Origin of the sequence: Escherichia whittamii (assembly GCF_014836715.1) — a bacterium.
GTDB lineage: Bacteria > Pseudomonadota > Gammaproteobacteria > Enterobacterales > Enterobacteriaceae > Escherichia > Escherichia whittamii.
On record NZ_JACSQI010000001.1, the window covers coordinates 115,343 to 173,013 of the forward strand.

Here is a 57,671-nt window from a genome sequence, read left to right on the forward strand (position 1 = left end):
CCGGAACGTCTGGATTTCGAACTGGCCTGTTGCTAAGGAGTAAAAATGTCTGAAACTATTACGGTGAGTTGCCCAACCTGCGGGAAAACGGTGGTGTGGGGTGAAGTCAGCCCATTTCGGCCATTTTGTTCCAAACGCTGCCAGTTGATTGACCTCGGAGAATGGGCTGCTGAAGAGAAACGAATCCCCAGCAGTGGCGATCTTTCTGAGTCCGATGACTGGAGCGAAGAGCCAAAGCAGTGACATTTGTCTGATGTCGCATCAGGCATCGTGTGTAAATGTCGGATGCGGCGTAAACGCCTTATCCGACCTACAAAACCCAATTTATCAATGAGTTAGAAAACTACCCAGGCCTGATAAAACGCGCCAGCGTCGCATCAGGCAGCTTGTGCAAATGTCGGATGCGGCGTAAACGCCTTATCCGACTTAAAGACGTCGAAGCTTCGCAATTACCGGTTCATTGGCTGGCGGAAAATCTTCTGCATTGAGGCTGGTCAGCGCCATCCACTCACCGGGCTGCCCCTCTTTCCCCCACGGTTCCCCTTCCCAGCACTCGACCAGCCAGAACCACAGTGTGATATGCCTGTCAGAGAACTGATACTCCAGCTTTTCAAACAGCGAAAAACGTTGTGGAGTAACTCCGACTTCTTCCTGAAGCTCCCGCACCATCGCTTGTTCTGCCGTTTCTCCCGTTTCTATTTTACCGCCCGGAAACTCCAGCTTATTTGCCATGTGCGCATCTGCGGCGCGACGGGTTATAAAGATTTCGTTGTTTTCGTTGCGAATAATACCTACCGCGATTTGCAGTTTTTTCATTGTCTTAAGCCTATAAAAAAGGCGCAGAATCCTGCGCCTTTTATTTCAACAATTAGCTTTTATTGCAGGCGACCATGGCACTGCTTGTATTTTTTACCAGAACCGCACGGGCAAGGATCGTTACGTCCAACTTTACGGTCGCCGGTTTGCGCTGCCAACGCACCTGCGGCTGCAGCGTCGTCATCCTGATGACTAAGCTGCTGCATTTGCGCTAAACGTTCAGCTTCCATACGACGCTGCTGCTCAAGCTCTTCAACTTCTTCCGGCATGCGTACTTGTACTTTGCTCAACGTGCTGATGACTTCATATTTCAACGATTCCAGCATCGCCGCAAACATGGAGAACGATTCACGTTTGTATTCCTGCTTCGGATCTTTCTGCGCGTAGCCACGCAGGTGGATACCCTGGCGCAGATAGTCCATCGCCGCCAGATGCTCTTTCCACAGGGAGTCAAGCGTTTGCAGCATCACTCCTTTCTCGAAGTGACGCATCATCTCAGCACCAACCACTTCTTCTTTACGCTGATACACTTCGATGGACTGCTCCAGGATACGCTCACGCAGCGTCTCTTCATGCAGTTCCGGCTCTTTGTCCAGCCACTCGGCAATCGGCAAATCAAGATCGAAGTCGTTTTTCAAACGCTCTTGCAAACCTGGAATATCCCACATTTCTTCCAGTGACTGTGGCGGAATGTAGGCATCGATGGTCGCTTTGAACACATCTTCACGAATGCTGTTGATGGTTTCACTCACATCGCTGACATCCAGCAGTTCGTTACGCTGGGAGTAAATGGCGCGACGCTGATCGTTAGCGACGTCATCGTATTCCAGCAGCTGTTTACGAATGTCGAAGTTACGGCTTTCAACTTTACGCTGGGCGTTGGCGATCGCTTTGGTTACCCACGGGTGCTCAATGGCTTCGCCTGGTTTCATACCCAGCTTACGCATCATGCCGGACACACGGTCAGAGGCAAAAATACGCATCAGCGCATCTTCCATCGACAGGTAAAAACGGGAAGAACCGGCATCCCCCTGACGACCAGAACGGCCGCGCAGCTGGTTATCGATACGACGAGATTCGTGACGCTCAGTACCGATGATATGCAAGCCACCTGCCGCCAGTACCGCGTCGTGACGCACCTGCCAGTCGGCTTTAATTTTTTCAATTTGCTCTGCGGTCGGGTTTTCCAGCGCGGCAACTTCCGCCTGCCAGCTACCACCAAGCACAATGTCAGTACCACGACCCGCCATGTTGGTCGCGATGGTCACCGCAGCCGGATAGCCTGCCTGAGCAACGATTGCCGCTTCGTTGGCGTGGAATTTAGCATTCAGAACGTTGTGTTTGATACCAGCTTTGGTCAGCTCGTTTGATACCAGTTCCGATTTCTCGATAGAAATAGTACCAACCAGCACTGGCTGACCTTTCGCGGTACACTCTTTAATATCTTCAATGATCGCCTGAATTTTTTCCGCTTCGGTCATGTAGACCAGATCTGGCAGATCTTTACGAATCATCGGGCGGTTGGTCGGAACGACTACAGTATCCAGCTTGTAGATGGAACTGAACTCGAAGGCTTCGGTATCAGCAGTACCGGTCATCCCCGCCAGTTTTTCATACAGACGGAAGTAGTTCTGGAAGGTGATCGAAGCCAGCGTTTGGTTTTCGTTCTGGATCTGCACACCTTCTTTCGCTTCCACAGCCTGGTGCAGACCATCGGACCAGCGACGCCCCTGCATGGTACGACCGGTATGTTCGTCAACGATGATAACTTCGCCATCTTTAACGATGTAATCGACGTCGCGGGTAAACAGCGCGTGAGCACGCAGCGCCGCCGTTACGTGGTGCATCAGCATAATATTGGCCGGAGAGTACAGCGACTCACCTTCATCCATAATGCCTTCTTTCACCAGCAGCTCTTCAATAAGTACCAGACCACGTTCGGTCAGGTTCACCTGGCGAGATTTTTCATCCACCGAGAAGTGCCCTTCGCCCTGGAAGGTTTCGGAGTCTTCTTTTTCCTGACGGATCAGGTGCGGAATGATTTTATTTACGCGCTTATACATTTCCGAGCTGTCTTCTGCCGGGCCAGAAATGATCAGCGGTGTACGCGCTTCATCGATCAGGATGGAGTCCACTTCGTCCACCAGCGCATAGTGCAGTTTACGCTGTACACGTTCTTCAGGGCTGAACGCCATGTTGTCGCGAAGGTAGTCAAAGCCGTATTCGTTGTTCGTACCGTAAGTGATGTCAGCCGCGTAAGCTTCACGCTTTGCCGGTGCTGGCATGCCCGGCAGGTTAATGCCGACGGTCAAGCCGAGGAATTCAAACAGCGGACGGTTGTTTTCGGCGTCACGTTGCGCCAGGTAATCGTTGACGGTAACAACGTGTACGCCTTTACCGGTTAATGCGTTCAGGTAAGCAGGCAGCGTTGCGGTCAGGGTTTTACCTTCACCTGTGCGCATTTCCGCAATGCAACGTTCATTAAGAACCATACCGCCGAGCAGCTGTACGTCGAAGTGACGCATGCCAAAAACACGCTTACTGGCTTCACGCACAACAGCGAAGGCTTCCGGGATCAAGTTTTCCAGCACTTCGCCTTTTTCCAGACGCGCGCGGAACTCTGCCGTCTTCCCTTTCAGTTCTTCGTCGGAGAGTTTTTCCATCTCCGGTTCCATGGCATTGATAATGTTGACGACTTTGCGCATCCGGCGCAGGGTACGATCGTTACGACTACCGAAAACTTTAGTTAATAATTTGATTAGCATAATAAAATCTCAAACGCCCCGCATTACGGAGTAAATAAAATGAAGTAAAGGTTTATTGTTGTTAGCTGAAGCGTTGAGGGCCTGCACGGATGCCTTGCGCCAGACTTATCCAGACGGGCATGCTGAAGTTTGCTTGCGGGGTAAAATTCGCATAATCAATGCGATAACCATTTTCAGACGGCTTGCCTTCCTGAGTCAGCAGCGCACTGAGCGTATCCAGTAAAGCAAGATGTTGCGCCTGAAGCGGTATAGATTCCTCGGCAACGGGCAGCGTTTGCGGTGCCATTGCGAAGGAGAGATGACGGATTACCGTGCGTATTGCGTGCTGATGCCAGTAATCAACGGAATAGTTTGAGTTCGGGCGGCGCGTGTTCGCTTCCAGCAAAGCCAACTGACTAAAGTTAACTTTGGCGGAAGGCTCGTGATTGCGCGTTGTCGCTTTTGCGGGCGCGTTTGGCTCGGCGGCGTTGCAGAGCGCAGGCAAACCTAAACTCGCCGCGACCATCCCTAATAAGAGATGCGGCCAGAAGTAGCGTCTACCTAACTGTCGCCAGCGCGTCAGTATTCCACTCACGTTATTGCCATCCCGATCGTATTCAACGTTTTTAGCGCACAAATCTTATCATTAAAGCCAGAAGTCCACAGCAGTATTCAAGATAAGTAACACGTAAAAGTGCTTAAGAAAACAGCGTTCGCACCGATTTCTTACGACGCTGTAAAAACTCAAAAAAAAACGACTGGTTCACCTGGCCGGAGAGAGTGCCAGATTTGCCAGTCGAATTTTATACGACAGTATAGATGTCGTTATGCCAGTACGGCTGAAGGCGCTTTGAAGGCCAACGGCAGTTCTGCGTCGTCCTGGAAGGTCACATATTCCCAGGCTTCCTGTTTTGCCAGGACAGCCTGCAACAGTTTGTTATTCAGTGCATGACCGGATTTATAAGCGGTAAATGCACCGATAATGTTGTGACCACACATGAACAAATCACCGATCGCGTCGAGCATTTTGTGACGCACAAACTCGTCTTCAAAACGCAGGCCGTCTTCGTTCAGTACGCGATAATCGTCAACAACGATGGCACAATCGAAGCTGCCGCCCAGGCACAGGCCACGGGACTGCAGATATTCGATATCACGCATGAAACCAAACGTACGCGCACGGCTGATCTGGCGCATAAACGCATCAGCAGAGAAGTTCATCGCATAGCGTTGATTGCTGGAATCGATAGCCGGATGGTTGAAATCGATGGTGAAGTCCAGCGAAAAACCATTGTACGGCTTGAATTCGGCCCACTTATCGCCATCTTCGACGCGAACAGTCTCTTTGATGCGAACAAATTTCTTGGCGCAGTTCAGCTCGTCGATACCAGCATCAAGCAGCAGGTAAACAAACGGAGCGGCACTGCCGTCCATGATTGGGATTTCCGGCGCGTTAACTTCGATAACAATGTTATCGATGCCTAAGCCCGCGAGCGCTGCGTTCAGGTGCTCAACGGTTGAAATCCGTACATCATGCTCGTTGACCAGACACGTACAGAGCATGGTATCACGCACAGATTTGGCATCGGCCGGGAAATCTACCGGTGGATTCAAGTCGGTGCGACGATAGATGACCCCGGTGTTGGCCGGCGCAGGTCGTAAGGTCAGGGTGACTTTCTTGCCGGTATGTAAACCGACACCCGTCGCCTGAACGATACGTTTAAGTGTCCTTTGTTTGATCATCGTATTATCTCGCCAAATTATCTATCCAACCGAAGTGTACTATACATTCGGCAGGCCAGTTTAGCACAAAGAGCCTCGCAACCCAAATTCCAGCTAATTCTTAGTCAGCTTGCTTACGCAGGAATGCCGGGATATCCAGATAATCCGGCTCTTTCACGGTTTGTGGCGTATTGTCGTTCACCACTTTGGCCACAGGCTTCTGCTCTTGCGTCAGCGGCGCCATACCATGCTGCTGGTAGCGATCCATCACTGGCTGTTGAACTTGCTTATTGGTCACCAGGGTAATTTCAGGACGTTTGTCCATGCCAATGCCCGTCGCAACCACAGTTACACGCAGTTCGTCGTTCATATCCGGGTCAAGAGAAGTACCGATAACCACGGTCGCGTTGTCCGAAGCAAATGCACGGATGGTGTTACCTACGGTTTCGAACTCATCCAGACGCAGGTCGAAGCCCGCAGTGATGTTAACCAGCACACCGCGCGCGCCAGACAGGTCGATATCTTCCAGCAGTGGAGAAGAAATAGCCATTTCAGCCGCTTCTTCCGCACGGTCTTCACCGCTCGCCACGCCAGAACCCATCATTGCGTAGCCCATTTCAGACATCACAGTACGTACGTCTGCAAAGTCCACGTTCATCAGACCCGGACGAGTAATCAGTTCGGCGATACCCTGAACAGCGCCTTTCAGCACATCGTTAGCTGCGCCAAACGCGTCAAGCAGAGAGATACCGCGGCCCAGAACTTTCAGCAGTTTGTCGTTCGGGATTGTGATCAGTGAGTCCACATGTTTGGACAATTCAGTGATCCCCTGCTCCGCAAATGCCATGCGCTTCTTGCCTTCAAAGTTGAAAGGCTTGGTCACGACAGCAACGGTCAGAATACCTAAATCTTTAGCCACTTCAGCAACAACCGGCGCAGCACCTGTACCGGTGCCACCGCCCATGCCTGCTGCAATAAAGACCATGTCTGCACCTTCCAGCGCCACACGCAGTGCATCACGATCCTCATCAGCCGCATTACGGCCAACTTCTGGATTAGCGCCAGCTCCCAGTCCTTTGGTGATACCACTACCGATCTGAATCGTCTGCCCAACCGCTGTTTTACGCAGCGCCTGTGCATCGGTATTTACCGCGAAAAATTCAACACCTTCAATGCGCTCACGCACCATGTGTTCAACAGCATTACCGCCGCCGCCGCCGACGCCGATGACTTTAATCACCGCGTCGTTGGTAAGTTCCATTGGTTCAAACATAGTTTCTCTCCGATATGTGCCTGTCGCCTGAGGCCGTAATCACCGCCGGCCTCATAAAAATTAAAATTCTTTTCGCAGCCAACTATTGAGTCGCTTGATCCACGAGCCAACAGATGCTGTAACACGTTTTTCAACTTCCGCTTCACCGTTAAGATGTGACTCTTTCCCGTAATGAAGCAATCCCACCGCCGTTGAATAATACGGCTCCTGAGCGTAATCCGTTAACCCGGTGATATTCAGCGGCGCGCCGATACGCACCTGCGTATGAAACACGCGTTGAGCGCAGGCGGCAAGACCTTCGATCTGCGCCGCGCCACCGGTTAATACAATACCCGCAGCCAGGTGGTGCTTTACGCCTTGTTGGCGAAGCTTTTCCTGCAGCTGCAATATCTCTTCGTTGACCAGGTTGAGCAGCTCGGTATAGCGCGGCTCAATCACCTCCGCCAGCGTCTGACGTTGCAGACTACGCGGCGGACGACCACCTACGCTCGGCACTTCCACGCTCTCGTCTTTACCGACGATGGAACCCAGCGCGCAGCCATGACGAACTTTAATCGCTTCGGCGTCGCTTGGCGGTGTGCCAAAGGCATAAGCGATATCACTGGTCACGACATTGCCAGCATAAGGAATTACCTTGGTGTGACGCAATGCCCCGCCGGTATAAACGGCGATATCCATTGTACCACCACCGATATCGACGACGCAGACGCCCAGTTCACGTTCGTCTTCCGTCAATACCGAATAACTTGATGCCAGTCCGGCAAATATCAGTTGGTCAACTTTCAGGCCACAACGTTCAACGGCTTTCACAATGTTTTTTGCCATATCGTTGTGACATGTGATCAGGTGCACTTTTGCCTGCATCCGCACGCCAGAAAGCCCCACCGGATTTTTGATCCCTTCCTGATAGTCAATCGCATACTCTTGCGGGATCACATGCAGCACACGATGTTCATCACGCACGCGCACCGATTTCGCGGTATGGACGACATTTTCTACATCTTCTTGTGTCACTTCTTCTTCAGAAATAGGCACCATACCAATTTCATTCTGGCAGCTGATGTGCTTACCAGAAAGCGCCAGATATACCGAAGAGATCTGACAATCTGCCATCAATTCTGCCTGGTCAATGGCGCGCTGTACGCACTTGACCACGGATTCGAGGTCGTTCACCCCGCCTTTATCCATACCACGTGACGGGCAGCTGCCCACACCAATGATATTGACCATACCGTCGGGCAGAACTTCCCCTACTAAAGCGGCAACCTTCGCGGTACCAATCTCCAGTCCTACTACCAGTTTTCTGTCCGTCGCCTTGATCATTGTTGTTCTGCCTGTGCCTGATTTTGTTGCTGAGTAGATTCCTCTGGCGGCAAGGGCGCCCAGCCAACTGCCGCACCAGAGTCATAACGCAAATCAACGTAGCTAATCCGTTTGCCATCGGTTTGCGCCTGCTGCTGTAAAACCGGATAAAGTTCTACAAAGCGAGCCAAACGTTTCATCGTATCGCCCCGGCCAAGATTGAGCTTAATATCGTTATTCAGCGTCAACTGCCAGGAACGCCGCGCGGTCATCGCCGCTTCCTTCAGAGTAAATCTGTCCTTTGCCAGCATCTGCCCCATTTCGCGATAGCCCTGCAGCACTTCATTTGCGCTGCCTTCCGGACCATACAACATAGGGAGCACCTGCTTGCTGGTGCGATCTGGCGGCACGCTGAAGGTGTTTCCTTCAGCGTCAACCATATGCTGATCATTCCAACGCGCAATCGGCACATATTCAACCAGATGAATCTTCAATTCATCAGGCCACTGCTTTCTGACGCTCACCTGCTTAATCCACGGCAGGCGTTGTTCAATTTGCGTCTGGATGATGTTTACATCCTGGGTCATAAAGGTACCTGGCTCACCCAATGCCAGGATCGACTGCCGGATATCGTCATTACGCGTGTAATGGCGTTCACCGGTCAACACCAGCTTTGAGAGCGGCAGGCGTTGTGCATCTTCCATCCAGCCCAACACGACCCAGCCGCTCACCAACACTGTCGTTAAAACGGTCAGCAGGAAAAGGATCCCCGCCAGACGCGTTCCATTATTGCGGTGAGAAGAAATCTCTTCTTCACTGTTTCGCGTGTTCAGAGCAGCCTGCGACATATTAGTCCGCCAGTTCCAGAATTCGTACTACCAACTGCGAGAAGCTCATACCCGCCTGACGTGCCGCCATCGGCACCAGACTGTGACTGGTCATACCCGGTGAGGTATTAGCTTCCAGCAGATAAAACTGTCCATCGCTGTCCAGCATGACGTCTATACGCCCCCATCCTTTGCATCCTAAAGTCGTCCATGCTTTCAGCACTAATGCCTGCAAATTTGCCTCTTGAGCCGCTTCTAAACCTGCCGGGCAGAAATACTGTGTCTCATCAGAGAGATACTTCGCCTCATAATCATAGAAGGTTCCAGCGGGTTGAATACGTATTGACGGTAAAATTTCTTCACCGAGTATCGCAACCGTGAACTCCGGCCCACTTAGCCATTTTTCAATCAATACTTCTTCATCGTGCTGAAATGCCAATCTTAATGCATCTTGTAGAGCATTTTCTGCTACTACTTTTGACATTCCAACACTGGAACCTTCGCGGCTCGGCTTGACGATAAGCGGCAAACCTAAGGCAGAAATTTCTGCTAACTGCTTATCACTAAGGCCTTTTTCAAACTCTGCGCGGGTTAACGCTACCCACGGCGCTACCGGTAAACCAGCGCCCTGCCAAAGCAGTTTGCTGCGTAGTTTATCCATTGAAAGCGCAGATGCCATCACTCCACTGCCGGTATAAGGCAAGCCCATCAGCTCGAGCATACCCTGCAGCGTACCATCTTCACCACCGCGACCGTGCAGAGCGATAAACACTTTCTGAAATCCCATCGACTTCAGTTGCGTTACGTCGATTTCTTTCGGGTCGACAGGATACGCGTCAATACCGCCTTCACGCAGCCCAGCTAACACTGCCGCGCCAGAATTCAGAGAAACTTCCCGCTCTGCGGAGGTCCCGCCCAACAGGACCGCGATTTTATCAGTCATGTTGCTCTTCCTCCGGAGTTTGCGGCTTCAGTTTGATTTCAGCTAAAGATCGGGCAATTTTTCCGATATTTCCTGCCCCCTGAACGAGGATCAGGTCGTTACCGGTTAATACTGGTGCTAGCATCTCGGCCACCTGCGCCGGGTCCGGCACCAGAATCGGATCAATTTTCCCACGGCCACGGATTGTACGACACAATGAACGACTGTCCGCTCCCGGAATAGGTGCTTCGCCCGCCGGATACACTTCCAGCATCAGCAGGGTATCCACCTGAGTCAGCACATTGGCAAAATCGTCATACAGGTCGCGCGTACGGGTGAAACGGTGCGGCTGAAACAGCATCACCAGGTTTTTATCCGGCCAACCTGCACGCGCCGCTTTAATAGTGGCGTCCACTTCGGTCGGATGGTGACCGTAGTCATCGACCAGCATTGCCGTACCGCTTTTACCGTTCACGGGTTCCAATGGAAATTCACCAAGGAAATCAAAGCGGCGCCCGGTCCCCTGGAAGCTCTCCAGCGCACGCAAAATAGCCTCGTCTTCAATCCCCTCTTCCGTGGCGACCGCAACGGCAGCGGCAGCGTTCAGGGCATTGTGACGACCTGGCGCATTCAGTGTAACGCGCATTGGCTCTTTGTCCTGACGCAGCAGCGTAAAGTGTCCCTGCGGGCCAATCTGCTGATAATCTTCTACGCGCACGTCGGCATCTTCGCTGAAACCGTAAGTAGTGGTCTGACGGCCTACACGCGGTAACAATTCGCGAATTACCGGATCGTCAACACACATCACTGCACGACCGTAAAACGGCAGGTTGTGCAGAAAATTAATAAAGGTCTGTTTTAAATTCTCAAAGTCGCCCTGGTAGGTATCCATATGGTCGGCTTCGATATTGGTGACAATCGCCACCATGGGTTGCAGATGCAGGAACGACGCATCGCTTTCATCCGCTTCAGCAATCAGGTAACGACCATGTCCTAAACGTGCATGAACGCCCGCCGCTTTTACCAGCCCACCGTTAACGAAGGTTGGATCGAGGCCAGCTTCTGCGTAGATGCTGGAAACCATCGCGGTAGTCGTGGTTTTGCCATGCGTCCCGGCGATGGCGATGCCATGACGAAAACGCATTAACTCAGCCAGCATTTCAGCACGACGAATAACCGGGATACGAGCTTCATGAGCAGCAACAATTTCCGGGTTATCGGCAGAAATCGCGCTGGAAACAACGACCACACTGGCATCACGCACGTTTTCCGGGCGATGGTTGAAGTAAATCGTCGCTCCCAGATTCGTTAACTGTTGCGTGACCGGGTTTGGCGCTAAATCGGAACCACTGATCTGATACCCTTCATTGGCCAGAACTTCGGCAATACCGCCCATACCGGCACCACCGATGCCGACAAAGTGTATGTGCCGAACGCGACGCATTCCAGGCACGATGGAACGCAGTTTTGCCAATTGTTGTGTATTCATTCTTTACGCCATTAACTTCTCAAATTCATACGATGCAAAAGGCATCGCTACAATTACGCCCGGGCAGCCCGGCTCACTTCATTTGCCACTCGCTCGGTGGCATCCGGAATGGATGCAGCTCGGGCGCGTTCTGCCATGGTTAATAAGGTTTCTCGCGGCCACCCGGCCAGGGTGTTGGCGACGGCATCCACAGTAAGCTGCGGCTGCTCGATAATTTTGGCTGCGCCCGCTTTTTCCAGCGGCAGCGCATTCCAGTACTGCTGGCGGTCTTTATGTTGAAACGGCACAAACAACGCCGGTAGCCCTGCCGCAGCGATTTCACTCACCGTCAACGCGCCGGAGCGGCAAACGACGACATCCGCCCACGCATAGGCCGCCGCCATATCATCAATAAATTCCGTCACTTTATGCTGCGGTTGACCCGCTTCGGCATAAGCCTGTTCAACGGTTTGTTGCGAACCTTTGCCGCTCTGATGCCAGATGGTTACTGAATCGCCCAGTTTTGCTGCAACCTGCGGCATTGTCTGGTTAAGGATGCGCGCCCCCTGGGAACCACCTACAACCAGAACGCGAATCGGACCTTCACGACCAACCATACGCTGCTGTGGCAATGGCAGCGCCAGCACATCAGTACGCACCGGGTTACCAACAACTTCGGCATCAGGGAAAGCCCCCGGAAACGCCTGCATCACTTTGGTAGCAATTTTCGCCAGCCATTTATTGGTCAAGCCTGCAATGCCGTTTTGTTCGTGAAGTACGACCGGAATGCCCAACGACCATGCCGCCAAACCACCTGGCCCGGAAACATAGCCGCCCATGCCGAGCACCACATCGGGCTTGTAAGCTTTCATAATCGCCCGCGCCTGACGCCAGGCGTTAAAGATCCGCAGCGGAGCCGCGAGCAACGCTTTGATACCCTTGCCGCGCAGACCAGAAATACGAATAAAGTCGATCTCGATACCGTGCTTCGGCACTAAGTCCGCTTCCATACGATCGGCAGTACCCAGCCAGCGAACTTGCCACCCCTGGGCCATTAAATGGTGCGCAACAGCCAGTCCAGGGAACACGTGTCCGCCTGTACCACCTGCCATCACCATTAATCGCTTCCCTTTACCACTCATCGAGAACCTCGTACAAACGCCTGCGCTTTCTCCAGACGTGTTTCATAATCAATACGTAACAGCATCATGATAGCTGTCGACATAATCAGTAAGCTCGAACCACCGTAACTTATCAGCGGTAATGTCAGGCCTTTGGTTGGCAACATCCCCGCCGCCGCGCCTACGTTAACCAGTGCCTGGAAGCTAAACCAGATACCAATTGAACAGGCGAGAAAACCGGAAAAACGGTGGTCAATTTCTAACGCTTTACGGCCAATCGACATTGCGCGAAAAGCGACGAAGAATACCATTAAAAGCGCCAGCACCACACCGATATACCCCAGTTCTTCGCCGATAATGGCGAAAATGAAGTCAGTGTGCGCTTCTGGCAGATACTCTAGTTTTTGTACCGAATTGCCTAAACCTTGCCCCCACAGCTCGCCACGACCAAACGCCATCAATGATTGCGTTAACTGATAGCCGCTACCGAAGGGATCTTCCCACGGGTTCCAGAACGCAGTAACACGGCGGATACGGTACGGTTCGGCGAGGATCAGCAGCACAACCGCTGAAATCCCCATGCCGATAATGGCAATGAACTGCCACAATTTTGCCCCTGCCAGGAACAGCATCGCCAGAGTAGTCACAAACAACACCACTACCGTACCAAGGTCTGGCTGTGCCAGCAGTAAGACCGCCAGCACCAGAATCACGCCCATCGGTTTCAGGAAGCCGCGCAGGTTATTACGTACTTCGTCGCCTTTGCGCACCAGATAGTTGGCGATGTAACAAAACAGCGACAGCTTGGTCAGCTCCGCAGGCTGAATACGCAGCAGGCCGAGATCGATCCAACGTGATGCCCCTTTAACTGAGCTACCTACCACCAGCACGATCATCAGCAGGATGATTGATCCAAGCAGCATCGTGGCGCTGTAACGTTGCCAGAACTCCATCGGCAGACGCAGTGTAATGATCGCCAGAATGAACGCCAGGATCAGATAAACGCCATCACGCTTCGCGAAGAAAAATGGATCGTTGGTTAAGCGCTGCCCAATCGGCATTGACGCCGAAGTCACCATGATAAAGCCGATCGCCGCGAGGCCGAAGGTCAGCCACAGCAAGGTGCGATCGTACATGATCAGGCTGTCGGTATCTTTTTCCCGCGAGCCCATCACCCAGCCCTTTAGCGCCGTAGAGATCCAGACCAGGATACTGAATCCCGGCAGGCGCGGCATTTTCAGGCGAGGGAGAGATAAACGCATCAACCTAACTCCTTCGCCAGACGGGCGAACTCATTGCCCCGTTGTTCAAAGTTCTTGAACTGATCGAGGCTGGCACAGGCTGGTGACAACAGCACCATATCTCCTGGCTGCACGCGTGGCGCCAGCAAACGCATCGCCTGCTCCATGGTTTCGGTTTGCTCTGCCACTTCCGGGCGCAGCGCCGCTAACTGTGCGCCATCACGGCCAAAACAGTATAAACGCACGTTGTCGCCATTCAGATAGCGCGCCAGTGGACTGAAGTCCGCCGATTTGCCATCACCGCCCAGCAACAAATGCAGCGTACCGTCTACCTGCAAGCCGTTCAGCGCCGCTTCTGTACTCCCGACGTTGGTGGCTTTCGAATCGTTAATCCAGCGCACACCGTTGTGCTCCAGCACCACTTCAAAACGATGCGGCAGACCGGTGAACGTGGTTAACGCTTTCAGGCTGCTGGCGCGCGGTAAACCTGCGGCATCAGCCAGCGCCAGCGCCGCCAGCGCATTGGTATAGTTATGTTGCCCGGAAAGTTTCATCTCTTTCACGTTCAACACTTTCTCGCCTTTCACCCGCAGCCAGGTTTCGCCCTGCTGATGATTCAGGTGATAGTCACCCATGTTGACGCCAAAGCTGACGCAGCGTTCATCCGCACCGCGAATCGGCATCGTTAAGGCATCATCGGCATTGACGACACAAACTTTCGCATTTTCGTAAATGCGCAGTTTTGCCGCACGATATTGCTGCAATCCAAACGGATATCTGTCCATATGATCTTCGGTCACGTTCAGAATGCTCGCCGCCACCGCCTGTAAGCTGGAGGTGGTTTCCAGCTGGAAGCTCGACAGTTCCAGCACGTACAGTTCACACTCAGCATCCAGCAACATCAACGCTGGCAGGCCAATGTTGCCACCCACGCCGACGTTAACACCTGCCGCTTTTGCCATTTCGCCCACTAAGGTGGTGACGGTGCTTTTGCCATTAGAACCGGTGATCGCCACAATCGGTGCCTGCGCTTCGCGGCAGAACAGTTCGATATCGCCAACAATTTCAATTCCGGCATCGGCAGCGGCGCTTAACGATGGATGCGCCAGCGCAATGCCGGGACTGGCGACGATCAGATCGGCTGCCATCAGCCACTCGTCATTAAGACCGCCAGTGTGACGTTCCACCGTTTCGGGTAATTTATCCAGGCCAGGCGGTGTCATACGTGTATCCATAACGCGCGGCGTCACGCCACGAGCAAGGAAAAAGTCCACGCAGGAAAGCCCGGTGAGGCCCAGGCCGATAATAACGACATTTTTACCCTGGTAATCAGCCATGATTAACGTACCTTCAGCGTTGCCAGACCAATCAGGACCAGCATCAGCGAAATAATCCAGAAGCGCACAATGACGCGCGGTTCCGGCCAACCTTTCAGTTCATAGTGGTGATGAATCGGCGCCATGCGGAAAATACGTTGCCCGCGCAGTTTAAAGGAGCCGACCTGCAAAATAACCGACAGGGTTTCAACCACAAACACACCGCCCATAATCACCAACAGGAATTCCTGACGCAGCAGCACAGCGATAATGCCCAGCGCGCCGCCTAATGCCAGCGAACCGACATCACCCATAAAGACCTGCGCCGGATAGGTGTTAAACCACAGGAAGCCCAGCCCTGCCCCGACTATCGCGGTACAGACAATAACCAGTTCCCCGGCGTGCCGCAGATACGGTATATGCAAGTAGCTGGCAAAGTTCATGTTGCCGGTTGCCCACGCCACCAGCGCAAAACCACCAGCGACAAATACGGTCGGCATAATCGCCAGTCCGTCGAGGCCATCGGTCAGGTTTACCGCGTTGCCGGTACCCACAATGACAAAGTAAGCCAGCAGGATGTAGAACAGCCCCAGTTGCGGCATCACATCTTTAAAGAACGGCACCACCAGTTGTGTTGCTGGTGTGTCTTTCCCGACAAGATACAGTGCAAAAGCCACCCCCAGCGCGATCACCGACATCCAGAAATACTTCCAGCGCGCAATCAGACCCTTGGTGTCTTTACGCACCACTTTGCGATAGTCGTCGACAAAACCAATGATGCCGTACCCCACCAGCACTACGAGTACGCACCAGACGTACGGGTTGGAAGGGTAAGCCCACAGCAGTACGGAGATCACAATCGCCGTCAGGATCATTATCCCACCCATGGTCGGCGTACCGCGCTTACTGAAGTGCGATTCCGGGCCATCGTTACGAACCACCTGACCAAAGGAGAGTTTTTGCAAATGGGCAATCATACGCGGGCCCATCCACAATGAGATGAACAGCGCGGTCAGCAGGCTGACGATGGCGCGAAACGTCAGATAGGAAAAGACGTTAAAGCCGGAATAATATTTGACCAAATGTTCGGCCAGCCAAACTAGCATGTCCCATTCTCCTGTAAAGCGCGTACCACCTCTTCCATGGCGGCACTACGTGAACCCTTAACTAAAATCGTAATCACCTGTTGCTCTGCAATCAGTGATTTAAGACGCGCAATAAGCGCAGTTTTATCAGCAAAATGTTCGCCAACGCCGCTGGCGGTACTAATGGCATGGCTTTGTTTACCCACGCTTAACACGCGGTCAATACCAGCCGCCTTCGCCGCTTCGCCTACCTGTACATGGCAGGCTTCGCTTTCAGCGCCCAGTTCCGCCATATCGCCAACCACCAGTACACGGTAGCCAGGCATCTCAGCCAGAACCTGTACAGCGGCGGTCATTGAACCGACATTGGCGTTGTAGGAGTCGTCGAGCAGCAACTGGTTTTCCGCCAGTTGAATCGGGAACAGACGCCCGGGAACGGCTTTCAGATTCGCCAGCCCCGCTTTGATAGCATCAAGCGTTGCGCCCACGGACATGGAGAGCGCCGCAGCTGCCAGCGCATTAGCAATATTGTGACGCCCCGGCAACGGTAGCAGAACATCTACGCTACCCGTTGGGGTTTGCAGCGTAAATTCAGTGCCGTGCGAGGTCACATGGACATTGGTGGCAGTAAAGTCGCTGTTGGCGGCATTCGGTGAGAAGCGCCACACTTTGCGTGAGCCAATCACGCTTTGCCAGTTCAACCAGTCGTTGTTGTCAGCGTTCATAATGGCGATACCGTTTTCCGGCAGGCCGGTAAAGATTTCGCCTTTCGCTTTCGCAACACCCGCAAGCGAGCCGAAACCTTCCAGATGTGCCGCCGCCAGGTTGTTGACCAGCGCCGCTTCCGGGCGGGTCAGGCTAACGGTCCAGGCAATTTCGCCCTGATGGTTAGCGCCAAGCTCAATTACCGCGTAATCGTATTCTGGCGTTAAGCGCAACAGCGTCATTGGCACGCCGATGTCGTTGTTGAGATTGCCTGCGGTATAAAGCGTATTACCGCACTGGCTCAAAATCGCCGCAGTCATCTCTTTAACGGAGGTTTTACCGGAGGAACCGGTCAGAGCAACCACACGAGCCGGAACTTGCTGGCGAACCCATGCAGCCAGTTCACCAAATGCCAGGCGCGTGTCTTTAACGATTAACTGAGGCAGGTCGATGTCCAGCGGACGGCTGACCAATAGAGCGCCCGCGCCGCCAGCTTTTGCCTGGTCGGCAAAGTCATGGGCATCGAAACGTTCGCCTTTCAGGGCGACAAACAGACAGCCTGGCGTCAGTTTCCGCGTGTCAGTCGTTACGGCATCCAGGGTGACGTCAGCCCCTTTTAGTTCACCGTTGAGAATATCGGTAAGTTGGCTAAGGGTTACGCTAATCATGCGATCACCCCCAGCAGACGCGCCACCGTGACACGATCGGAGTAGTCCAGACGCTGGTTGCCAACAATCTGGTAATCTTCATGGCCTTTACCTGCGACCAGCACCACATCATTCTCTTTAGCCTGCATAACGGCGCAAGTCACCGCTTCGGCGCGGCCTTCCATCACTTTGGCATGTCCGGCGTCTAACATTCCCGCCAGAATATCGTTGATGATGGCACGCGGTTCTTCAGTACGCGGGTTGTCATCCGTTACCACCGCCACGTCGGCAAACTCTTCAGCAATCGCCCCCATCAGTGGACGCTTACCTTTATCACGATCGCCGCCGCAGCCGAAGACGCACCACAGCTTGCCCGCACAGTGCAGACGCGCCGCCTGCAAGGCTTTTTCCAGTGCATCCGGGGTGTGAGCATAATCCACAACCACCGTCGGTTTGCCCGGTGCAGTGAACACTTCCATACGTCCGCAAACCGGTTGCAGACGCGCGGCGGTTTTCAGCAGATCAGCCAGCGGATACCCCAGTGCCAGCAGCGTCGCCAGCGCTAACAGTAAGTTACTGACGTTGAATGCCCCCATCAGGCGGCTTTCAATTTCGCCATCGCCCCAGCTTGAGCTAAAGCGAATGGTTGCGCCGCTGTCGTGATAGTTCACTTCGGTCGCTTTCAACCAGCGGCCATGAGAGTTCAGGTTGATATGGTCTTCCATCGACACCGCAACTGCATCCGGCAGTTTTGCCAGCCAGCGACGGCCCACTTCGTCATCGGCGTTGACTATCGCCTGACCGCTGTGATGTTCGGAGTAAAGCAGCCATTTTGCGGCTTCGTAATGTTCCATATCACCATGATAATCAAGGTGATCGCGGCTTAAGTTGGTAAAGACTGACGCCGCAAATTTCAATGCCGCCACACGGTGCTGTACCAGCCCGTGGGAGGAAACTTCCATTGCGCAAAAAGTCGCACCCTGATCCACCAGCCCCGCCAGCTCATGCTGAACGTCGACTGCCGAACCGGTCGTGTTTTCCGTTGGAATAACTTTACCCAGCAGGCCGTTACCTACGGTACCCATCACTGCACTGGTTTCGCCAAGAAGTTGGCTCCACTGCGCCAGCAGCTGAGTAGTGGTTGTTTTGCCGTTGGTACCCGTTACGCCCACGAGACGTAAATTGTCAGAGGGTTCATGGTAAAAGCGGCCCGCCAGCGCTGATAAACGCTCATTGAGCTGGCTGAGATAGATGACCGGTACACCGTGCATTTCACGGATTTCACCGTCGGTCGCCTCATCTTTTGCCTCTGCAATAATGGCAGCCACACCTTGCGCTATCGCCTGCGGGATATATCGACGCCCGTCCGCCTGATGACCTACTACAGCTACAAAAAGATCGCCCGACGCAGCCACACGGCTGTCGAGTGTCATCTCTCGCAGTGCTCGCGAAGGTGCGTTTGGCACCCACGGAGCAAGAAGGTCGCGCAAATTACGATCTGCCACCTGTCCCCTCGCCTTGATTAATCACAAATTCGTTTTTATCACCCGTTGTCAGCGCATCCGGCTCGATGTTCATGGTGCGCAATACGCCGCCCATGATGGCACCAAAGACCGGCGCGGAAACGGCGCCGCCGTAGTATTTACCCGCCTGCGGATCGTTGATAACAACAACCAGCGCGAAGCGCGGCTGACTCGCAGGCGCTACGCCTGCGGTATAAGCAATATATTTATTGATGTAGCGACCGTCCGGCCCGACCTTTTTCGCGGTGCCGGTTTTAATGGCGATACGATAGCCTTTAATCGCCGCCTTCACGCCACCGCCGCCCGGTAGCGCCACGCTTTCCATCATATGCACCACGGTGCGGACAATGGATTCCGGGAAAACACGTTCACCGGGAACCGGGGGGTCAACTTTGGTAATCGACAGCGGACGATAAATGCCGTAGCTGCCGATAGTTGCGTAGACTCGCGCTAACTGTAACGGTGTTACCATTAGCCCGTAGCCGAAAGAGAAGGTGGCCCTCTCTATGTCAGACCACCGTTGTTTTTGAGGATATAAGCCACTGCGTTCTCCGACCAACCCCAAATTGGTCGCTTTTCCCAGTCCAAAACGTGAGTAAGTATCTACTAACGCTGAGGACGGCATCGCTAACGCCAGCTTGGAAACACCGACGTTACTCGACTTCTGTAATACCCCGGTCAGGGTTAATTCGCTATAGCGCGCCACGTCTTTAATTTCGTGGCCGTTAATTCGATAAGGAACGGTATTCAGCACCGAGTTTTCCCGCACCACACCACGTTGCAACGCGGTCATCACCACCATCGGTTTGACAGTAGAGCCCGGTTCAAACACGTCGGTAATGGTACGGTTACGCATCGCCTCTTTTGGCGTGCCACTCAGATTGTTGGGGTTGTAAGACGGGCTATTGGCCATCGCCAGCACTTCGCCGGTGTTGACATCCACCAGCACGGCGCTGCCGGATTCAGCCTTGTTAAAGGCCACGGCGTTGTTCAGTTCGCGATAAACCAGCGCCTGCAGGCGTTCATCAATACTCAACGCCAGGTTGTGCGCCGCCTGGCTGTCGGTAGAAGAAATATCTTCAATTACGCGACCGTAACGGTCTTTACGCACAATACGTTCACCCGGTTGCCCGGTAAGCCATTTATCAAAACTTTTCTCGACGCCCTCAATCCCCTGGCTATCGACGTTGGTAAAGCCAATGAGGTGAGCGGTCACTTCGCCAGACGGATAGTAACGACGAGATTCTTCACGCAGATGAATCCCCGGCAGTTTCAGTTTTTTGATGTAGTCTGCCATGTCAGGGTTAACCTGACGTGCCAGATAGATAAAACGTCCTTTCGGGTTGGCGTTAATGCGGGCGGAAAGTTGATCCAGCGGAATATTGAGCGCGTTAGCCAGCGCCTTCCAGCGGTCACCGACGCTAATGCCGCCGGCTTCATGCACTTCTTTCGGGTCAGCCCAGATCGCTTTTACCGGCACACTCACTGCTAACGGGCGACCAGAACGGTCGGTAATCATGCCGCGGGAGGTGGAGACTTGCTGAACGCGAAGAGAGCGCATGTCGCCCTCTTTCACCAGCATATCCGGGGAGATTACCTGCAACCAGGCAACGCGCCCCAGCAGGAAAGCCAGTGCCAATAAAATACAGCCGCATAACAACGCAAAACGCCAACTGATAAAGTTGGCATGTTCTTCCTGACGTTTTGGTTTCTGCGTTTTCGCCGCTGCTTTCATGCGTCGCGTTTATCCTTATTTTTGCACTACGATATTTTCTTGTGATGGATCAACATGCTGCATTTGCAGCTTCTCTGTGGCGATCCTTTCCACCCGGCTATGGTCGCCGAGCGCATTCTCTTCAAGAATGAGGTTGCGCCATTCAATGTCTAAAGCGTCTCGCTCCAGCACCAGTTGTTCGCGCTGTGCGGTCAGCAAACGGGTATGGTGCGCCGTGGTCACCACCGTCACCGCCGTCAAAATAATGCAAATGAACAGGCAGAGCGGCAGCTTCCCAAACCGCAAAAGATCGTCACCGATAACGCCAGGCAAGGCATGGCGCTCGTGGCTTCCCATCGATCCTTTAACTTTGCTTAGGGCTTCTGTCACTCTGCTGATCATGCGTTCGTCCTCTCTGCAATACGCAGAACTGAACTACGGGCACGAGGGTTCTCTGCCACCTCTTCTTCGCCCGGCATCAACTTACCTAGTGCTCGCAACTGACGGCCACCCAGTTTTTTGAGCTGCTCTTCAGTCATCGGTAATCCTGCCGGAACTTGTGGACCGCGACTGTTTTCACGCATAAAGCGTTTCACAATACGATCTTCCAGCGAATGAAAACTGATGATCGAAAGCCGCCCGCCTGGGGCCAGCACGTTAAGCGAGCTTTTTAGCGCCTGCTCTATCTCCTCCAGTTCACTGTTCACCCAAATGCGCACCGCCTGGAAGGTACGGGTCGCGGGATGTTTGAATTTGTCTTTCACCGGCGTTGCCGCAGCCACCACTTCCGCCAGTTCTTTAGTGCGGGTCATTGGCTGCTCACGGTTACGTTCGACGATGGCGCGCGCAATACGTTTAGCAAAACGCTCTTCGCCATACGTTTTTAATACCCAGGCAATATCGGACTCTTCCGCGGTTTGTAGCCATTCGGCGGCGGACTGGCCGCGCGTCGGGTCCATACGCATGTCCAACGGGCCATCGCGCATAAAAGAAAAACCGCGTTCAGCATCATCGAGTTGCGGTGAAGAGACGCCAAGATCGAGCAGAATGCCGTCGATCTTGCCGATAAGATCGCGCTCGGCGACATATTCGCCCAGCGCAGAGAAAGGTCCATGAATGATGGAGAAGCGCGGATCATCAATAGTCTTCGCGACGGCAATAGCCTGCGGGTCGCGATCGATTGCCAGCAAGCGTCCCGTTTCGCCAAGTTGCGAAAGAATCAGACGTGAGTGACCACCGCGACCAAAAGTTCCATCAATGTAGATACCGTCAGGACGGATATTGAGGCCATTTACGGCTTCGTCCAGCAGTACCGTGGTATGTTTATAGTTTTCCATCATTTTATAGAGACAAGTCCTGCAGTCGCTCCGACAAGTTTTCGGTAACAGACTGTTCAGCGTCGATATCTTCCCTGACCTGTTGATGCCAGGTCGTTTCATCCCACAGTTCGAACTTATTGAACTGCCCGACCAACATCACTTCTTTCGTCAGCCCGGCATGCTGCCGCAACACAGGGGCGATTAATAATCGACCTGCGCTATCCAGCTGACACTCACTGGCATGCCCTAACAGAAGACGTTGAACACGACGTTCAACAGGGTTCATGCTCGAAAGACGCGATAATTTGTGCTCGATAATTTCCCATTCAGGAAGGGGGTAAAGCAGCAGGCACGGGTGATGAATGTCAATGGTACACACCATTTGACCGGCAGCACTCCCGAGCAGTTCTTCCCGATAACGGGTAGGCACCGATAAGCGCCCTTTACTGTCGAGATTGACTAACGTTGCTCCCCGGAACATGCCAGTCTCCCCCCGATTACCACTTTATCCCACAAATTCCCACTAAAAGGAGTTTACGGAGCGGAGGAAAAGCTTGTCAAGCCAGGAACATTCCTTACCGAAGCAAAAAACCCAATGTTTACGGCTAATATCTGCATTGTTTAAAAATCGCACAACAAACGAAGCAAATTAACGTCATGAATAGTTGTAAGAAAAAATCCCATTCATCATTACCGTTTTAAAAACGACTCAATTTTCCTTAATGGAAATATAAAGTGTCAGTTTGCGACGCGAGCGGCATTTTAGGACATATCTCCCCCGGATAACAGTCCCTGTTGCACGTGCGCCATGCCTGATGCCAGCGACTTTGGACAAAAGTTTAGAAAAGTGTTTGTTTAATCGGCAATTGCCGATTTGCTTGTAACAAAATAATGCAATTGCAATCTACCGTTACGACTTAATTATCATTCAGCGCAGCGATTGGAGTTAATTGGCGGGATATTCAGGAGGGCTTATGGATAATTGTCCAGAATAGTCTTATTTACATTATGGATATCGATGTCCAATTACGTACTCAATGCGCCAGAGGTAAAATCCACTGGCGCATCTTTTTCGTAATGTTTATCTGCGGCTTAGTACACCACGACGATAGAGATTACGTTTAATGCGTGTTAAGCCTGGTTTTGGTTTGCGCGGCTCGTCCAGACTGGCGAGCACAATCTCCAGTACGCGTTCCGCAACGTCGCGATGACGCTGGGCTACCGCCAAGACCGGACACTGTAAGAAGTCGAGCAATTCGTTGTCGCCAAAGGTCGCAATTGCCAAATCAGAAGGCAATTTGCCATCGCGGCGCAGCGTGACATCCATAACTCCTTGCAACAACGCAAATGAGGTGGTGAACAGCGCCTGCGGCATCGGATGCGTTTCCAGCCATTTTTCGAACAACTGGGCAGCGGTTTCCCGCTCATAACTGTTGGCGTAAAGGAAATGCACTTCGCGCGGATCATCTTTCCAGGCGGTACGGAAGCCCTGCTCGCGCAGGAAGCTGACAGAAAGCTCCGGCAACGCACCAAGATAAAGCACCGTCTCGGCAGGAAACTTACGTAACTCTTCGGCCAGCATTTCTGCATCATCCTGGTCGGCACCAACAACGCTGGTGAAGTGTTCACGATCGAGGGCACGGTCCAGCGCGACTATCGGGAACGGGTCGTTAGCCCAGCGTTGATAAAAAGGATGCTCCGGCGGCAGCGACGTCGAAACAATGATGGCATCGACCTGACGCTGCAAAAGATGCTCAATACAGCGCATTTCGTTGTCTGGCTGATCTTCGGAACACGCGATCAGTAGTTGATAACCACGTTGTCGCGCCTGACGTTCAAGATAATTAGCGATACGGGTGTAACTTGTGTTCTCCAGATCGGGGATCACAAGGCCAATCGAACGTGTGCGTCCAGCACGAAGCCCAGCAGCCACGGCATTCGGGTGGTAATTGTGCTCACGCACCACTGCCATGACTTTTTCAACGGTTTTGTCGCTCACACGGTATTGCTTCGCTTTGCCGTTAATAACATAGCTTGCAGTGGTTCGCGACACTCCCGCCAGCCGAGCGATTTCATCCAGTTTCACAATTGCCCCTTGAGTAAAATGTAAAAACCATACCCATTGTACTGGCATGGGTTAAATTCATTAACATCTAAGCGCAGAAAATTAACTGCGGCAACTGCTTTTATTCCAGGTTCCCACTGAATTCGCAAAAAAAGCCCAACGTGAGATGTTGGGCTGTAAATTACGCATTGAGATCATTCTCAACGCATTATTTTATCGCCGCGCGAAAGTCCGACTACGCCGGAGCGAGCAACCTCCACAATTTTCGCCACATCGCGAATCGATGCTAAAAATGCATCAAGCTTATCGCTGGTTCCCGCCAATTGAACGGTATAAAGCGACGGCGTGACATCAATGATTTGCCCACGGAATATTTCCGTATTGCGCTTCACTTCGTCACGTCCGTAGCCACTGGCCTGAATTTTCACCAGCATGATTTCCCGCTCAACATGCGCCCCCTGCCCCAGTTCGCTAACGCGCAGCACATCGACCAGCTTGTGTAGTTGCTTTTCAATCTGCTCCAACACTTTTTCATCGCCCACGGTCTGGATAGTCATACGCGATAATGTCGGATCGTCGGTGGGCGCAACGGTCAGGCTTTCAATGTTATAGCCACGCTGGGCAAAAAGGCCGATCACACGGGATAACGCACCTGATTCATTTTCGAGTAAGACTGATAATATCCGGCGCATAATCAGGTTCTCTCCGTTTTGCTTAACCACATTTCATCCATTCCGCCGCCACGAATCTGCATCGGGTAGACGTGCTCGCTGCCATCAACGGTGACATCAACAAACACCAGGCGATTATTGCGTACCTGTTCCAGCGCCTCGCCAAGTTTACTTTCCAGCTCATCCGGGCGCGAAATCTGGATCCCAACATGGCCATAGGCTTCCGCCAGACGAACGAAATCTGGTAGCGACTGCATATAAGATTGTGAATGGCGGCCGGAGTAGATCATGTCCTGCCACTGTTTCACCATCCCCAGATAGCGGTTATTGAGATTTACCACCAGCACCGGCAGTTCGTACTGCAACGCCGTAGAAAGTTCCTGAATGTTCATTTGAATGCTGCCATCGCCCGTGACGCAGACCACGGTTTCCTCTGGCAAAGCCATTTTGACGCCCAGCGCCGCAGGCAAACCAAAGCCCATAGTGCCGAGACCACCGGAGTTGATCCAGCGGCGCGGTTTGTCGAAAGGATAATAAAGCGCAGCGAACATCTGGTGCTGCCCGACGTCGGACGTGACATATGCATCACCTTTCGTCAGCCGCCAGAGTGTCTCAATCACCGCTTGCGGTTTAATCTTTTCGCTCTGAGTGTCATATTTAAGGCACTGGCGAGCGCGCCACTGTTCAATCTGCTGCCACCAGTCACGGATGTCATCCAACGGTTGGTGAGCCGTTTCTTGTGCCAGCAGCTCCAGCATTTGATCCAGCACCAACCGCGCATCGCCAACGATCGGGATGTCGGCGGTAACGGTTTTTGAGATCGACGTAGGATCAATATCAATATGTAAAACCGTTGCATTCGGGCAGTACTTGGCCAGATTGTTAGTGGTGCGATCGTCAAAGCGCACGCCGACGGCAAAAATAACATCGGCATTATGCATGGTCATATTGGCTTCGTAGGTACCGTGCATTCCCAGCATCCCCAGCGCCTGACGATGCGTTGCCGGAAATGCCCCCAGCCCCATTAATGAAGAGACGACGGGAAGATTAAGTTGCTCAATAATCTGTTTGAGTTGTTGATGGCAACTCGCCGTCACTGCGCCGCCGCCAACGTAAACGACCGGTTTTTTCGCTGCCACCAGCGTCTGCAATGCGCGTTTAATCTGCCCCTTATGACCCAGTGTTGTCGGGTTATAAGAGCGCATACTGACCGACTCCGGCCAGACGTAGGGTAATTTGTTCGCCGGATTAAGAATATCTTTCGGTAAATCAACCACTACAGGCCCTGGACGACCACTTGCCGCCAGCCAGAATGCTTTTTTCAGCACCTGGGGAATGTCTTCCGTTTGCTTAACCAGGAAACTGTGTTTTACCACCGGGCGGGAAATTCCCACCATGTCGCACTCCTGAAAGGCGTCGTAGCCTATCAGCGAGGTCGCTACCTGACCGGAAAGGACAACCAATGGAATGGAGTCCATATAAGCAGTAGCGATACCGGTAATCGCGTTAGTCGCCCCAGGACCCGACGTCACCAACACGACCCCCACTTCCCCGGTTGCGCGTGCCAGGCCATCGGCCATATGCACCGCCGCTTGCTCATGACGAACCAATACGTGATCGATCCCCCCCACGGTATGCAATGCATCGTAAATATCAAGGACCGCGCCTCCGGGATAACCGAATACTTGTTTAACGCCCTGATCGATAAGCGATCGGACGACCATCTCGGCTCCAGACAACATCTCCATGGCCTGCCTCACTGTTTGGCGGAAAAATGTGTAAAACACATTAACCGTCCGATCTTGCTTAAGCAATTGGCAGGCAGAGTCACAAACGTGAAGAAATAAGAATAAACAGGAGGAAAGGAGAAAAGAAACGATAAAATACTCCAGAATAAAGGAGTAAATTGAGAATAAATTGGCTAAATTCGACTACTTACAGCAATTTCTCTATTTTTTAAATTATTCATGAAATCTGGCGAACATGCATTTAGAACAAAATTCTACATTTAATAAAAAAAGCAGAATAAACCAGAAAGGAATACCTGATTTATTCTGCTTATGTTTAACGTTTACATATAGAGACTAATTGCTCTTCCATCCACTGATGGCCTTTATCGCGCCCGGCAGCTTCATGCCAGGAGAGATAACAGGTTCTGCTATTCTGTTTTAATGGCAGCGGTAAGACCTGCAACTCTAAAGATTCAGCAAACTCCTCTGCCAACCAACGAGGTGCAATGGCAACCAGTTGCGTTTGAGAAACCACGCTAAGGACGCTCATCATTGCCATTCCCTGATAAGCAATACTCGCTTGTTTATCTACTGTGTCATACCACGGCTGACTAAATGAGGCGAAACGATCGAGCGAAACCGCCGCATGTTGCTCGTTATAAACATCATGTTTCAGTAATGGACCTTTGATATGCGGATGGTTCTTACTGGCTACCAGCACCATTTCATCTTTAAATAACGGCACACTGGTAAATTCAGGGCGGTGGAAATCTTCATAACTAATAACGAACTCCGTTTCCTGATAGCGCAACTGATGTTCGGTGTTCTGATTTAATGAAGACTTGAACATAACATGTATATTTGGCGCAATCTTCTCAATGTGATTATAAATCTGCGAGGTCAGAATGCTGTCTAACGGGCTGCAAACACAGAGATGGAATACCCGCTCGCTACTGGCAGGCTCAAAACCTGAACCTGGTAATTCGTTTTGCACTAATTGCAGCGCCTGACGCACAGAACCAAAAAGTTGAAATGCGCGAGCGGTCGGCTGGATACCACGGCCATAACGAACAAACAATTCGTCATTAAACATCACCTTCAGGCGTGCAACAGCGTTACTGACTGCAGGCTGTGACATTCCCAGAACATGCGCGGCACGAGTTATGTTCTGCTCCTGCATCACTGCATCAAAAACGGTTAATAAATTCAAATCGACCATACGCAGCTGTGGCTTGCTTAACTCTGCAATCTCTGGCTGTTCTGTTTTTACCTCTGACATACTTAACTCCACTGTCACACTTAACTCCCTTTCCCTTATTGGAATGCAGAGAAATAATCCTGAATAATATGATTTACCATGCATATAAAATAAGAAAAAGGAAAATGCGTAAAATTAGGAAAACATAAAGATACGGGTTCTGATAAAAACAGAATCCACTGCCGTACGGAGAGTTATTCACCACAGCATAATAATCCATAATGTTTTTGTTGCGTAAACAATCTAATCATAACTATCGCGAATACTCAATCATCCGCAAAATGGATTAAACGTGCTAATTTAATCATTGTTTTATATGTTTAATGCGTTAATTCTTAACATCAATTACATATTAATATTCAGCAGATAAATATAAAATATTCATAAAACGAATAACTCAAAACAAATCATCAGGATAAGAACGTTTTCGCCCACGCTTTACCCTCTTTTGGTTCGTTGATTAAATGCAATAATCTATGCGGAAATATGTCCATCTATGAAAAATGTATGTCGTTAAGCAGAAATTAATATCGACTGTTATAGATTACACAGCACAATTAGCTAATTTGGCACGAGAAAAATCACTGCTGAAAGGTCGCTTTTCTTACTACAGGGTTGACATCCGTTTTTGTATCCAGTAACTCTAAAAGCATATCGCATTCATCTGGAGCTGATTTAATGACTCACATCGTTCGCTTTATCGGTCTACTACTACTAAACGCATCTTCTTTGCGCGGTAGACGAGTGAGCGGCATCCAGCATTAAGCCAGCACGCAGTCAAACAAAAAACCCGCGCCATTGCGCGGGTTTTTTTATGCCCGAAGCAAGGCGCTCTAAAAGAGACAAGGACCTAAACCATGAGCCAGCAAGTCATTATTTTCGATACCACATTGCGCGACGGTGAACAGGCGTTACAGGCAAGCTTGAGTGCGAAAGAAAAACTGCAAATTGCGCTGGCCCTTGAGCGTATGGGTGTTGACGTGATGGAAGTCGGTTTCCCCGTCTCTTCGCCGGGCGATTTCGAATCGGTGCAAACCATCGCCCGCCAGGTCAAAAATAGCCGCGTATGTGCGTTAGCCCGCTGCGTGGAAAAAGATATCGATGTGGCGGCTGAATCTCTGAAAGTCGCCGAAGCCTTCCGTATTCATACCTTTATTGCCACCTCCCCAATGCACATCGCCACCAAGTTGCGCAGCACGCTGGATGAAGTGATCGAACGCGCTGTTTATATGGTGAAGCGCGCACGTAATTACACCGATGATGTTGAATTTTCTTGCGAAGACGCCGGGCGTACACCGATTGCCGATCTGGCGCGAGTGGTCGAAGCGGCGATTAACGCCGGCGCCACCACCATCAACATTCCGGATACTGTGGGCTACACCATGCCGTTTGAGTTCGCCGGAATCATCAGCGGCCTGTATGAACGTGTACCGAACATCGATAAAGCGATCATTTCCGTGCATACCCACGACGACTTAGGCCTGGCGGTCGGCAACTCACTGGCGGCGGTACATGCCGGAGCGCGGCAAGTGGAAGGTGCAATGAACGGGATCGGCGAGCGTGCCGGTAACTGTTCACTGGAAGAAGTGATCATGGCGATCAAAGTTCGTAAGGATATCCTTAACGTACATACCGCTATTAATCACCAGGAAATATGGCGCACCAGCCAGTTAGTTAGCCAGATTTGCAATATGCCGATCCCGGCAAACAAAGCCATTGTTGGCAGCGGCGCATTCGCACACTCCTCCGGTATTCACCAGGATGGCGTACTGAAAAATCGCGAAAACTACGAAATCATGACGCCAGAATCTATTGGTCTGAACCAAATCCAGCTGAATCTGACCTCCCGTTCGGGCCGTGCGGCGGTAAAACACCGCATGGATGAGATGGGATATAAAGAAAGTGAATATAATTTAGACAATCTGTACGACGCGTTCCTGAAACTGGCTGATAAGAAAGGGCAGGTGTTCGATTACGACCTGGAAGCGCTGGCCTTCATCGGTAAGCAGCAAGAAGAACCGGAACACTTCCGTCTGGATTACTTCAGCGTGCAGTCAGGTTCTAACGATATTGCCACTGCCGCCGTCAAACTGGTCTGTGGCGAGGAAGTTAAAGCGGAAGCCGCCAATGGTAACGGTCCGGTCGATGCGGTGTATCAGGCGATTAACCGCATCACTGACTATAACGTCGAACTGGTGAAATACAGCCTGACCGCCAAAGGTCACGGTAAAGATGCACTGGGTCAGGTGGATATCGTCGCCAACTATAACGGTCGCCGCTTCCACGGCGTCGGCCTGGCTACCGATATTGTCGAGTCCTCCGCCAAAGCAATGGTGCACGTACTGAACAATATCTGGCGTGCCGCAGAAGTCGAAAAAGAGTTGCAACGCAAAGCTCAACACAACGAAAACAACAAGGAAACCGTGTGATGTCGAAGAATTACCATATTGCCGTATTGCCGGGGGACGGTATTGGTCCGGAAGTGATGACCCAGGCGCTGAAAGTGCTGGATGCCGTGCGCAACCGCTTTGCGATGCGCATCACCACCAGCCATTACGATGTTGGCGGCGCAGCCATTGATAACCACGGGCAGCCGCTGCCGCCTGCAACAGTTGAAGGCTGTGAGCAAGCCGATGCCGTGCTGTTTGGCTCAGTTGGTGGTCCGAAGTGGGAACATTTGCCGCCAGACCAGCAACCAGAACGCGGCGCGCTGTTACCTTTGCGTAAACATTTCAAATTATTCAGCAACCTGCGCCCGGCGAAACTGTATCAGGGGCTGGAAGCGTTCTGCCCGCTGCGTGCTGACATTGCCGCTAACGGCTTCGACATCCTGTGCGTACGCGAACTGACCGGCGGCATCTATTTCGGTCAGCCAAAAGGCCGCGAAGGTAGCGGACAATATGAAAAAGCGTTTGATACCGAGGTGTATCACCGTTTTGAGATCGAGCGCATTGCGCGCATCGCGTTTGAATCTGCTCGCAAGCGTCGCCACAAAGTGACGTCGATTGATAAAGCTAACGTACTGCAATCCTCTATTTTATGGCGGGAAATCGTCAATGAGATCGCCATTGAATATCCGGATGTCGAACTGGCGCATATGTATATCGACAACGCCACCATGCAGCTGATTAAAGATCCGTCGCAGTTTGACGTTCTGCTGTGCTCCAATCTGTTCGGCGACATCCTTTCTGACGAATGCGCGATGATCACTGGCTCGATGGGTATGTTGCCTTCCGCCAGCCTGAACGAGCAAGGTTTTGGTCTGTATGAACCTGCGGGCGGCTCTGCACCGGATATCGCAGGCAAAAATATCGCCAACCCGATTGCGCAAATTCTGTCGCTGGCGCTGCTGCTGCGCTACAGCCTGGATGCCGATGATGCGGCTTCCGCCATTGAACGCGCGATTAACCGCGCATTAGAAGCAGGCATTCGCACCGGAGATTTAGCCCGTGGCGCTGCAGCCGTTAGTACCGATGAAATGGGCGATATCATTGCCCGCTATGTGGCAGAAGGGGTGTAATCATGGCTAAGACGTTATACGAAAAATTGTTCGACGCTCACGTAGTGTATGAAGCCGAAAACGAAACCCCGCTGTTATATATCGACCGCCACCTGGTGCATGAAGTGACATCACCGCAGGCGTTTGATGGTCTGCGCGCCCACGGTCGCCCGGTGCGCCAGCCGGGCAAAACCTTCGCCACGATGGATCATAACGTTTCAACTCAGACCAAAGATATTAATGCCTGCGGTGAGATGGCGCGTATCCAGATGCAGGAGCTGATCAAAAACTGCAAAGAGTTTGGCGTCGAACTGTATGACCTGAATCACCCGTATCAGGGGATTGTCCACGTGATGGGACCGGAACAAGGCGTCACCTTACCAGGGATGACCATTGTCTGCGGCGACTCGCACACCGCCACCCACGGCGCATTTGGCGCACTGGCGTTTGGCATCGGCACTTCCGAAGTTGAACACGTGCTGGCAACGCAAACCCTGAAGCAGGGCCGCGCGAAGACCATGAAAATTGAAGTCCAGGGCAAAGCCGCGCCGGGCATTACCGCAAAAGATATCGTACTGGCGATTATCGGTAAAACTGGCAGCGCAGGCGGCACCGGGCATGTGGTGGAGTTTTGCGGCGAAGCAATCCGTGATTTAAGCATGGAAGGTCGTATGACCCTGTGCAATATGGCAATCGAAATGGGCGCGAAAGCCGGTCTGGTTGCACCTGACGAAACCACCTTTAACTATGTCAAAGGCCGTCTGCATGCGCCGAAAGGCAAAGATTTTGACGATGCCGTCGCCTACTGGAAAACCCTGCAAACCGACGAAGGCGCAACTTTCGATACCGTTGTCACTCTGCAAGCAGAAGAGATCGCCCCGCAGGTGACCTGGGGAACTAACCCAGGCCAGGTGATCTCCGTGAACGACAACATTCCCGATCCCGCTTCATTTGCCGATCCGGTGGAACGTGCGTCGGCAGAAAAAGCACTGGCCTATATGGGACTGAAACCGGGTATTCCGCTGACCGAAGTCGCTATCGATAAAGTGTTTATCGGTTCCTGCACCAACTCACGTATTGAAGATTTACGCGCAGCAGCGGAAATCGCCAAAGGGCGGAAAGTCGCCCCAGGCGTACAGGCGCTGGTGGTTCCCGGCTCCGGTCCGGTAAAAGCCCAGGCGGAAGCGGAAGGTCTGGACAAAATCTTTATCGAAGCCGGTTTTGAATGGCGCTTGCCAGGTTGCTCAATGTGTCTGGCGATGAACAACGACCGTCTGAATCCGGGCGAACGCTGTGCCTCCACCAGCAACCGTAACTTTGAAGGCCGCCAGGGACGCGGTGGACGTACGCATCTGGTCAGCCCGGCAATGGCTGCCGCCGCTGCCGTTACCGGTCATTTCGCCGACATTCGCAACATCAAATAAGGAAACCATCATGGCAGAGAAATTTATCAAACACACTGGCCTGGTTGTTCCGCTGGATGCCGCCAATGTCGATACCGATGCGATTATCCCGAAACAGTTTTTACAGAAAGTGACGCGTACTGGTTTTGGCGCGCATCTGTTTAACGACTGGCGTTTTCTGGATGAAAAAGGCCAGCAACCAAACCCGGAGTTCGTGCTGAACTTCCCGCAATATCAGGGCGCGTCGGTTTTGCTGGCGCGGGAAAACTTCGGCTGTGGCTCCTCACGTGAGCACGCGCCGTGGGCGCTGACCGATTACGGTTTTAAAGTGGTGATTGCGCCCAGTTTCGCCGATATTTTCTATGGCAACAGCTTTAACAACCAACTGCTGCCGGTGAAATTAAGCGATGCCGAAGTGGATGAGCTGTTTGCGCTGGTGCAAGCCAATCCGGGGATTCATTTCGATGTGGATCTGGAAGCGCAAGAGGTGAAAGCGGGTGATAAAACTTATCGCTTTGCTATTGATGCCTTCCGCCGCCACTGCATGATGAACGGTCTGGACAGCATCGGGCTGACCTTGCAGCACGACGACGCCATTGCCATTTATGAAGAGAAGCAACCGGCGTTTATGCGTTAGTTTGTACGCCGTCCGGCTCAATCGCCAAAAAGAAAAAAGCCAGCAGGTATTCACTGCTGGCGTGGCGATTAACACCAATACTCAGTCACACATGATGTCCGCAAATCAGTAGTCAGAATCACTCCCCTCCCACTGCATCAGCTCTTCAAGCATGATTAATCGTTGTGGAACGCTTAACCAACGCAACCAGCACAACGTCGCTGTCGCGGTAAAATAGTGCTGATAAAACTGACGCATGGGACACCTCCTTGCTTCATCGTTAAGAATTATTGACTTAATATAGGGAAAATTAAATTGCTGACTTTTGCGCAGGAGTTCCCCTTTTATGCCTTCTGGTCGTCTGCAACAACAGTTCATCCGCCTGTGGCAATGCTGCGAGGGTAAATCGCAGGACACGACGCTCAACGAACTGGCAGAGTTATTGAGCTGCTCCCGCCGTCATATGCGCACCCTGCTCAACACCATGCAGGATCGCGGCTGGTTAACATGGGAAGCGGAAGTCGGGCGCGGTAAACGCTCGCGTCTGACATTCCTCTACACCGGGCTGGCGCTTCAGCAACAACGTGCGGAAGACCTGCTGGAGCAGGATCGCATTGACCAGTTGGTGCAGTTAGTCGGTGACAAAACTGCCGTGCGGCAAATGCTGGTTTCTCATCTGGGGCGTAGCTTCCGCCAGGGTCGGCACATCCTGCGTGTCCTTTACTATCGTCCGTTGCGCAACCTGCTACCCGGCAGCGCATTGCGCCGTTCTGAAACCCATATCGCCCGGCAAATCTTCAGTTCGCTCACGCGCGTAAATGAGGAAAATGGGGAACTGGAGGCAGATATAGCCCACCACTGGCAGCAAATTTCCCCACTCCACTGGCGTTTCTTTTTGCGCCCAGGGGTCCATTTTCATCATGGCCGTGAACTGGAAATGGATGACGTCATCGCCTCATTGAAACGGATCAATACGCTGCCGCTCTATTCCCACATTGCTGAAATCGTGTCACCGACGCCCTGGACGCTGGATATCCATCTCACGCAGCCGGACCGCTGGTTGCCGTTATTGCTGGGGCAAGTTCCGGCGATGATCCTGCCGCGAGAATGGGAAACCATCAGTAACTTTGCCAGCCATCCCATCGGCACCGGTCCATATGCGGTAATGCGTAACAGCAGTAATCAACTGAAAATTCAGGCATTCGACGATTTCTTTGGTTATCGCGCATTAATCGACGAAGTTAACGTCTGGGTTCTGCCGGAAAGTGCCGACGAGCCAGCCTGTGGGCTGATGCTTAAAGGGCCACAGGGCGAGGAAAAAGAGATTGAAAGCCGCCTGGAGGAAGGTTGCTATTATTTACTGTTCGACAGCCGTACCCATCGCGGGGCGAATCAGCAAGTCAGAGACTGGATAAGCTATGTGCTTTCGCCGACCAATCTGGTCTATTTCGCCGAGGAGCAGTATCAGCAACTGTGGTTTCCGGCCTATGGGCTGCTCCCCCGCTGGCACCACGCCCGCCCAACACATTGCGAAAAGCCTGCCGGGCTGGAACATCTCACCCTGACATTTTATCAGGATCATATTGAACATCGGGTCATTGCCAGGATCATGCAGCAGATTCTGGCAAGTCATCAGGTAACGCTGGAAATCAAAGAGATCAGCTACGATCAGTGGCACGAAGGTGAGATCGAAAGTGACATCTGGCTTAACAGCGCCAACTTTACGCTGCCGCTGGATTTTTCGCTGTTCGCGCACTTATGCGAAGTGCCGCTGCTACAACACTGTATTCCTCTCGACTGGCAAGCCGACGCCGCCCGCTGGCGTAATGGTGAGATGAATCTGGCGAACTGGTGCCAACAGTTGGTCACCAGCAAAGCGATGGTGCCGCTTATCCATCACTGGTTGATCATTCAGGGGCAACGCAGTATGCGCGGCCTGCGTATGAATACCCTCGGCTGGTTCGATTTTAAATCAGCGTGGTTTGCGCCGCCGGATCCATGATTGCTGGTTGATAACAAAATCACTACACTAACGCCGTTCTCAACGGGGTGCCACGCAGCCGCGTGCGCTGAGAAAATACCCGTCGAACCTGATCCGGATAACGCCGGCGAAGGGATTTGAGGCTCCTTCTCAAGTCCTTTGCCACTCTTTTTTGAGGTGCAAAGTGTTAAAAAAATATCTCCCCCTGCTGTTGCTGTGCACAGCGCCCGTTTTCGCTAAACCCGTTCTGACCGTCTATACCTACGACTCCTTCGCTGCCGACTGGGGGCCTGGCCCGGTGGTTAAAAAAGCCTTTGAAGCCGACTGTAATTGCGAACTGAAACTGGTGGCGCTGGAAGATGGCGTTTCGCTTCTCAACCGTCTGCGAATGGAAGGCAAAAACAGCAAAGCCGATGTGGTGCTGGGGCTGGATAACAACCTGTTAGATGCTGCCAGCAAAACCGGGCTGTTTGCCAAAAGCGGCGTGTCAGCGGATGCCGTTAACGTTCCCGGCGGCTGGAATAATGACACTTTCGTACCATTTGATTACGGCTACTTCGCCTTCGTCTATGACAAAAACAAACTGAAAAATCCGCCGCAAAGCCTGAAAGAACTGGTTGAGAGCGAGCAGAACTGGCGGGTGATTTATCAGGATCCGCGCACCAGCACGCCGGGCCTGGGTCTGCTGTTGTGGATGCAAAAAGTCTATGGCAATGACGCCCCACAAGCCTGGCAGAAGCTGGCGAAGAAAACCGTCACAGTCACCAAAGGCTGGAGCGAAGCCTACGGCCTGTTTTTAAAAGGCGAAAGCGATCTGGTGTTGAGCTACACCACTTCTCCGGCTTATCACATTCTCGAAGAGAAGAAAGATAACTACGCCGCCGCAAACTTTAGCGAAGGTCACTATCTGCAAGTGGAAGTTGCCGCCCGCACCGCTGCCAGCAAGCAGCCGGGGCTGGCGCAAAAATTCCTTCAGTTTATGGTTTCTCCGGCTTTCCAGAATGCGATCCCAACCGGCAACTGGATGTATCCGGTGGCAAACGTCACGCTGCCTGCCGGGTTTGAACAACTGACCAAACCGGCCACCACGCTGGAGTTCGCGCCCGCCGAAGTGGCGGCACAACGTCAGGCATGGATTAGCGAATGGCAACGCGCCGTCAGCCGTTAATTCCCGGCTGGTTAATTCCAGGTGTAAGTGCCGCCACGCTGGTGGTGGCGGTTGCGCTGGCGGCCTTTCTCGCCCTGTGGTGGAACGCGCCGCAGGGTGACTGGTCGGCCATCTGGCAGAATAGCTACCTGTGGCATGTGGTGCGCTTCTCCTTCTGGCAGGCGTTTCTTTCGGCGCTGCTCTCTGTCGTACCGGCGATATTCCTTGCCCGCGCCCTCTATCGCAGGCGCTTTCCTGGACGCCTGGCGATGTTGCGTCTGTGCGCAATGACTTTGATCCTGCCGGTGCTGGTCGCCGTTTTCGGCATTCTTAGCGTCTATGGTCGCCAGGGCTGGCTGGCATCGCTCTGGCAATTGCTTGGTCTGGAGTGGACCTTTTCGCCCTACGGCCTGCAAGGCATTTTGCTGGCGCACGTATTTTTTAATCTGCCAATGGCAAGCCGTTTATTACTCCAGGCACTGGAAAACATCCCTGGCGAACAACGTCAACTTGCTGCCCAGCTTGGGATGCGCGGCTGGCATTTTTTCCGCTTCGTTGAATGGCCGTGGTTACGGCGACAAATCCCGCCGGTTGCTGCGCTTATCTTTATGCTCTGTTTCGCCAGCTTCGCCACCGTGCTGTCGCTGGGGGGCGGTCCACAGGCGACCACTATCGAACTGGCAATCTATCAGGCGCTGAGTTACGACTACGATCCCGCCCGCGCGGCGATGCTGGCATTGATCCAGATGGTGTGCTGCCTTGGGCTGGTGCTGCTGAGTCAGCGATTAAGTAAGGCCATTGCGCCCGGCACCACGTTGCTGCAAGGCTGGCGCGACCCGGACGATCGTCTGCATAGTCGCATTTGCGACACTGTGTTGATCGTACTTGCGCTGCTGTTGTTGCTGCCGCCGTTACTGGCGGTGATTGTCGATGGTGTAAATCGCCAATTGCCGGAAGTGCTGGCGCAACCCGTGCTGTGGCAGGCGCTGTGGACCTCGTTGCGTATTGCACTGGCGGCAGGCGTATTGTGCGTGGTGCTGACCATGATGCTGCTATGGAGCAGTCGCGAACTGCGGGCGCGGCAAAAAATGCTGGCGGGTCAGGCGCTGGAAATGAGCGGCATGTTGATCCTCGCCATGCCGGGCATTGTGCTGGCAACGGGCTTCTTTTTACTGCTCAACAACACTATCGGTCTGCCGCAATCTGCTGACGGCATTGTGATTTTCACCAATGCGTTAATGGCGATCCCTTATGCGCTGAAGGTGCTGGAAAATCCGATGCGCGATATTACCGCCCGCTACAGCATGTTGTGTCAGTCACTGGGTATTGAAGGATGGTCGCGCCTAAAAGTGGTGGAACTGCGCGCGCTGAAACGCCCGCTGGCACAGGCGCTGGCCTTTGCCTGTGTGCTGTCGATTGGTGATTTTGGCGTGGTGGCATTGTTCGGTAATGATGACTTCCGCACTTTGCCGTTTTATCTCTACCAGCAAATTGGCTCTTACCGCAGCCAGGACGGCGCGGTTACCGCGTTAATTCTGCTGCTGCTCTGTTTTCTGCTGTTTACCGTGATTGAAAAACTACCGGGGCGAAATGTTAAAACTGACTGATATCACCTGGCTTTACCACCATTTGCCGATGCGTTTTAGCTTAACGGTGGAACGCGGCGAGCAGGTGGCGATCCTCGGACCAAGCGGCGCAGGTAAAAGTACTCTGCTGAATTTGATCGCCGGTTTTCTGACGCCAGCCAGCGGTTCGCTGACTATCGACGGCGTAGATCACACAACTATGCCGCCATCACGCCGTCCGGTGTCGATGCTGTTTCAGGAGAACAACCTGTTCAGTCACCTGACGGTAGCGCAGAACATCGGGCTGGGGCTTAATCCGGGCTTGAAGCTGAACGCGGTACAGCAAGAGAAAATGCACGCTATCGCCCGTCAGATGGGGATTGATAATTTAATGGCACGGTTGCCGGGCGAGCTTTCTGGCGGTCAGCGTCAGCGAGTGGCGTTAGCGCGTTGTCTGGTACGCGAACAGCCGATTTTATTGCTCGATGAACCGTTCTCCGCGCTCGATCCGGCGCTACGCCAGGAGATGCTGACGCTGGTGAGCACGAGCTGCCAGCAGCAAAAAATGACGCTATTGATGGTGTCGCACAGTGTGGAAGATGCGGCAAGGATTGCCACGCGCTCGGTGGTGGTCGCCGACGGACGCATCGCCTGGCAGGGGAAAACCGATGAGCTGTTGAGTGGTAAGGCAAGTGCTTCGGCGCTGTTGGGGATTATGGGTTAGTATGCACTGTCGGATGCGGCGTGAACGCCTTATCCGACCTACGGATAGTGCGTTTTGTCCGCATCAGGCGCCCCGCACAAGACTATGCCCTATCCCCCAACAACTTTACGTAATATATCGATATACACCGGCATTAACGGATGGCGAATTAACACCACCAGCGCCACTACCCCGACACCAGAAATTAGCGGCGTCAGCCACAGCAGATGACCACGCGACAAATAATGACTTAAACGATCGGTTACCTTGCCGCTGCGCCATAATCGCCAGCACAGCCAGCCGCCAACCCACAAAAACACCGCCGTCGCCAACAGCAACCACTTAAACTCACCGCTCTGCATCCCGGCAGGGATATCGATCGCCGCGCCCGCCAGAATCCCCGGCAGGAAGTAAAACGGTGGCCATAGCAGGCAGCCGATAATATTCGGCGTGATAAATTTCGCCACGGGCAAATCCAGCATCCCCGCCACCATTGGCACTAGCGGGCGCGTCGGGCCGACAAAACGACCAACCAGAATGGTAAACATGCTGTGTTGATGCAGCGCATGTTCGGTTTTATCGAGCAGTGCTTTGTTTTTCTTGAGAAAGGACCAGCGATGCAGCGGCTTTTTAAACCGCCAGCCCAGCCAGAAAGAGATCCAGTCGCCCATCAGGCAGCCAACAATCCCCGCCAGCCAGGCGTGCCAGAAACTTAACTCGCCGCTGCCAATCAGCGCTCCCAGCCCCGCCATCAGCACCGTACCGGGCAGAATCAAACCGACCAGCGCCAGTGACTCCAGAAAGGCCACCAACACCACCGCCATCAATGAATACACAGTGGATTGGGTAATAAAGTGTTCCAGCAATGCTTGCATAATGTGCCTGTCAAAGGGACGAAGCAGGGATTCTGCAAACCCTGAGCTACTCCGTCAAGCCGTCAATCGTCTGATTCGTTACCAATTATGACAACCTGAGAGCTACATCATTCACTTTTTCTTCACAACCGGCACGGAACTCGCTCGGGCTGGCCCCGGTACATTTTTTAAATACCCGCGAGAAATAGAGCTGGTCATCAAAGCCAACATTGCGCCCGACGGTGGCGATAGGCATACGAGTCGTGCTCAATAGCAGCTTCGCCTGACTGATGCGTTGGTCCTCGCGCCAGCTTAAGACGCTAATCCCTAATTGCTGACGGAACAGATGCGACAGACGCGACGGAGACAGGCAAACATGCTGCGCGACGCTGGCGATATCAAAATTGCTGTCCGCAAGATGATCGCTGATGTACTGACAAGCCTCGCGTACCCGATTATCCATTGGCGGATGCAGCGACTCATTGATGGCTTCCATGCGCCGCAGTAACAATTGCTCAAGAAGATTTATCGCCAGCAATTCCGAATAGCGCCCTTCCCCTTGTCCGGCATTGATAATTTGCCCGAACAAATCGCTGAAATGCGGCTGATGCGCTTCATCCGGGCGAAAGAAACCGGTATTGGCAAATATCGACGGCCAGTTAAGCCATTCGTGCCAGTATGCGCGGGGACGAAAGTAAACCCACTGGTGATACCATTCGCGGGCCTCCGGATGACGACCGTAGTGATGAATTTCTCCCGGCGGAAATAGCAAAATATCGCCTGGTCGGCAGACAAATTCTCGCCCCTGGTTTTTCACTACGCCCTGTCCGCGAATGGTGAGATTGAGAATATAGCCTTTCATTCCCAGCGGTCGGTCGATAAAAAAATCGAGATAACCGTTGGCTTCAATCGGCGTTAACCCCGCCACCAGATGGGCGTTGAACGAGTAACCCGGCAGCAGGGGATCATTTTGCGCTTCAGCCATACTTTTCATACTCCCGCCATTCAGAGAAGAAACCAATTGTCCATATTGCATCAGACATTACCGTCACTGCGTCTTTTACTGGCTCTTCTCGCTAATCCAACCGGCAACCCCGCTTGTGAAAAGCATTTTGTAACAAAGGGAGCCGAAAGCCATAACAAAAACGCGTAACAAAAGTGTCTATAATCACGGCAGAAAAGTCCACATTGATTATTTGCACGGCGTCACACTTTGCTATGCAATAGCATTTTTATCCATAAGATTAGCGGATCCTGCCTGACGCTTTTTATCGCAACTCTCTACTGTTTCTCCATACCCGTTTTTTTGGATGGAGTGAAACGATGGCGATTGCAATTGGCCTCGATTTTGGCAGTGATTCTGTGCGAGCTTTGGCGGTGGACTGCACCACCGGTGAAGAGATCGCCACCAGCGTAGAGTGGTATCCCCGTTGGCAGGAAGGGCAATTTTGTGATGCCCCGAATAACCAGTTCCGTCATCATCCACGTGACTACATCGAGTCAATGGAAGCTGCCTTGAAAACCGTGCTGGCAGCACTTAGTGCCGAACAACGCGCAGACGTGGTCGGCATTGGCGTCGACAGTACCGGCTCGACGCCCGCACCAATCGACGCCGACGGCAACGTGCTGGCGCTACGTCCGGAGTTTGCCGAAAACCCGAACGCAATGTTCGTTTTGTGGAAAGACCACACCGCGGTTGAAGAAGCGGAAGAGATCACCCACTTGTGTCATACACCGGGCAAAACTGACTACTCCCGCTATATTGGCGGCATTTATTCCAGCGAATGGTTCTGGGCTAAAATCCTGCATGTGACTCGCCAGGATAGCGCCGTGGCGCAATCTGCCGCATCCTGGATTGAACTGTGCGACTGGGTGCCAGCCCTGCTCTCCGGCACCACTCGTCCGCAGGATATCCGTCGCGGACGTTGCAGCGCCGGGCATAAATCTCTGTGGCACGAAAGCTGGGGCGGTTTACCGCCAGCCAGTTTCTTTGACGAACTGGACCCGATCCTCAATCGCCATTTGCCTTCCCCGCTGTTCACTGACACCTGGACTGCCGATATTCCGGTTGGCACTTTATGCCCGGAATGGGCGCAGCGTCTCGGCCTGCCTGAAAGCGTGGTGATTTCCGGCGGCGCGTTTGATTGCCATATGGGCGCGGTCGGCGCGGGCGCACAGCCTAACGCACTAGTAAAAGTTATCGGTACTTCCACCTGCGACATTCTGATTGCCGACAAGCAAAGCGTTGGCGAGCGTGCAGTGAAAGGCATTTGCGGTCAGGTTGATGGCAGCGTGGTGCCTGGATTTATCGGTCTGGAAGCCGGTCAATCGGCATTTGGTGATATCTACGCCTGGTTTGGTCGCGTACTCGGCTGGCCGCTGGAACAGCTTGCCGCCCAGCATCCGGAACTGAAAGAGCAAATCAAAGCCAGCCAGAAACAACTGCTTCCGGCGCTAACCGAAGCATGGGCCAAAAATCCGTCTCTGGATCACCTGCCGGTAGTGCTCGACTGGTTTAACGGTCGTCGCACGCCAAACGCTAACCAGCGCCTGAAAGGGGTGATTACCGACCTGAACCTCGCTACCGACGCTCCGCTGCTGTTCGGCGGTTTAATTGCCGCTACCGCTTTTGGTGCGCGTGCAATTCAGGAGTGCTTCACCAACCAGGGGATCGCCGTCAATAACGTGATGGCGCTGGGCGGTATCGCGCGCAAAAACCAGGTGATTATGCAAGCCTGCTGCGACGTGCTGAATCGCCCGCTGCAAATTGTTGCCTCTGATCAGTGCTGCGCGCTTGGTGCTGCGATTTTCGCTGCCGTCGCTGCGAAAGTGCATGCCGACATCCCAACAGCACAGCAAAAAATGGCCAGTGCGGTAGAGAAAACCCTGCAACCGCGCAGCGAACAGGCACAACGCTTTGAACAGCTTTATCGCCGCTATCAGCAATGGGCGGTAAGCGCCGAACAACACTATCTTCCAACTTCCGCCCCGGCACAGGCTGCCCAGGCCGTTCCGACTCTATAAGGACACGACAATGACGATTTTTGATAATTATGAAGTGTGGTTTGTAATTGGTAGCCAGCATCTGTATGGCCCGGAAACCCTGCGTCAGGTCACCCAACATGCCGAGCACGTCGTTAATGCGCTGAATACGGAAGCGAAACTGCCCTGCAAACTGGTGCTGAAACCGCTGGGTACCACGCCAGACGAAATCACCGCAATTTGCCGCGACGCCAATTACGACGATCGTTGTGCAGGTCTGGTCGTATGGCTGCACACCTTCTCCCCGGCCAAAATGTGGATCAACGGCCTGACCATGCTCAACAAACCGTTGCTGCAATTCCACACCCAGTTCAACGCGGCGCTGCCGTGGGACAGCATCGACATGGACTTTATGAACCTGAACCAGACCGCGCACGGCGGTCGCGAGTTCGGTTTCATCGGCGCGCGTATGCGTCAGCAACATGCCGTCGTTACCGGTCACTGGCAGGATAAACAAGCACATGAGCGTATCGGCTCCTGGATGCGTCAGGCGGTATCTAAACAGGATACCCGTCATCTGAAAGTTTGCCGCTTTGGCGATAACATGCGTGAAGTGGCGGTCACTGACGGCGATAAAGTTGCCGCACAGATTAAGTTCGGTTTCTCCGTCAATACCTGGGCGGTTGGCGATCTGGTGCAAGTGGTGAACTCCATCAGCGATGGCGATGTTAACGCGCTGGTCGATGAGTATGAAAGCAGCTACACCATGACACCTGCCACTCAAATTCACGGCGAGAAACGGCAGAACGTACTGGAAGCGGCGCGTATTGAGCTGGGGATGAAGCGTTTCCTGGAACAAGGTGGCTTCCACGCTTTCACCACGACTTTTGAAGATTTACACGGTCTGAAACAGCTTCCTGGTCTGGCCGTACAGCGTCTGATGCAGCAGGGCTACGGCTTTGCGGGCGAAGGCGACTGGAAAACTGCCGCCCTGCTTCGAATCATGAAGGTGATGTCAACCGGTCTGCAGGGCGGCACCTCCTTTATGGAGGACTACACCTATCACTTCGAGAAAGGTAATGACCTGGTGCTTGGCTCCCACATGCTGGAAGTCTGCCCGTCGATCGCTGCAGAAGAGAAACCGATCCTCGACGTTCAGCACCTCGGTATTGGCGGTAAAGACGACCCGGCCCGCCTGATCTTCAATACCCAAACCGGCCCCGCGATTGTCGCCAGCCTGATTGATCTCGGCGATCGTTATCGTCTGCTGGTTAACTGCATCGACACGGTGAAAACACCGCACTCCCTGCCGAAACTGCCGGTGGCGAATGCGCTGTGGAAAGCGCAACCAGATCTGCCAACCGCTTCAGAAGCGTGGATCCTTGCCGGTGGCGCGCACCATACCGTCTTCAGCCATGCGCTGAACCTGAACGATATGCGCCAGTTTGCCGAGATGCACGACATTGAAATCACGGTGATTGATAACGATACCCGCCTGCCAGCGTTTAAAGACGCGCTGCGCTGGAACGAAGTGTATTACGGATTTCGTCGCTAATTAGCCGTATCAGGCATTCAGCGCCTGATGCGACGCTGGCGCGTCTTATCAGGCCTACGATTGCGAGCCGGAGGCTGATTTGTAGGCCGGATAAGCAAAGCGCATCCGGCACGAAGGAGTTAACATGTTAGAAGATCTCAAACGTCAGGTTTTAGAAGCCAATCTGGCGCTCCCAAAACACAACCTGGTCACGCTGACCTGGGGCAACGTCAGCGCCGTTGATCGCGAGCACGGCGTCTTTGTGATCAAACCATCCGGCGTCGATTACAGCATCATGACCGCCGACGATATGGTCGTCGTCAGCATCGAAACCGGTGAAGTTGTTGAAGGTACGAAAAAGCCCTCCTCCGACACGCCAACTCACCGGCTGCTCTATCAGGCATTTCCTTCGATTGGCGGCATTGTTCACACCCACTCCCGCCACGCCACCATCTGGGCGCAGGCAGGTCAGTCAATTCCGGCTACCGGCACCACTCACGCCGACTATTTCTACGGCACCATTCCCTGCACCCGCAAAATGACCGACGCAGAAATCAACGACGAATATGAGTGGGAAACTGGTAACGTCATCGTCGAAACCTTCGAAAAACAGGGGATCGACGCGGCGCAAATGCCCGGCGTGCTGGTCCATTCTCACGGCCCATTTGCGTGGGGTAAAAACGCCGAAGATGCAGTGCACAACGCCATCGTGCTGGAAGAAGTCGCTTATATGGGGATTTTCTGCCGCCAGCTAGCCCCGCAGTTGCCGGACATGCAGCAAACCTTGCTGGATAAACACTATCTGCGTAAGCATGGCGCAAAGGCGTATTACGGGCAGTAATGACTGTATAAAACCACAGCCAGCCAAACGAAACCAGGCTATACTCAAGCCTGGTTTTTTATTGGATTTTCAGCGTGGCGCAGGCAGGTTTTATCTTAACCCGACACTGGCGGGATACCCCCCAGGGAACCGAAGTTTCCTTTTGGTTAGCGACGGACAACGGGCCGTTGCAGGTTACACTTGCGCCGCAAGAGTCCGTGGCGTTTATTCCTGCTGATCAGGTTCCCCGCGCTCAACAAATTTTACGCGGTGAGCAAGGCTTTCGCCTGACGCCTCTGGCATTAAAAGATTTTCACCGCCAGCCAGTGTATGGCCTTTACTGTCGCGCCCATCGCCAGTTGATGAATTACGAAAAGCGCCTGCGTGAAGCTGGCGTTACCGTTTACGAGGCTGATGTGCGTCCGCCAGAACGCTATCTGATGGAGCGCTTTATCACCTCTCCGGTGTGGGTCGATGGTGATTTACGTGAGGGCGCTATCGTTAATGCCCGTCTGAAACCGAATCCCAGCTATCGTCCGCCGCTCAAGTGGGTTTCTATTGATATTGAAACCACTCGCCACGGTGAGCTGTATTGCATCGGCCTTGAAGGCTGCGGGCAGCGCATCGTTTATATGTTGGGGCCAGAGAATGGCGACGCCTCCGCGCTCGATTTCGAGCTGGAATACGTCGCCAGCCGCCCGCAGCTGCTGGAAAAACTCAACGCCTGGTTTGCAACTCACGATCCCGATGTGATCATCGGCTGGAACGTGGTGCAGTTTGATCTGCGAATGCTGCAAAAACATGCCGAGCGTTACCGCATTCCGTTGCGTCTGGGGCGCGATAACAGTGAGCTGGAGTGGCGTGAGCACGGCTTTAAAAACGGCGTCTTTTTTGCTCAGGCCAAAGGTCGGCTAATTATCGACGGTATCGAGGCGCTGAAATCTGCATTCTGGAATTTCTCTTCGTTCTCGTTGGAAACCGTTGCCCAGGAACTGTTGGGCGAAGGTAAATCGATTGATAACCCGTGGGATCGAATGGACGAAATCGACCGCCGTTTCGCCGAAGATAAGCCCGCACTGGCGACTTATAATTTGAAAGATTGCGAACTGGTGACGCAGATCTTCCATAAAACTGAAATCATGCCGTTTTTACTCGAACGAGCAACGGTGAACGGTCTGCCGGTAGACCGGCACGGTGGTTCGGTGGCGGCGTTTGGTCATCTCTATTTTCCCCGTATGCACCGCGCTGGTTATGTCGCGCCCAATCTCGGCGAAGTGCCGCCGCACGCCAGCCCTGGCGGCTATGTGATGGATTCACGACCAGGGCTTTATGATTCGGTGTTGGTGCTGGACTACAAAAGCCTGTACCCGTCGATCATCCGCACCTTTCTGATTGATCCCGTCGGGCTGGTGGAAGGAATGGCGCAGCCCGATCCAGAGCACAGCACCGAAGGCTTTCTCGATGCCTGGTTCTCGCGGGAGAAACATTGCCTGCCGGAGATTGTGACTAACATCTGGCACGGGCGCGATGAAGCCAAACGTCAGGGTAATAAGCCGCTGTCGCAGGCGCTGAAGATCATTATGAATGCCTTTTATGGCGTACTTGGCACCACCGCCTGTCGATTCTTCGATCCGCGCCTGGCGTCGTCGATCACCATGCGTGGTCATCAGATCATGCGGCAAACCAAAGCGTTGATTGAAGCGCAGGGCTACGACGTGATCTACGGCGATACCGACTCAACGTTTGTCTGGCTGAAAGGCGCACACTCCGAAGAGGAAGCGGCGAAAATCGGTCGTGCACTGGTGCAGCACGTTAACGCATGGTGGGCGGAAACGCTGCAAAAACAACGGCTGACCAGCGCACTGGAACTGGAGTATGAAACCCATTTCTGTCGTTTTCTGATGCCGACCATTCGCGGAGCCGATACCGGCAGCAAGAAGCGATATGCCGGGCTGATTCAGGAGGGCGACAAACAGCGGATGGTGTTTAAAGGGCTGGAAACCGTGCGCACCGACTGGACGCCACTGGCCCAGCAGTTTCAGCAGGAACTCTATCTGCGCATCTTCCGTAATGAACCGTATCAGGAATATATCCGTGAAACCATCGATAAACTGATGGCTGGCGAACTGGATGCGCGACTGGTTTACCGCAAACGACTACGTCGTCCGCTGAGTGAATATCAGCGAAATGTGCCGCCTCACGTACGCGCCGCCCGTCTTGCCGATGAAGAAAACAAAAAGCGCGGTCGCCCCTTGCAATATCAGAATCGCGGCACCATAAAGTACGTATGGACCACTAACGGCCCGGAGCCGCTGGACTATCAACGTTCACCGCTGGATTATGAACACTACCTGACCCGCCAGCTTCAGCCAGTGGCGGAAGGAATACTCCCCTTTACAGAGGATAATTTTGCTACACTAATGACCGGGCAACTTGGGCTATTTTGAGCAAAAAAAAGAGTTCGCCAGATGCCATTTTGATGCGTGACGAATGCTTTGCCATCCAGTACCATAGCGCCCTTTCCATTCCTGGACCTGAATAACACCACTACCGCATAAGTACGGTAGCGGGTGGTTATTGCCTGCAATTAAAGATATAGAGCCGAACACATATGCCTTTTACACTTGGTCAACGCTGGATCAGCGATACAGAAAGCGAATTGGGACTTGGAACCGTTGTCGCGGTGGATGCGCGAACTGTCACTCTGCTTTTCCCATCTACTGGTGAAAACCGTCTGTACGCACGCAGTGATTCCCCCGTGACCCGCGTGATGTTCAACCCTGGTGATACCATTACCAGCCACGACGGCTGGCAGATGCAAGTCGAAGAAGTAAAAGAAGAAAATGGCTTGCTGACCTATATCGGTACTCGCCTGGATACTGAAGAGTCCGGCGTGGCCCTGCGTGAAGTTTTCCTTGATAGCAAACTGGTGTTCAGCAAACCACAGGACCGTCTGTTTGCCGGGCAGATTGACCGTATGGATCGCTTTGCACTGCGTTATCGCGCACGTAAGTATTCCAGCGAACAGTTCCGTATGCCGTACAGCGGCCTGCGCGGTCAGCGTACCAGTCTGATCCCCCATCAGCTCAACATCGCGCATGATGTCGGTCGCCGTCATGCGCCGCGTGTCCTGCTGGCTGACGAAGTTGGTTTAGGGAAAACCATTGAAGCCGGGATGATCCTGCATCAGCAACTGCTCTCTGGCGCTGCTGAACGTGTGCTGATTATCGTGCCAGAAACTTTGCAGCACCAGTGGCTGGTTGAAATGCTGCGCCGCTTCAACCTGCGTTTTGCCCTGTTTGATGATGAGCGTTACGCCGAAGCCCAGCACGATGCCTACAACCCGTTCGACACCGAACAGCTGGTCATTTGCTCGCTGGACTTTGCCCGTCGCAGCAAGCAGCGTCTGGAACACCTCTGTGAAGCCGAGTGGGACCTGCTGGTTGTCGATGAAGCGCATCACCTGGTGTGGAGCGAAGATGCACCAAGCCGTGAATATCAGGCCATTGAACAACTGGCAGAGCATGTGCCTGGCGTTCTGCTGCTGACCGCGACCCCGGAACAACTGGGGATGGAAAGCCACTTCGCCCGTCTGCGTTTGCTGGACCCGAACCGTTTCCACGATTTCGCGCAGTTCGTTGAAGAACAGAAAAATTATCGTCCGGTTGCGGACGCCGTTGCCATGCTGTTGGCAGGTAACAAACTGAGCAATGACGAACTAAACATGCTCGGCGAGATGATCGGCGAGCAGGATATTGAGCCGCTGTTGCAAGCAGCAAACAGCGACAGTGAAGATGCCCAGAGCGCCCGTCAGGAACTGGTTTCCATGCTGATGGATCGCCACGGCACCAGCCGCGTACTGTTCCGTAACACGCGTAACGGCGTGAAAGGCTTCCCGAAACGCGAGCTGCACACCATTAAGCTGCCGTTACCGACGCAGTATCAGACGGCTATTAAAGTCTCCGGCATTATGGGCGCACGTAAAAGTGCGGAAGACCGCGCCCGCGATATGCTCTACCCGGAGCGTATTTATCAGGAATTTGAAGGCGATAACGCTACCTGGTGGAACTTCGACCCGCGCGTAGAATGGCTGATGGGCTACCTGACCAGCCATCGCTCGCAGAAAGTGCTGGTGATCTGCGCTAAAGCTGCCACTGCGCTGCAACTGGAGCAGGTACTGCGTGAACGTGAAGGTATCCGCGCCGCAGTGTTCCACGAAGGCATGTCGATTATCGAACGTGACCGCGCTGCCGCCTGGTTTGCCGAAGAAGACACCGGCGCGCAGGTACTGCTGTGCTCGGAAATCGGTTCTGAAGGCCGCAACTTCCAGTTCGCCAGCCACATGGTGATGTTCGATCTGCCGTTCAACCCGGATCTGCTGGAGCAGCGTATTGGTCGTCTGGATCGTATCGGTCAGGCGCACGATATTCAGATCCATGTGCCTTATCTGGAAAAAACCGCTCAGTCGGTGCTGGTGCGCTGGTATCACGAAGGTCTGGATGCGTTCGAGCACACCTGCCCGACCGGACGCACTATTTACGATAGCGTGTACAACGATCTGATTAACTACCTGGCTTCACCGGATCAAACCGAAGGTTTTGACGATCTGATCAAAAACTGCCGCGAGCAGCATGAAGCCCTGAAAGCACAGCTGGAACAAGGCCGTGACCGCCTGCTGGAAATCCATTCCAACGGTGGTGAAAAAGCCCAGGCACTGGCAGAAAGCATTGAAGAGCAGGATGACGATACCAACCTGATCGCCTTCGCTATGAACCTGTTCGATATTATCGGTATCAATCAGGACGACCGCGGCGACAACATGATCGTGCTGACGCCGTCCGATCATATGCTGGTGCCGGACTTCCCGGGCCTGTCGGAAGACGGTATTACCATCACCTTCGACCGTGAAGTGGCGCTGGCACGTGAAGATGCACAGTTTATTACCTGGGAGCATCCACTGATCCGCAACGGTCTGGATCTGATCCTCTCTGGCGATACCGGTAGCAGCACGATTTCACTGTTGAAAAACAAAGCGTTGCCGGTAGGTACGCTGTTGGTGGAGCTGATTTACGTGGTTGAAGCCCAGGCGCCGAAGCAGTTGCAGCTCAACCGCTTCCTTCCGCCGACGCCGGTACGTATGCTGCTGGATAAAAACGGCAACAACCTGGCGGCACAGGTCGAGTTTGAAACCTTTAACCGTCAGCTTAACGCAGTCAACCGCCACACCGGCAGCAAGCTGGTAAACGCGGTACAGCAGGATGTTCATGCCATCCTCCAGTTGGGTGAAGCACAGATCGAGAAGTCTGCCCGTGCATTGATTGATGCAGCGCGTAACGAAGCCGACGAAAAACTGTCTGCCGAGCTGTCTCGTCTGGAAGCACTGCGTGCAGTGAACCCGAACATTCGTGACGACGAACTGACCGCTATTGAAAGCAACCGTCAGCAGGTGATGGAAAGCCTGGATCAGGCAGGCTGGCGTCTGGATGCCCTGCGTTTAATCGTTGTGACGCATCAGTAACGGAGCCAATGATGGGGATGGAAAACTACAATCCGCCGCAGGATCCCTGGCTGGTTATCCTGTATCAGGATGATCACATTATGGTGGTCAACAAGCCGAGTGGTTTGTTGTCTGTGCCGGGGCGTCTGGAGGAGCACAAAGACAGCGTGATGACACGCATTCAGCGTGATTATCCTCAGGCGGAATCGGTGCATCGCCTGGATATGGCCACCAGCGGCGTGATTGTAGTGGCGCTGACCAAAGCCGCGGAACGGGAATTAAAACGCCAGTTCCGTGAGCGCGAGCCGAAAAAGCAGTATGTAGCTCGCGTCTGGGGGCATCCATCCCCTGAAGAAGGTCTGGTGGATCTGCCACTGATTTGCGACTGGCCAAACCGCCCGAAACAGAAAGTCTGTTACGAAACGGGTAAGCCTGCACAGACGGAATATGAAGTGGTGGAGTATGCGGCGGATAACACGGCAAGAGTGGTGTTAAAGCCGATTACCGGGCGTTCGCATCAGCTACGTGTACATATGCTGGCGCTGGGTCATCCGATTCTCGGCGATCGTTTTTATGCTTCACCAGAAGCAAGAGCAATGGCACCGCGTTTGTTGCTGCATGCCGAGATGCTAACGATTACCCATCCGGCATATGGCAATAGTATGACGTTTAAGGCGCCAGCGGATTTTTAATAGTCACGCAGGCGCAGTTCGGTAAGCCGGATAAGGCGTTTACGCCCCATCAGGCAATTGTGCACCAATTGCCTGATGCGACGCAGGCGCGTCTTATCAGGCCTACAATTTAAATCTTACTTAAATCCTTTCTGCTGCTTAATCAGTTCATACGCCTGCTGAATTTCCTGCGCTTTCTGCTTTGCCATCTCCATCATCTCTGGCGGCAAACCTTTCGCCACCAGCTTATCGGGATGGTGTTCGCTCATCAGCTTACGATAGGCACGTTTAATGGTGGTCGCCTCATCCGTTGGCTTCACGCCCAGCACATTACAGGCATCTTCCAGAGTTGGACCACGCTGCGCTTGCTGCCAGTTACCACCGCCAGACTGCTGTTGATAACCGCCGCCAAACTGCGCGCCGCCCTGCATCATGCGCAGAAACTGATCAAACTGGGCGCGGGAGATCCCCAACTCTTCGGCAATCACATACAGCACTGCCCGTTCGTTTGGATGCAGCGAGCCATCGGCAAATGCCGCCTGAATCTGGATCTCCAGAAACATTCGAATTAAATCAAAACGCCCGAAGCAGACGCTGCGGAACTGACGCATCTTTTCGCGCAGTGGGTAATTGTCTGATTTTCCCACCCGGAACGCATTTTGCGCCGCAGTACGGGAAGCGCCGTGTAAATTCATCCGATCCATGAGCAATGTGGCGACATGGATATCAGCCTCGGTAACGCGACCTTTGGATTTGGTTAAATGCCCCATCACTTCAAAAGTGGTGGCAAAAAACAGCGCCTGACGCTCGCGCTGGTTGGCGAACCACGCCATTTTGCGGCTACGGGCTTTATCAAACATATGGCCAATTAACAGGCCTAACACTACGCCCCAAAAGCCGCCGCCCATCAGTAAGGCCACGGCCACGCCAATAATTTTTCCCCAATACTGCATATATTCCCCAAATCGACACACGGATATCAGGGCTATCTCCCACAATATAAAGGTGCTTTTACCGTTTTTCGGCTGCGGTCAATTGTGGGACATCGCCTATAATTTGCATTATCATACCTGTCATTCAATGCCGTGCCTAACACCACTGACGCTATTCGGACAGGATTAACACTAGCGTAGAGATGACGAGTACGTTAGTCTCTGACCGTTTGTCACGCGCAACGTTACCGATGATGGAACAATAAAATCAACGTATGAAAAAACGTATCCCCACTCTCCTGGCCACCATGATTGCCACTGCCCTTTATAGTCAACAGGGACTGGCAGCCGACCTCGCCTCACAGTGCATGTTGGGCGTGCCAAGCTATGACCGTCCTCTGGTACAGGGCGATACCAATGACTTACCCGTGACGATTAATGCTGACCACGCAAAGGGGAACTACCCCGATGACGCCGTATTTAGCGGCAACGTGGATATCATGCAGGGTAACAGCCGTCTGCAGGCCGATGAAGTACAGCTTCATCAGAAAGAGGCGCCAGGACAACCGGAGCCGATACGTACCGTTGATGCGCTCGGTAATGTCCATTACGACGATAACCAGGTGATCCTCAAAGGGCCAAAAGGCTGGACGAATCTGAACACCAAAGACACCAACGTCTGGGAAGGTGATTATCAGATGGTGGGGCGTCAGGGGCGCGGTAAAGCGGACCTGATGAAACAGCGTGGCGAAAACCGCTACACAATTCTGGATAACGGTAGCTTTACCTCCTGTCTGCCGGGTTCTGATACCTGGAGCGTGGTGGGTAGCGAAATTATTCATGACCGCGAAGAACAAGTCGCAGAGATCTGGAACGCCCGTTTTAAAGTGGGTCCGGTTCCAATCTTTTACAGCCCCTATTTACAGTTGCCGGTGGGTGACAAACGCCGTTCTGGTTTCTTAATCCCGAACGCCAAGTACACCACCACCAACTACTTTGAGTTCTACCTGCCGTATTACTGGAACATCGCGCCAAATATGGATGCCACCATCACGCCGCATTATATGCATCGTCGTGGCAACATTATGTGGGAAAACGAATTCCGTTATCTCACCCAGGCAGGCGCAGGCTTGATGGAACTGGACTATCTGCCTTCGGATAAAGTCTATGAAGATGAACATCCGGAAGATAGCAATTCACGCCGTTGGTTGTTCTACTGGCAACACTCCGGAGTGATGGATCAGGTTTGGCGCTTTAACATCGACTACACCAAAGTCAGCGACCCGACCTATTTCAACGATTTTGATAATAAATATGGTTCCAGTACCGATGGTTACGCCACGCAAAAATTCAGCGTCGGCTATGCGGTGCAGAACTTTGACGCCACGCTTTCGACTAAACAATTCCAGGTTTTTGATGATACCAGTGGCAACAGCTATGCCGCTGAACCGCAGTTAGACGTCAACTACTACCATAACGATCTCGGTCCGTTTGATACCCGAATTTATGGTCAGGCAGTGCATTTTGTTAATACAAACAGCAATATGCCAGAGGCCACCCGTGTTCATCTGGAGCCGACGATTAACCTGCCGTTATCTAACACCTGGGGCAGTATCAATACCGAAGCGAAGCTGCTGGCTACCCATTATCAGCAGACCAATCTCGACTGGTATAACAGCAACCCACAAAACAATAAGTTGGCAGATTCTGTTAACCGCGTAATGCCGCAATTTAAAGTTGACGGCAAAATGGTCTTCGAACGTGATATGGAAATGCTCGCGCCGGGTTACACCCAGACGCTGGAGCCGCGCGCGCAATACCTGTATGTGCCGTATCGCGATCAGAGCGACATCTATAACTACGACTCCTCCTTGCTGCAATCGGACTACTCGGGCCTGTTCCGGGACCGGACTTATGGCGGTCTTGACCGTATTGCTTCCGCGAACCAGGTGACGACCGGCATCACAACTCGCGTATATGATGATGCAGCCGTTGAACGTTTTAATATTTCCGTTGGTCAAATCTACTATTTCACGGAGTCTCGCACCGGCGATGACAACATAACATGGGAGAATGACGACAAAACGGGCTCACTGGTATGGGCAGGCGATACCTACTGGCGCATCTCCGAGCGCTGGGGATTGCGTGGCGGCATTCAGTACGATACTCGTCTGGATAACGTAGCCACCAGTAACACCAGCATTGAATATCGTCGGGATGAAGACCGTCTGGTGCAGCTGAACTACCGCTACGCCAGCCCGGAATATATTCAGGCTACGCTGCCTAAATACTATTCGACTGCCGAGCAGTATAAGAATGGCATTTCGCAGGTAGGTGCAGTCGCTAGCTGGCCAATCGCCGATCGTTGGTCGATTGTCGGGGCGTACTACTACGACACCAACGCGAACAAGCAAGCCGACTCAATGTTAGGCGTGCAATACAGCTCCTGCTGCTATGCGATTCGCGTCGGTTATGAGCGTAAGCTGAACGGTTGGGATAACGATAAGCAACATGCGATATATGACAACGCAATCGGCTTTAACATCGAACTTCGCGGCCTGAGTTCCAACTACGGTCTGGGTACGCAAGAGATGCTGCGTTCGAACATTCTGCCGTATCAAAACTCTTTGTGATTTGTTGATTTACCACGTAATCCGCAGTGCGGTTAATTGAAATGGAAAAAGTATGAAGAACTGGAAAACGCTGCTTCTCGGTATCGCCATGATTGCGAATACCAGTTTCGCTGCCCCCCAGGTAGTCGATAAAGTCGCAGCCGTCGTCAATAACGGCGTCGTGCTGGAAAGCGACGTTGATGGATTAATGCAGTCGGTGAAAATGAACGCTGCCCAGGCAAGGCAGCAACTTCCTGATGACGCTACGCTGCGCCACCAAATCATGGAGCGTTTGATCATGGATCAAATCCTCCTGCAGATGGGGCAGAAAATGGGGGTTAAAATCTCCGATGAGCAGCTTGATCAGGCGATTGCCAACATTGCCAAACAGAACAACATGACGCTGGATCAGATGCGCAGCCGTCTGGCTTACGATGGTCTGAACTACAACACCTATCGTAATCAGATCCGCAAAGAAATGATTATCTCGGAAGTGCGCAACAACGAAGTGCGTCGTCGCATCACTATCCTGCCACAGGAAGTTGAAGCTCTGGCGCAGCAAGTCGGTAATCAAAACGATGCCAGCACTGAGCTGAACTTAAGCCACATCCTGATCCCGCTGCCGGAAAACCCGTCTTCTGAGCAGGTGAATGAGGCGGAAACTCAGGCGCGAGCCATTGTCGATCAGGCGCGTAACGGTGCTGACTTCGGCAAACTGGCTATCGCTCACTCTGCCGATCAGCAAGCGCTGAACGGCGGTCAAATGGGCTGGGGCCGTATTCAGGAGCTGCCGGGGATCTTCGCCCAGGCATTAAGCACCGCGAAGAAAGGCGACATTGTTGGCCCAATTCGTTCCGGCGTTGGCTTCCACATTCTGAAAGTTAATGACCTGCGTGGCGAAAGCAAAAATATCTCGGTGACCGAAGTTCATGCTCGCCATATTCTGCTGAAGCCGTCGCCGATCATGACTGACGAACAGGCCCGCGTGAAACTGGAACAAATTGCTGCAGATATCAAGAGCGGTAAAACCACATTTGCTGCGGCAGCGAAAGAGTTCTCTCAGGATCCAGGCTCTGCTAACCAGGGCGGTGATCTCGGCTGGGCTACACCAGATATTTTCGATCCGGCCTTCCGTGACGCCCTGACCCGCCTGAACAAAGGTCAAATGAGTGCACCGGTTCACTCTTCATTCGGCTGGCATTTAATCGAACTGCTGGATACCCGTAATGTCGATAAAACCGACGCGGCGCAGAAAGATCGTGCATACCGCATGCTGATGAACCGTAAGTTCTCGGAAGAAGCAGCAAGCTGGATGCAGGAACAACGCGCCAGCGCTTATGTGAAAATTTTGAGCAACTAATGGTTAAACCCCAACGTGTTGTGATCACTCCCGGCGAACCCGCCGGGATTGGCCCGGACTTAGTTGTCCAGCTTGCACAACGAGAGTGGCCGGTAGAACTGGTTGTTTGTGCCGATGCCACTCTCCTTACCGAACGGGCAGCGATGCTCGGTTTGCCGCTCACCCTCCGCCCTTATTCCCCCGACTCCCCTGCGCAACCACAATCTACGGGAACGCTGACGCTACTTCCTATTGCACTACGCGCACCTGCCACTGCGGGACAATTAGCAGTTCAGAATGGGCATTATGTGGTGGAGACGCTGGCGCGAGCCTGCGACGGTTGCCTGAAAGGTGAATTTGCCGCGCTGATCACCGGGCCTGTGCATAAGGGCGTCATTAACGACGCTGGCATCCCGTTTACCGGTCATACCGAGTTTTTCGAAGAACGCTCGCAGGCGAAAAAAGTGGTGATGATGCTGGCGACCGAAGAACTTCGCGTGGCGCTGGCAACAACGCATTTACCGCTGCGCGATATTGCTGACGCCATCACCCCTGAGCTTCTGCACGAAGTGATTGCTATTTTGCATCACGATTTGCGTAGCAAATTTGGTATTGCCGAACCGCGCATTCTGGTCTGTGGGCTGAATCCGCACGCGGGCGAAGGCGGTCATATGGGTACGGAAGAGATAGACACCATCATTCCCGTTCTCGACGAGTTCCGGGCGCAAGGGATGAAACTCAACGGGCCGTTGCCTGCCGATACCCTGTTTCAGCCGAAATATCTCGACAACGCCGACGCTGTGCTGGCGATGTACCACGATCAGGGTCTTCCCGTGCTAAAATACCAGGGCTTCGGGCGCGGTGTGAACATTACGCTGGGCCTGCCCTTTATTCGCACATCAGTGGACCACGGCACCGCGCTTGAACTGGCGGGACGTGGCAAAGCCGATGTCGGCAGTTTTATTACGGCGCTTAATCTCGCCATCAAAATGATTGTTAATACCCAATGAATAATCGAGTCCACCAGGGCCATTTAGCCCGTAAACGCTTCGGGCAAAACTTTCTCAACGATCAGTTCGTGATCGACAGTATTGTTTCTGCCATTAACCCGCAAAAGGGCCAGGCAATGGTCGAAATCGGCCCCGGTCTGGCTGCTTTAACCGAACCGGTTGGCGAACGACTGGACCAGCTGACAGTCATCGAGCTTGACCGTGACCTGGCAGCGCGCCTGCAAACGCATCCGTTCTTAGGCCCGAAACTGACTATTTATCAGCAGGATGCGATGACCTTCAACTTCGGTGAACTGGCAGAGAAAATGGGCCAGCCGCTGCGTGTTTTCGGCAACCTGCCGTATAACATCTCCACGCCGTTGATGTTCCATCTGTTTAGCTATACTGATGCCATTGCCGACATGCACTTCATGTTGCAAAAAGAGGTGGTGAATCGTCTGGTTGCAGGACCGAACAGCAAGGCGTATGGTCGATTAAGTGTCATGGCGCAATACTATTGCAACGTGATCCCGGTGCTGGAAGTGCCGCCATCAGCCTTTACACCACCACCCAAAGTGGATTCCGCCGTCGTACGTCTGGTTCCGCACACGACGATGCCTTATCCGGTTAAAGATATTCGCGTGTTGAGTCGTATCACCACTGAAGCCTTTAACCAGCGTCGTAAAACCATTCGTAACAGCCTCGGCAACTTGTTTAGCGTCGATGTGTTAACGGGAATGGGGATCGACCCGGCGATGCGAGCGGAAAATATCTCTGTCGCGCAATATTGCCAGATGGCGAACTATCTGGCGGAGAACGCGCCTTTGCAGGAGAGTTAACGATGATCAATTCGCCCCGAGTGTGTATTCAGGTTCAAAGTGTTTACATTGAAGCGCAATCTTCACCTGATAATGAACGTTACGTTTTTTCTTATACTGTAACCATACGCAACCTGGGGCGAGCGCCAGTGCAGTTGTTGGGGCGTTACTGGCTGATCACCAACGGCAATGGCCGTGAAACCGAAGTCCAGGGCGAAGGTGTGGTGGGCGTCCAGCCGC

The 57,671-nt window shown here is 53.1% G+C and carries 50 protein-coding genes and 1 riboswitch (2 of these 51 running past the window's edge); of the genes, 22 read left to right on the forward strand and 28 right to left on the reverse strand.

The genetic code is table 11. The features are described from left to right. Both zapD and yacG read left to right on the forward strand, forming a co-directional pair. Nucleotides 1–36, forward strand: partial view of a cell division protein ZapD gene (gene zapD, locus H9644_RS00525; protein WP_191772677.1) — the final stretch only. The gene continues 708 nt to the left of window position 1, outside the view; 36 of the gene's 744 nt are visible here — the last part of the coding sequence; the start codon falls outside the window, past its left edge; it ends in the stop codon at nt 34–36. Between the two features lie 9 nt (nt 37–45). Then, nucleotides 46–243: a DNA gyrase inhibitor YacG gene (gene yacG, locus H9644_RS00530; RefSeq protein ID WP_064525164.1), complete on the forward strand. Its 198-nt coding sequence runs from the start codon at nt 46–48 to the stop codon at nt 241–243. 183 nt (nt 244–426) lie between these two features. Here yacG and mutT read toward each other — a convergent pair whose 3' ends face one another. The 24 genes from mutT to leuO all read right to left on the reverse strand — a co-directional run bounded on the left by mutT (nt 427) and on the right by leuO (nt 27,490). After that, nucleotides 427–816, reverse strand: coding sequence for an 8-oxo-dGTP diphosphatase MutT (mutT, locus tag H9644_RS00535; protein ID WP_191772680.1), 390 nt, complete (start codon nt 814–816; stop codon nt 427–429). A 59-nt stretch (nt 817–875) separates the two neighbouring features. Then, the gene (gene secA, locus H9644_RS00540; RefSeq protein ID WP_191772682.1) at nt 876–3,581 is read right to left on the reverse strand and encodes a preprotein translocase subunit SecA; all 2,706 of its coding nucleotides are present in this window, start codon (nt 3,579–3,581) and stop codon (nt 876–878) included. 61 nt (nt 3,582–3,642) lie between these two features. Then, complete coding sequence (secM, locus tag H9644_RS00545; protein WP_191772684.1) at nt 3,643–4,155, reverse strand: secA translation cis-regulator SecM; 513 nt, start codon at nt 4,153–4,155, stop codon at nt 3,643–3,645. A gap of 230 nt (nt 4,156–4,385) precedes the next feature. Beyond that, the gene (lpxC, locus tag H9644_RS00550) at nt 4,386–5,303 is read right to left on the reverse strand and encodes a UDP-3-O-acyl-N-acetylglucosamine deacetylase (RefSeq protein ID WP_000595482.1); all 918 of its coding nucleotides are present in this window, start codon (nt 5,301–5,303) and stop codon (nt 4,386–4,388) included. A 100-nt stretch (nt 5,304–5,403) separates the two neighbouring features. Next, nucleotides 5,404–6,555, reverse strand: coding sequence for a cell division protein FtsZ (gene ftsZ / locus H9644_RS00555; RefSeq protein WP_191772686.1), 1,152 nt, complete (start codon nt 6,553–6,555; stop codon nt 5,404–5,406). Between the two features lie 60 nt (nt 6,556–6,615). Continuing rightward, nucleotides 6,616–7,878: a cell division protein FtsA gene (ftsA, locus tag H9644_RS00560; RefSeq protein ID WP_000588474.1), complete on the reverse strand. Its 1,263-nt coding sequence runs from the start codon at nt 7,876–7,878 to the stop codon at nt 6,616–6,618. Beyond that, on the reverse strand, nt 7,875–8,705 hold the full coding sequence (ftsQ, locus tag H9644_RS00565; RefSeq protein WP_000075731.1) for a cell division protein FtsQ: 831 nt from the start codon (nt 8,703–8,705) through the stop codon (nt 7,875–7,877). Before ftsQ ends, ftsA begins: the two co-directional genes overlap by 4 nt. A gap of 1 nt (nt 8,706) precedes the next feature. Further along, entirely contained in the window at nt 8,707–9,627 is a 921-nt protein-coding gene (gene ddlB / locus H9644_RS00570; protein WP_130235921.1) for a D-alanine--D-alanine ligase, read from the reverse strand. After that, entirely contained in the window at nt 9,620–11,095 is a 1,476-nt protein-coding gene (murC, locus tag H9644_RS00575) for a UDP-N-acetylmuramate--L-alanine ligase (protein WP_191772688.1), read from the reverse strand. The genes ddlB and murC overlap by 8 nt, the downstream gene beginning before the upstream one ends. Before the next feature lie 53 nt (nt 11,096–11,148). Further along, nucleotides 11,149–12,216, reverse strand: a complete 1,068-nt coding sequence (murG, locus tag H9644_RS00580) for an undecaprenyldiphospho-muramoylpentapeptide beta-N-acetylglucosaminyltransferase (protein ID WP_064525184.1) — start codon at nt 12,214–12,216, stop codon at nt 11,149–11,151. Beyond that, nucleotides 12,213–13,457, reverse strand: a complete 1,245-nt coding sequence (gene ftsW, locus H9644_RS00585) for a cell division protein FtsW (protein ID WP_010345404.1) — start codon at nt 13,455–13,457, stop codon at nt 12,213–12,215. Before ftsW ends, murG begins: the two co-directional genes overlap by 4 nt. Further along, complete coding sequence (murD, locus tag H9644_RS00590) at nt 13,457–14,773, reverse strand: UDP-N-acetylmuramoyl-L-alanine--D-glutamate ligase (protein WP_191772691.1); 1,317 nt, start codon at nt 14,771–14,773, stop codon at nt 13,457–13,459. Before murD ends, ftsW begins: the two co-directional genes overlap by 1 nt. 2 nt (nt 14,774–14,775) lie before the next feature. Next, nucleotides 14,776–15,858, reverse strand: coding sequence for a phospho-N-acetylmuramoyl-pentapeptide-transferase (gene mraY / locus H9644_RS00595; protein ID WP_000964124.1), 1,083 nt, complete (start codon nt 15,856–15,858; stop codon nt 14,776–14,778). Beyond that, on the reverse strand, nt 15,852–17,210 hold the full coding sequence (gene murF, locus H9644_RS00600; RefSeq protein ID WP_064525194.1) for a UDP-N-acetylmuramoyl-tripeptide--D-alanyl-D-alanine ligase: 1,359 nt from the start codon (nt 17,208–17,210) through the stop codon (nt 15,852–15,854). The genes mraY and murF overlap by 7 nt, the downstream gene beginning before the upstream one ends. Beyond that, nucleotides 17,207–18,694, reverse strand: a complete 1,488-nt coding sequence (murE, locus tag H9644_RS00605) for a UDP-N-acetylmuramoyl-L-alanyl-D-glutamate--2,6-diaminopimelate ligase (protein WP_191772693.1) — start codon at nt 18,692–18,694, stop codon at nt 17,207–17,209. The genes murF and murE overlap by 4 nt, the downstream gene beginning before the upstream one ends. After that, nucleotides 18,681–20,447 carry a peptidoglycan glycosyltransferase FtsI gene (gene ftsI, locus H9644_RS00610; RefSeq protein ID WP_064525201.1) on the reverse strand — a complete coding sequence of 589 codons (1,767 nt, stop codon included), beginning with the start codon at nt 20,445–20,447 and terminating at the stop codon, nt 18,681–18,683. The genes murE and ftsI overlap by 14 nt, the downstream gene beginning before the upstream one ends. Before the next feature lie 15 nt (nt 20,448–20,462). Then, a complete protein-coding gene (gene ftsL / locus H9644_RS00615; RefSeq protein WP_000625658.1) occupies nt 20,463–20,828 on the reverse strand; it encodes a cell division protein FtsL in 366 nt (121 codons plus the stop codon). Beyond that, on the reverse strand, nt 20,825–21,766 hold the full coding sequence (gene rsmH / locus H9644_RS00620) for a 16S rRNA (cytosine(1402)-N(4))-methyltransferase RsmH (protein ID WP_064525204.1): 942 nt from the start codon (nt 21,764–21,766) through the stop codon (nt 20,825–20,827). Before rsmH ends, ftsL begins: the two co-directional genes overlap by 4 nt. A 1-nt stretch (nt 21,767) precedes the next feature. Then, the gene (gene mraZ, locus H9644_RS00625) at nt 21,768–22,226 is read right to left on the reverse strand and encodes a division/cell wall cluster transcriptional repressor MraZ (RefSeq protein WP_064525207.1); all 459 of its coding nucleotides are present in this window, start codon (nt 22,224–22,226) and stop codon (nt 21,768–21,770) included. A gap of 600 nt (nt 22,227–22,826) precedes the next feature. Further along, nucleotides 22,827–23,831 carry a catabolite repressor/activator gene (gene cra / locus H9644_RS00630; RefSeq protein WP_064525210.1) on the reverse strand — a complete coding sequence of 335 codons (1,005 nt, stop codon included), beginning with the start codon at nt 23,829–23,831 and terminating at the stop codon, nt 22,827–22,829. Between the two features lie 81 nt (nt 23,832–23,912). Further along, complete coding sequence (locus H9644_RS00635; RefSeq protein WP_064525414.1) at nt 23,913–23,999, reverse strand: hypothetical protein; 87 nt, start codon at nt 23,997–23,999, stop codon at nt 23,913–23,915. A gap of 11 nt (nt 24,000–24,010) precedes the next feature. After that, entirely contained in the window at nt 24,011–24,502 is a 492-nt protein-coding gene (gene ilvN, locus H9644_RS00640; RefSeq protein WP_010355142.1) for an acetolactate synthase small subunit, read from the reverse strand. A 2-nt stretch (nt 24,503–24,504) separates the two neighbouring features. Beyond that, a complete protein-coding gene (gene ilvI / locus H9644_RS00645) occupies nt 24,505–26,229 on the reverse strand; it encodes an acetolactate synthase 3 large subunit (protein ID WP_064525213.1) in 1,725 nt (574 codons plus the stop codon). Nucleotides 26,230–26,545: 316 nt separating this feature from the next. Next, the gene (leuO, locus tag H9644_RS00650) at nt 26,546–27,490 is read right to left on the reverse strand and encodes a transcriptional regulator LeuO (protein ID WP_064525214.1); all 945 of its coding nucleotides are present in this window, start codon (nt 27,488–27,490) and stop codon (nt 26,546–26,548) included. Between the two features lie 657 nt (nt 27,491–28,147). On the opposite strand from leuO, the gene leuL reads away from it, so the two are divergent. The 5 genes from leuL (at nt 28,148) to leuD (ending at nt 33,008) form a co-directional block, all read left to right on the forward strand. Continuing rightward, a complete protein-coding gene (leuL, locus tag H9644_RS00655) occupies nt 28,148–28,234 on the forward strand; it encodes a leu operon leader peptide (protein WP_001300467.1) in 87 nt (28 codons plus the stop codon). A gap of 92 nt (nt 28,235–28,326) precedes the next feature. Next, a complete protein-coding gene (gene leuA / locus H9644_RS00660; protein WP_191772695.1) occupies nt 28,327–29,898 on the forward strand; it encodes a 2-isopropylmalate synthase in 1,572 nt (523 codons plus the stop codon). Continuing rightward, the gene (leuB, locus tag H9644_RS00665) at nt 29,898–30,989 is read left to right on the forward strand and encodes a 3-isopropylmalate dehydrogenase (protein ID WP_064525219.1); all 1,092 of its coding nucleotides are present in this window, start codon (nt 29,898–29,900) and stop codon (nt 30,987–30,989) included. The genes leuA and leuB overlap by 1 nt, the downstream gene beginning before the upstream one ends. 2 nt (nt 30,990–30,991) lie before the next feature. Beyond that, nucleotides 30,992–32,392, forward strand: coding sequence for a 3-isopropylmalate dehydratase large subunit (leuC, locus tag H9644_RS00670; RefSeq protein WP_001140645.1), 1,401 nt, complete (start codon nt 30,992–30,994; stop codon nt 32,390–32,392). 10 nt (nt 32,393–32,402) lie between these two features. Next, nucleotides 32,403–33,008 (forward strand): 3-isopropylmalate dehydratase small subunit, encoded by a 606-nt coding sequence (leuD, locus tag H9644_RS00675; protein WP_191772697.1) that lies wholly within the window; start codon nt 32,403–32,405, stop codon nt 33,006–33,008. Nucleotides 33,009–33,113: 105 nt separating this feature from the next. On the opposite strand, the gene sgrT is transcribed toward leuD, so the two are convergent. After that, on the reverse strand, nt 33,114–33,245 hold the full coding sequence (gene sgrT / locus H9644_RS00680; RefSeq protein WP_064525417.1) for a glucose uptake inhibitor SgrT: 132 nt from the start codon (nt 33,243–33,245) through the stop codon (nt 33,114–33,116). A gap of 88 nt (nt 33,246–33,333) precedes the next feature. On the opposite strand from sgrT, the gene sgrR reads away from it, so the two are divergent. The 4 genes from sgrR (at nt 33,334) to thiQ (ending at nt 38,404) form a co-directional block, all read left to right on the forward strand. Continuing rightward, complete coding sequence (gene sgrR / locus H9644_RS00685) at nt 33,334–34,989, forward strand: DNA-binding transcriptional regulator SgrR (RefSeq protein ID WP_191772699.1); 1,656 nt, start codon at nt 33,334–33,336, stop codon at nt 34,987–34,989. A gap of 33 nt (nt 34,990–35,022) precedes the next feature. Then, nucleotides 35,023–35,122, forward strand: a riboswitch (TPP riboswitch). A 30-nt stretch (nt 35,123–35,152) separates the two neighbouring features. Continuing rightward, entirely contained in the window at nt 35,153–36,136 is a 984-nt protein-coding gene (gene thiB / locus H9644_RS00690; protein WP_191772701.1) for a thiamine ABC transporter substrate binding subunit, read from the forward strand. Then, complete coding sequence (gene thiP, locus H9644_RS00695) at nt 36,112–37,722, forward strand: thiamine/thiamine pyrophosphate ABC transporter permease ThiP (protein WP_191772702.1); 1,611 nt, start codon at nt 36,112–36,114, stop codon at nt 37,720–37,722. The genes thiB and thiP overlap by 25 nt, the downstream gene beginning before the upstream one ends. Then, nucleotides 37,706–38,404, forward strand: a complete 699-nt coding sequence (gene thiQ / locus H9644_RS00700) for a thiamine ABC transporter ATP-binding protein ThiQ (protein WP_191772704.1) — start codon at nt 37,706–37,708, stop codon at nt 38,402–38,404. The genes thiP and thiQ overlap by 17 nt, the downstream gene beginning before the upstream one ends. Before the next feature lie 89 nt (nt 38,405–38,493). On the opposite strand, the gene H9644_RS00705 is transcribed toward thiQ, so the two are convergent. After that, entirely contained in the window at nt 38,494–39,258 is a 765-nt protein-coding gene (locus H9644_RS00705; protein ID WP_064525239.1) for a DedA family protein, read from the reverse strand. Nucleotides 39,259–39,343: 85 nt separating this feature from the next. Further along, the gene (gene araC / locus H9644_RS00710; protein WP_064525420.1) at nt 39,344–40,222 is read right to left on the reverse strand and encodes an arabinose operon transcriptional regulator AraC; all 879 of its coding nucleotides are present in this window, start codon (nt 40,220–40,222) and stop codon (nt 39,344–39,346) included. A gap of 338 nt (nt 40,223–40,560) precedes the next feature. Between araC and araB the strand changes: the two genes are divergently transcribed. From araB to rluA, 6 genes are all read left to right on the forward strand, one after another. After that, nucleotides 40,561–42,261, forward strand: a complete 1,701-nt coding sequence (gene araB / locus H9644_RS00715) for a ribulokinase (RefSeq protein WP_191772706.1) — start codon at nt 40,561–40,563, stop codon at nt 42,259–42,261. A gap of 10 nt (nt 42,262–42,271) precedes the next feature. After that, nucleotides 42,272–43,774 (forward strand): L-arabinose isomerase, encoded by a 1,503-nt coding sequence (gene araA, locus H9644_RS00720; protein ID WP_191772708.1) that lies wholly within the window; start codon nt 42,272–42,274, stop codon nt 43,772–43,774. Nucleotides 43,775–43,898: 124 nt separating this feature from the next. Beyond that, nucleotides 43,899–44,594, forward strand: a complete 696-nt coding sequence (araD, locus tag H9644_RS00725; protein ID WP_191772710.1) for an L-ribulose-5-phosphate 4-epimerase — start codon at nt 43,899–43,901, stop codon at nt 44,592–44,594. Nucleotides 44,595–44,668: 74 nt separating this feature from the next. Beyond that, the gene (gene polB, locus H9644_RS00730; RefSeq protein WP_191772713.1) at nt 44,669–47,020 is read left to right on the forward strand and encodes a DNA polymerase II; all 2,352 of its coding nucleotides are present in this window, start codon (nt 44,669–44,671) and stop codon (nt 47,018–47,020) included. Nucleotides 47,021–47,184: 164 nt separating this feature from the next. Next, on the forward strand, nt 47,185–50,091 hold the full coding sequence (rapA, locus tag H9644_RS00735) for an RNA polymerase-associated protein RapA (protein WP_001117011.1): 2,907 nt from the start codon (nt 47,185–47,187) through the stop codon (nt 50,089–50,091). A gap of 11 nt (nt 50,092–50,102) precedes the next feature. Then, complete coding sequence (rluA, locus tag H9644_RS00740) at nt 50,103–50,762, forward strand: bifunctional tRNA pseudouridine(32) synthase/23S rRNA pseudouridine(746) synthase RluA (RefSeq protein WP_064525260.1); 660 nt, start codon at nt 50,103–50,105, stop codon at nt 50,760–50,762. Nucleotides 50,763–50,878: 116 nt separating this feature from the next. Here rluA and djlA read toward each other — a convergent pair whose 3' ends face one another. Then, entirely contained in the window at nt 50,879–51,694 is an 816-nt protein-coding gene (gene djlA, locus H9644_RS00745) for a co-chaperone DjlA (RefSeq protein ID WP_064525264.1), read from the reverse strand. A gap of 254 nt (nt 51,695–51,948) precedes the next feature. Here djlA and lptD point away from each other — a divergent pair, with 254 nt between their 5' ends. The 5 genes in view from lptD to apaG are tightly spaced (at most 52 nt apart) and all read left to right on the forward strand, a layout consistent with a single transcriptional unit that may run on beyond the window. After that, the gene (gene lptD / locus H9644_RS00750; protein ID WP_191772714.1) at nt 51,949–54,306 is read left to right on the forward strand and encodes an LPS assembly protein LptD; all 2,358 of its coding nucleotides are present in this window, start codon (nt 51,949–51,951) and stop codon (nt 54,304–54,306) included. A gap of 52 nt (nt 54,307–54,358) precedes the next feature. Further along, nucleotides 54,359–55,645, forward strand: coding sequence for a peptidylprolyl isomerase SurA (surA, locus tag H9644_RS00755; RefSeq protein WP_000800488.1), 1,287 nt, complete (start codon nt 54,359–54,361; stop codon nt 55,643–55,645). After that, nucleotides 55,645–56,634, forward strand: coding sequence for a 4-hydroxythreonine-4-phosphate dehydrogenase PdxA (pdxA, locus tag H9644_RS00760; protein WP_191772716.1), 990 nt, complete (start codon nt 55,645–55,647; stop codon nt 56,632–56,634). Before surA ends, pdxA begins: the two co-directional genes overlap by 1 nt. Next, nucleotides 56,631–57,452, forward strand: coding sequence for a 16S rRNA (adenine(1518)-N(6)/adenine(1519)-N(6))-dimethyltransferase RsmA (rsmA, locus tag H9644_RS00765; protein WP_191772718.1), 822 nt, complete (start codon nt 56,631–56,633; stop codon nt 57,450–57,452). Before pdxA ends, rsmA begins: the two co-directional genes overlap by 4 nt. A 2-nt stretch (nt 57,453–57,454) precedes the next feature. Next, nucleotides 57,455–57,671, forward strand: the 5' portion of a protein-coding gene (gene apaG, locus H9644_RS00770) for a Co2+/Mg2+ efflux protein ApaG (RefSeq protein ID WP_064525278.1). It continues 161 nt past the right edge of the window; 217 of the gene's 378 nt are visible here — the first part of the coding sequence; its start codon is at nt 57,455–57,457; the stop codon falls past the right edge of the window.

Excerpts from the sequence above, each read along its gene's own strand:
- yacG (WP_064525164.1), top strand. The coding sequence starts at position 46 with ATGTCTGAAACTATTACGGTGAGTTGCCCAACCTGCGGGAAAACGGTG.
- mutT (WP_191772680.1), bottom strand. The coding sequence starts at position 816 with ATGAAAAAACTGCAAATCGCGGTAGGTATTATTCGCAACGAAAACAAC.
- secA (WP_191772682.1), bottom strand. The coding sequence starts at position 3,581 with ATGCTAATCAAATTATTAACTAAAGTTTTCGGTAGTCGTAACGATCGT.
- lpxC (WP_000595482.1), bottom strand. The coding sequence starts at position 5,303 with ATGATCAAACAAAGGACACTTAAACGTATCGTTCAGGCGACGGGTGTC.
- ftsZ (WP_191772686.1), bottom strand. The coding sequence starts at position 6,555 with ATGTTTGAACCAATGGAACTTACCAACGACGCGGTGATTAAAGTCATC.
- ftsA (WP_000588474.1), bottom strand. The coding sequence starts at position 7,878 with ATGATCAAGGCGACGGACAGAAAACTGGTAGTAGGACTGGAGATTGGT.
- ftsQ (WP_000075731.1), bottom strand. The coding sequence starts at position 8,705 with ATGTCGCAGGCTGCTCTGAACACGCGAAACAGTGAAGAAGAGATTTCT.
- ddlB (WP_130235921.1), bottom strand. The coding sequence starts at position 9,627 with ATGACTGATAAAATCGCGGTCCTGTTGGGCGGGACCTCCGCAGAGCGG.
- murC (WP_191772688.1), bottom strand. The coding sequence starts at position 11,095 with ATGAATACACAACAATTGGCAAAACTGCGTTCCATCGTGCCTGGAATG.
- murG (WP_064525184.1), bottom strand. The coding sequence starts at position 12,216 with ATGAGTGGTAAAGGGAAGCGATTAATGGTGATGGCAGGTGGTACAGGC.
- ftsW (WP_010345404.1), bottom strand. The coding sequence starts at position 13,457 with ATGCGTTTATCTCTCCCTCGCCTGAAAATGCCGCGCCTGCCGGGATTC.
- murD (WP_191772691.1), bottom strand. The coding sequence starts at position 14,773 with ATGGCTGATTACCAGGGTAAAAATGTCGTTATTATCGGCCTGGGCCTC.
- mraY (WP_000964124.1), bottom strand. The coding sequence starts at position 15,858 with ATGCTAGTTTGGCTGGCCGAACATTTGGTCAAATATTATTCCGGCTTT.
- murF (WP_064525194.1), bottom strand. The coding sequence starts at position 17,210 with ATGATTAGCGTAACCCTTAGCCAACTTACCGATATTCTCAACGGTGAA.
- ftsI (WP_064525201.1), bottom strand. The coding sequence starts at position 20,447 with ATGAAAGCAGCGGCGAAAACGCAGAAACCAAAACGTCAGGAAGAACAT.
- ftsL (WP_000625658.1), bottom strand. The coding sequence starts at position 20,828 with ATGATCAGCAGAGTGACAGAAGCCCTAAGCAAAGTTAAAGGATCGATG.
- rsmH (WP_064525204.1), bottom strand. The coding sequence starts at position 21,766 with ATGATGGAAAACTATAAACATACCACGGTACTGCTGGACGAAGCCGTA.
- mraZ (WP_064525207.1), bottom strand. The coding sequence starts at position 22,226 with ATGTTCCGGGGAGCAACGTTAGTCAATCTCGACAGTAAAGGGCGCTTA.
- H9644_RS00635 (WP_064525414.1), bottom strand. The coding sequence starts at position 23,999 with ATGCGTAATTTACAGCCCAACATCTCACGTTGGGCTTTTTTTGCGAAT.
- ilvN (WP_010355142.1), bottom strand. The coding sequence starts at position 24,502 with ATGCGCCGGATATTATCAGTCTTACTCGAAAATGAATCAGGTGCGTTA.
- ilvI (WP_064525213.1), bottom strand. The coding sequence starts at position 26,229 with ATGGAGATGTTGTCTGGAGCCGAGATGGTCGTCCGATCGCTTATCGAT.
- leuO (WP_064525214.1), bottom strand. The coding sequence starts at position 27,490 with ATGTCAGAGGTAAAAACAGAACAGCCAGAGATTGCAGAGTTAAGCAAG.
- leuL (WP_001300467.1), top strand. The coding sequence starts at position 28,148 with ATGACTCACATCGTTCGCTTTATCGGTCTACTACTACTAAACGCATCT.
- leuA (WP_191772695.1), top strand. The coding sequence starts at position 28,327 with ATGAGCCAGCAAGTCATTATTTTCGATACCACATTGCGCGACGGTGAA.
- leuB (WP_064525219.1), top strand. The coding sequence starts at position 29,898 with ATGTCGAAGAATTACCATATTGCCGTATTGCCGGGGGACGGTATTGGT.
- leuC (WP_001140645.1), top strand. The coding sequence starts at position 30,992 with ATGGCTAAGACGTTATACGAAAAATTGTTCGACGCTCACGTAGTGTAT.
- leuD (WP_191772697.1), top strand. The coding sequence starts at position 32,403 with ATGGCAGAGAAATTTATCAAACACACTGGCCTGGTTGTTCCGCTGGAT.
- sgrT (WP_064525417.1), bottom strand. The coding sequence starts at position 33,245 with ATGCGTCAGTTTTATCAGCACTATTTTACCGCGACAGCGACGTTGTGC.
- sgrR (WP_191772699.1), top strand. The coding sequence starts at position 33,334 with ATGCCTTCTGGTCGTCTGCAACAACAGTTCATCCGCCTGTGGCAATGC.
- thiP (WP_191772702.1), top strand. The coding sequence starts at position 36,112 with ATGGCAACGCGCCGTCAGCCGTTAATTCCCGGCTGGTTAATTCCAGGT.
- thiQ (WP_191772704.1), top strand. The coding sequence starts at position 37,706 with ATGTTAAAACTGACTGATATCACCTGGCTTTACCACCATTTGCCGATG.
- H9644_RS00705 (WP_064525239.1), bottom strand. The coding sequence starts at position 39,258 with ATGCAAGCATTGCTGGAACACTTTATTACCCAATCCACTGTGTATTCA.
- araC (WP_064525420.1), bottom strand. The coding sequence starts at position 40,222 with ATGGCTGAAGCGCAAAATGATCCCCTGCTGCCGGGTTACTCGTTCAAC.
- araB (WP_191772706.1), top strand. The coding sequence starts at position 40,561 with ATGGCGATTGCAATTGGCCTCGATTTTGGCAGTGATTCTGTGCGAGCT.
- araA (WP_191772708.1), top strand. The coding sequence starts at position 42,272 with ATGACGATTTTTGATAATTATGAAGTGTGGTTTGTAATTGGTAGCCAG.
- araD (WP_191772710.1), top strand. The coding sequence starts at position 43,899 with ATGTTAGAAGATCTCAAACGTCAGGTTTTAGAAGCCAATCTGGCGCTC.
- rapA (WP_001117011.1), top strand. The coding sequence starts at position 47,185 with ATGCCTTTTACACTTGGTCAACGCTGGATCAGCGATACAGAAAGCGAA.
- rluA (WP_064525260.1), top strand. The coding sequence starts at position 50,103 with ATGGGGATGGAAAACTACAATCCGCCGCAGGATCCCTGGCTGGTTATC.
- djlA (WP_064525264.1), bottom strand. The coding sequence starts at position 51,694 with ATGCAGTATTGGGGAAAAATTATTGGCGTGGCCGTGGCCTTACTGATG.
- lptD (WP_191772714.1), top strand. The coding sequence starts at position 51,949 with ATGAAAAAACGTATCCCCACTCTCCTGGCCACCATGATTGCCACTGCC.
- surA (WP_000800488.1), top strand. The coding sequence starts at position 54,359 with ATGAAGAACTGGAAAACGCTGCTTCTCGGTATCGCCATGATTGCGAAT.
- pdxA (WP_191772716.1), top strand. The coding sequence starts at position 55,645 with ATGGTTAAACCCCAACGTGTTGTGATCACTCCCGGCGAACCCGCCGGG.
- rsmA (WP_191772718.1), top strand. The coding sequence starts at position 56,631 with ATGAATAATCGAGTCCACCAGGGCCATTTAGCCCGTAAACGCTTCGGG.